The following is a 54,358-nucleotide window of genomic DNA, read 5'->3' as shown; positions in this document are numbered from 1 at the left end:
CAGCCCTCGCTGAAATAGCTGTTGCGCCCGACATCGCGGCCATCGGCGCCGCCCTCGCCGTCCCGCGTGATCGCACCCTCGGCGAGGCGGCGCTCGCCGGCGGGCAGGCCCCAGACGATCGCATGGACCAGCGGGTTGAGCGCCGGCGCGTCGGGATCCTCGACAATCAGCGCGAGGCTCCGCGTGCCCTCGGGCACATCGCCCCAGACGAGCGGCGGCGACACCCCCGCCCCGTCGGCGGTGAAGCGCTCCGGCAGCCGCGCCCCCGGCGCAAAGGCCGGGCTGGACAGCTCGATCATCGGGAGACCGTCAGGCGCGACCTCGACCGCGACGAGCTTCGAATGCCCCGCCCGGACGTTCTTCAGCATCTCGCCGAGCCACTCCGGAACATGTTCGAGCATCGCCTGTCTCCTTGATGTGTGAAGCGACAACCCGCGAGCCACGCGACGTATCCGCGCAGCGCCGACGATCATCACTGCACGTGACGCGCGCCTCAACGACTCGGCCAATGCGCGCCTGGATCAGCCGCGATTCAGCCTTGCCACGCCGGGACCTATAGCGACCGGAAAGTGGAGATGCACATGGCAACCAAGGCGCCGTCCATTCAACCCCAAACCGCCGGTACGACGAGTGGACCCGACCCGGATGCAGCGAATGTCGCCGATATCGCTGCATTACCGGCACCTGCGCCGCGGGATGAGGCTGATGCCGATCCGCTATCGGCAGAGCCGACTCTCTCTGCCGACGCTGCAAGCCCGGCGCCTGCCGATAGCGCGGGGCATCCACCCCAGCCTGAGCCGCGGGCGGACGGACTGCCCCCGGCGCCGTCGGTCGATCCACCCCGTGCAACTCCCCGAGGCGGAAATCTCGGGATGCGTGTCCTTTCCCGCATGCAGCTCGACCTCGAAATTCTCACTGGTGGCACGCGCCCGGCGACCTATGATGAGGTCGACGAGGCTTTCCTCCATGCAATAAGGGCCATTGCGCCTGAAAGGCTCCACGAATTCACGGCGGTCACCGAACCGGCACACCGACCTCTCCAGCGGGTCGATACCGTCCCGCCTGCAGCCTCAGCCGATGAGGACGCCCTTTCCAATCGGGACAGGACGCCCCAGGGCGGCGGTCCGGCCAGCGCGGCGAGCGACCCGGCTCGACAGCCATTTACGCGCGTTGACTTCGGTAGTCCGCAAGCGGCCCCGCAGTTCCAGCCGGCCGTGTTCAACAAAGGTGGGCAAGGTGACGACCCAGGATCTCATGGCGCCGGAGGCCCGGGCCGTGGGGGACCATATTCGTCACTGATATCGCAGCAGGAGGGCGGGCTTTCCACCCCCTTCACGGGCATGGGAGACGCCTTTGTCCGTGCGCTTGTCGAGCGGCGCGAAAGGCTTGCGCAGGAACTCCGCGACATGCCTTCCGACGGCCTCAACGCGACCGCGAACCTGATGCGGGGGTCGCGGGCAAGGGATCTCACGCCAAATGAATATAAGATGATCTCAGACGCCTTTCCCGGCATGATCGATTTGAGCGATGTTAAAATCGTCAAAGGACCGGGCCTTAATCCGACAGCTTACGCAGCGTTCAAATTCGGCGGCAATCCCGCCTATACGGAGGGCAATACTGTATACATAAATCCGAATGCGACATCCAATGGCGTTCCCTATTACGCACCCGACCTTTCCAGAACCCCCCCTCGGTATTGATACGCTGATCCATGAATTCAACCACGTTCTTCAATATCAAAAACTTGGATTCGCGAATTTCTTTCTCAGGTACGCAAATGAGCACAAAAATTACGGACTGTCCAAATCCGGATTCGACAGGAATATCGTATATGAATATGGTCCGCGCAACTCTGTGTATGCGACCGAAACGTTGGAGGGTCAGTCCCAGATGGCAGGCGATTACGCCAAACTCCTGGCGCTGAACGCGGCCTCCAGCCTTCCGCAGCGGCAAAAGCTGGAACGGCGGTTGCATGGGTCAGGTATCTATGGGCTGTAAGTGCAATCGTCTTCTTCCGGCCCTGTTTATGGGTGGATTCCTCCTGTCTTCGTGCAAACTCTCAGTGCCACTCGAGATTCAACAATCGCCGGACGGAAAGGTATCGATAGAAGGCATAGAGCACTTCGGTAAACCGTGTATTGAATCACTCCAAATTGCAGACAGCTACGCGCTCGATGCTTCAGTCTACTGGAGCGTTATCATAAAACCCATTGATGGTCCGGCACGCCCGTGCTTCTCGAAGCTGACCTATCCCGATACGCCTGTGGATTTCGATCTCTCATCCCCCGCCAGAGAATTGGTTACCGGCCGAACATATTATGTGTCGGCAAGCGGTCCGGGCTTCGATTCCTCAGTCGAATTTGTCAGGCGCAAGGTGAAGTAGCGCACGCTGTCTCCCTGAGTCCTTCTCGACCCGCCGCGCGTTTGTCGCACAGGCAATGAAAGTGTGGGCAGCAGGTGGGACGATGAAGATCGCGACCTATAATGTGAACGGCATCAACGGCCGCCTCCCGGTGCTGCTCCGCTGGCTCGCCGAATCCGCGCCCGATATCGCCTGCCTCCAGGAGCTCAAGGCGCCGCAGGAGAAATTCCCGATCGCGGCGATCGAAGCCGCCGGTTACGAGGCGATCTGGCACGGCCAGAAAAGCTGGAACGGCGTCGCGATCCTCAGCCGGGTCGGCACGCCGGTCGAGACCCGGCGCGGGCTGCCCGGCGATCCGGACGACCTCCACAGCCGCTATATCGAGGCGGCGGTGAACGGCGTGCTGGTCGCGGGGCTGTATTTGCCCAACGGCAATCCGCGGCCGGGGCCGAAATTCGACTATAAGCTCGCCTGGTTCGATCGGCTGATCGCGCACGGCGCCGAACTGATGGCGAGCGGCATGCCGGTCGTCATCGCCGGCGACTTCAACGTGATGCCGACCGAGCGCGACGTCTACAAGCCCGAGCGCTGGCTCGACGACGCGCTTTTCGCGCCCGAGGTCCGCGCCGCCTTTTTCCGGCTGCTCGGCCAGGGCTGGACCGACGCGCTGCGCACCCGCCACCCGGACGAGACGATCTACACTTTCTGGGATTATTTCCGGAACGCCTATCCGCGCAATGCCGGGCTCAGGATCGACCATCTGCTGCTCAGCCCGGCACTGACGGCGCGGCTGGTGGATGCGCAGGTCGACAAGGACGTGCGCGGCTGGGAGAAGAGCAGCGACCATGCGCCGGTATGGGCCGAACTGGCGGACAAGGCCTGACCGGAGCAGCTACCGCGCGCCCATCAGCGTGATGAGCTCTGCCGGGCTGATCTCGCGGACGAGCTGATCGGTCGTGCACTGGTCGGGCCTCTTGTCGGGCCGCCAGCGCAGCAGCTTCGTGCCGTGGCGGAAGCGGCCGTCAGTGACCTGGTCATAGCCGACTTCGACCACGCACTCGGCGCGCAGCGGGCTCCATTCGGATTCCTTGCCGTCATTCCACCGGCTCGGCCCGCCCGGCGCCTTGCCGGTGAAGCCCGGGGCTTCGACCAGCGGCGCGAGTATGCCGAGCAGACGCTTGCGCTCGGCTGCGGCCAGGCCCGACGTGAAGCCGACATGGTCGAGCCGCCCCTCGTCATTATAGAGGCCGAGCAGCAGCGACGCGACACCGCTGCCGTCAGGCGTTCGGCGAAAGCCGCCGACCACGCAATCGGCGCTGCGCCGCTGCTTCACCTTGGCCATCGCCCGCTCGCCACCGAGGTAAGGCTGGTCGAGCCGCTTCGCGACCACGCCGTCGAGCGCGCCGCCGGCCTCGGCGAGCCAGGCGCGGGCGTCGGCCAGATCATGGCTGCACGGCGAGAGCAGAAGCGCCGCACTGCCCTCGGCGGCATGAAACGCCTCGAGCGCGGGCCGGCGCTCGGCCAGCGGACGCGACGTCACGTCCTCGTCGCCCAGGCGAAGCAGGTCGAACAGCATGAATTGCGCCGGGGTCTCGCGCGAGAGCCTCGCGATCCGGCTCGGCGCGGGGTGCAGCCGCGCCTGCAGGGCGCCGAACGACAGGGCATTGCCGCGTGGCACGACGATCTCGCCATCGACGATGAACCGCGTGCTCGCGGCCCCAAGCAGCAGCGCGACGAGCTCGGGGAAATAGCGATCGAGCGGGCGGCCCGATTTGGACCAGATCGCCACCCGCTCCCCATCGCGCACCGCGATCGCGCGGAAGCCGTCCCATTTGGGCTCGAACTGCCAGCCCGGTTCCTCGGGCAAGGCCGAGACCAGCCGCGCTTCCATGGGCGCGATCGGCTTGACGAGCGCGTCGATCATCCCGGCTTCACCGCTCGACCAGCTCGCTCACGATGGTGAAGAAGTCCGGCGCAATGGCATGAAAACTCCGTTCAATCGGGCGATGGCAAGGGACTAACGCAGGGATCGGAAAAAGGTCCCGGCAGTCGGCACTGTCCAGTCGGTGACGTCAGCTGTTATCCGCGGGCGCGCCGGTCGCAAGCCTGCCCGGCCGCGCTTTGATCAAGCCGGCGCCACCCCGGCGGCGTCGATCCCGCCCGGCTGAACGCGGTGAATCGTACCGGCGACCATATCCTTCACCAGCAGCGCGGTGCCTGCCAGGATATGCGTGCAGATCGTCAGGGCGGCAATCATCGTCATCAGCACGGCAAGCTCGGCATGGGGCCCGAGCAGCAGCACTGAAAGCCCGGCCAGCACCAGATCCCGGTTCGAGATGAAGGCCAGGCGCGACACCAGCAGCTTGAGCGCCGCGAATATCAGCCACCAGACCGGCGCGACGTCCGGCAATGCGAGGTGCCACAAAAGGGCGATCAGCACCATTGTCAGCGTCGCGCGGCCAACCTGCACGGCAAGGGTCAGCGCAAGGTCGCGGCGCGGCAGGAGGAAGAGCCTGTCGCGCAGCATGAGCGCCGCCATCGGCACCGCGAGCATCGCGACCACGAGTCCGGCGACCGCCCAGGGCGGAAAATCGAGGCCGATCATGCCGAAAAAGGGCATGGCGATGGCGGCGACGATCAACGTCGTCGCATTGCTTGCGACTGCCGAGAGGATCGCGACATCACTGACGGCGCGGAACGCAGCGGCTTCGGCCACTCCCCTGCGGCGCGCCCAGGCATAGAGATAGGCATCGCCGGCATAGCTGAGGACGAGTTCGTTCCCGACCAGCTTGCGGGTCAGCGGTGCAAGGCCAGTGAGGGGCAGCCTCCAGATACGCCGATAGAGGAGCCAGTCGGCCAGGATCGGCGTTGCATAGGCAAGCAGGAAGACCAGCCAGAACAGCGGCGTGCGGGGCACCATCGCGAGCACGGCATGCATGTCGATCGCCCGGATTTCGATCGCCGCGCCCGCCAGTACCAGCAACGAGACCGCCGGCGCGCCGAAACCGAGGAGAACCGCGCCGATGCGGGCGAGGAAGAGCGAGGTCCCCGGCCTGGCGATGCCGCCGGGAAACGAGCCACGCGGCTGCGTGGCACAATCCACCCTGGAATTCACATGCGCCCCCACATCCTCTCCCCATGGATAGACGTTGCCGGGGGTCGAAATCCGCAGCGTCGATGTGGTTAGAGGTGGCGAAATAGCGTGAAGGATAGCCAGGTCGATCCGCAGCGCCAGCCACTAGTGGCGTCAATGCGAGGCCACCCATTGCTTCGGGTCCTTGTCGACCGGCTCGACCCCGTCGACATGCGCCGTTTCATAGGTGGCGAACTTCACCGCCAGGTCGTGGCGCAGGTCGAGCGAGGCATGGCGGCGGAAATCGGTCAGTCCCTCGCGCTCTTCCTCGGCCATATGATCGCCATTGGCCTTGTTGGCGGCGGCGACCGCCTCGAGCCATCCCTTGCTGCCGACCTCTTCCCTGCCGACCGCCGCAACCGCATCGCGTATCTCGTTATGGTCCTTGATCGCATCGAACGTCTCCTCCTCCACGCTCTCCCGGTCGCCGTCGCGTCGGCCGACGCGGAGCAGCGCCGGGTAGAAGATCTTTTCCTCGGTCTCGGCATGGACCTCGAGGAAAGTCGCCAGCCGCTTCCAGACTGAAGCGAGGCTGGTCGCGTCGCCCGGATCGATCTGCTCGATGATCGCGAAAAGCCGCCGTTGCTCGTGGTGATCATCGAGGATCAACTGGGTGATATCCATGCCCGGATTCCTTCACATGCCGGGGCCTGATCGCCCGCACGCCAGCCCAACGCGGCAGAAGCGGTGAATATCCTGTCATGAAATGGTGCAGTGCGAGATTTACCGGCCGCACCCGTTGCTGGCGGCGCGCACTATCCCTATCGCCACGCCAATCGGAGGATTCGGCGTGCAGCGATCGGATATGTTCAAGGCCCTGTTCTGGTGCGCGCTCACCGGCGCGCTGGTGATGGCGCTGCTGCCCCATCCGCCGCATTTGCCGATCGACCGCTTCGGCGACAAGTTCGAGCATTCGCTCGCCTTTTCAGTCATGACCCTGCTCGGCGTGCTCGCTTATCCGGCGATGCCCCTGTTCAGGCTCGGCGAGCGACTGTCCTTCCTCGGTGCGATAATCGAGGTAATGCAATCGATCCCCAGCCTGCACCGTGACTGCGACATAAGGGACTGGTTCGCCGACACGATCGCTGTCGTCGTCATGCTCGGCATCGTTGGGCTGGTGCGGCAGCGGCGGGCCGTGCCGTCCTGATTCCTGGAAACGGAACCGGATCGAATCGGGCACGTTCTCATTCCCTGACGCAGTCGCGCACCCGCGGCCCGCCAAAAACAAGGGAAAAACCAATGCTTGGAATGATCGCCGTTGTACTCATCGTGCTATGGGCACTTGGCTTTTTCGCTTTTCATGTCGGCGCGAGCCTTATTCACATCCTGCTGATCGTCGCGCTCATCATGGTTGTGCTTCACTTCGTGACGGGGCGCCGCACGGTTTAGGCGCCTGTCCACCGTTCGCCTTTCACCCCCCGCCCTTCGCCCCACGCCCTTCTCAATGTCGGGCGGAGGGTAGAGGGGATGGCTCAGACCTCGGCAGCGATGCTGCGCAGTGCCTTTTCGAACGCTTCGGGCGGCTGCCCGCCCGAGATGAGGTAGCGATCGTTGATCACCACCGCCGGCACCGCGCTGATCCCACGCGACTGCCATAGCCGCTCCGCTTCGCGCACCTCGGCGGCATAGGCTCCCGAAGCGAGGATTTCCCGCGCCGTCGCGGCGTCGAGCCCCGCCTGTTCGGCAGCCGCGACAAGCACGTCGTGATCGGACGGGCTAAGCTGACTGGTGAAATAGGCCTCGAACAGCGCGTGCTTCAGCGCTGTCTGCTTGTCCTCGATGTCGGCCCAGTGCAGCAGCCGATGGGCATCGAACGTGTTGTAGATCCGGCTCTGGTCAGTGCCGTTCATGGTGAAGCCGAGCTCGGCGGCGCGCGCACGGATCGCCGCGCGACTGGCGGCTGATTGCTCGGGCGTGGATCCGTATTTCTCCATGACATGCTCGAGGATATTCTGGCCCTCAGGCGGCATCGCCGGATTCAGCTCGAAGGGGTGGAAGACGATGTCGGCCGAGATCAGGTCACCCGTGTTCGCCAGCGCCTTTTCGAGCCCGTACAGGCCGATGACGCACCAGGGGCAGGAGACGTCCGACACGAAATCGATCTTGAGCTGCTTGGTCATGCCGGATCTCCTGTCGGTCCGATATAGGCACCGATGGCCCGATGTCAGCCCGGGTCGGGAGATCGTTCGACGAGCAGCGTCGCGGCGAGGCTGATCGCGGCCGCGCCGCTCAGCCACAGGCCCGGCACTGCGTGGTTGCCCGTCCTGCCGATCAGCCAGGTCACCGCGAAGGGCGTGAACCCGCCGATCGCCGTCGCGAGGCTATAGGCAAGGCTGAAGCCGGTGGCGCGGACATGGCGCGGCACGATCTCGGTCAGATAGACGACCATCGCTGAATTATAGCTCGCATAGAGCGCTGACAGCCACAGCTCGACCGTGATCAGCTTGCCGATGGTCGGCTGCGCGGCGAGCCACAGCATCGCGGGATAGGCAGTGAGAATGGCAAGCATGGTGCAGGCGATCAGGATCGGCTTGCGCCCGATCCGGTCGGACAGCGCCCCCATCACCGGCAGCCAGGCCAGGTTCGACGCGCCGACCGCAGCCGTCACCCAAAGGACATCGCGATCGGGCAGGTCGAGGAGCTTGCCGAAGGTCGGGGTATTGGCGGTGATCAGGTAGAAGCTGACCGTCGTCATCAGCACCAGCGCCATGCCGGCGAGCACCTTGGCGCGAGCCCGCCACAGGCCGCGCATGATCGCGCCGGGATCGAGCTTCTCGCCGCGCCGTTCGAACTCGTCGCTCTCGCGCAGATGGCGGCGAAGCAGGAAGACGAAGGGCACCACCGCGCAGCCGAGCAGCAGCGGCACGCGCCAGCCCCAGGCGGCAAGCTGCGCCGGGCCGAGCAGCGACGAGAGCAGAACGCCGACCAGCGCCGCGGCGACCACCGCGACCTGTTGCGAGGCTGATTGCCACGAGACGTAGAAACCCTTGCGCCCCGGCGTCGCGATCTCGGCCAGATAGACCGAGACATTGCCGAGTTCGGCGCCCGCCGAGAAGCCCTGGAGCAGCCGGCCGAACAGGACGAGGATCGGCGCCAGCGCGCCGATCGTCGCGTAGGAGGGCGTCACCGCGAGGGTGACGATGCCGAGGCTCATCAGCGCGAGGGTCAGCAGCAACCCGGCACGGCGGCCGTGACGATCAGTGAAGGCGCCCAGCACGACCGCGCCCAGCGGCCGCATCAGAAAGCCGGCGCCGAAGGTGGCGAGTGACTTGAGCAGGGTGCCGAACGCGTCGCCCGGCGGGAAATAGGCATTGCCGATGGCCGCGGCGAAATAGCCGAACACCATGAAATCATACATTTCGAGGAAATTGCCGCTGGCGACGCGGAGCACGTCGCCCAGTTTGCTGCGGCTGGGTTTGCCTGATCGCCCGATCGTTGCGTCGCTCATCCCGCTCCCCGGCATGGTCATCGACAGGGCGGTATCAGATCGCCGCGGAACCCGCAGAAATATTCCGCCGCGCCGCTGACCGGGAGGACCGCAGTCTCTTGCCTTTGCCCGGCGCGCGGGCGAATAAATCGCCCCGATCGAACGACATCAAAGGCCGGCGCCCATGACCGATCCCCTGCCGATCCCCTCTCAGGCCGAAGCGATGATGCGCCGTGTTTCGCCCGAAGGCCGCGCCCGGGCGATGAAGGAGCAGCAGCGGCGGCAAAAGGCGCGCAACAGGCTGGTCCTGCGCTGCGTGCTCGCCGGCATCGCGATCGCGCTTGCCCTGTGGGCCGTCAACGCACTGGTGACGCCGGTCGGCTCAGCGGGGCTGATCGCGGCGATTATAGCCTTTGTCGCTGCCTGTGTCGCGATCGGCATGACGGCGCGCGAACGCCCGGCGACCATCGCAACGCTCGGCGCCGCGGCGCTCCATCAATTGCCCGAGCGGACCGGCGCCTGGCTCGAGAGCCAGCGCCCCGCCCTGCCCGCGCCCGCCGCTCGCCTGGTCGACGGGATCGGCGTCAGGCTCGAGGCGATGACGCCGCAGCTCGCCCGGCTCGAGCCGAACGGCCCCGCCGCCGACGCAGTCCGCAAACTTCTCTCGACTGAACTGCCGGCCCTGCTTGCCGGCTATCGGGAGATCCCGCCAACGCTGCGCGATCAGCCGCGCGGCGACGGCCAGAGCCCGACCGCGCACCTGCTCCACGGCCTCGGCGTGATCGACGGCGAGGTCGGCCGGATGACCGAGCAGCTCGCGCGCGGCGCCTTCGACGAGCTGGCGACGCAGAACCGCTATCTCGAGCTGAAATATGATGGCGGCGCGCTGGAGGGGTGATGCGGCACCGCCCTTTCATCGCGGCTGGATCGACTCCACCCGAAAGCCGAGGACAATGACGGGAGGATTGTCTTCCCAACGATCGCCCGGCGTCGGGTGATTGACGTTCCAGTTTGCCGCAAAGGCGCGCCTCGCGGTCAAATGCCTCCCGGGAATGGGTCTTGGCCATCGCCACAGCAAGCCGCCAAGGATCGGGAGAGCCCCTTCGGCGCGGATATCGGGGCGGGTGATCTGCTGAAGGCGTTCGGCGCGAGTCCATTCAACGACGAGCGTCATGCGCGACGCCCAGCGCGGCATATGGGTGGCGGCTATCCACTCATAATCGTCGTCACCCGGACGTCGGCCGGGCTGGCCGCTGCCGTCGCGGTAGCGTCGCCAGCCATCGGCAAAGATGGCGAATTCGGCCTTGCCCAACATGGTGGCATAGTCCTGCCCGGCCTCGCGCCGGCCGGCGATGCAGGATTCGCGCACCCACAAGCGATCGCCCGGCAGCGAGCGCGACAGGACGCTCCGCACGCCGACGCGTACCTGCGTCTTTCGTCCGGAAAGGAGCGCTGATGCGGTGCCAGGATCGACGATGATGGAAGGGTCGATCGAACGGATGCTCGTCACTTCAGCTCCTGCCTCAACACATCCAGCGCCGTGTCGATCGCCGGAAGATCGACCGCGCCATAACCGAAGACGAGCCGCGCGCGATCAGGAATGCCGCTACGTTCCTCATCACATCCCCGGCCTTCGCCGGGGAAGTGAAAAAGGGAGTGTCGGCGGACCCGTTCAGCGGATCAGGCTTACTGCACGCCGGACAACATCATCACCGCCGTCGCGTCGCATGCGCGCCGATCTCGAAGGGACAGGGTTCGGAAAAGCAATCGGGCCAGAGCCGGCAGCAGCCGCGGCGGCGACTCCGGCGCTTCCTGAAACCGCGTCCATTGCTCCGCATCAAGGCCGAGCGCCTCAGGCGACCCGCACATCCTCACCGTTCAGGATGTCGTCGGGCGTGCTTGCGACCACGACGACGCAATCCTGCTCTCCGGCATAGGTGATCTCGGTCCCGGCGCTTGTCGCGGCGATGGCAATGGCCTGGTCGAGATTGACATATACCACCGCGGCGGCATCCGTCGCGGACTTGCACTTGACCCAGTCGCCCATAACACCTCCTTGCCATGTCGGCTTTCGGGGCTTCCCCTCCTTTCGGGAGGAAAAGATTCAGCTGTTCACCGACAATACCAGTTGCGGATCCGGAATCTCGCCCGGCTCATGCCCGTCGATCGTCACCACCGCCGTGCCGATCGCGAAGAACTCGATGACATGAGTCGCCCAGCCGTGGCTGCCCTCGTGCAGGTCAGCGCCCACCACGCCCTCGGCGCCGGCCTGGGTTGCCTCGAGCTGCATCCGCTCCATCGCGATTTCGCGCGCTTCGTAGAGCGCGACGCTGAAATTGGTCAGTTCGACATTCTGCCCGACGCTGCCGATCGAGGCGAAGACGCCGCGGCGGGCGACATGATAGACGCAGCTGCCCATCACCATCTCGAGCGGGCGATAGCCGGCATGAAGCAGCGTCCAGAAATCCTGCCCCGACAGCGCCGAGGTGAAGGGCTCGCCCTTGGGGCCCTTGAAGCCCTGATGACCCTTGGCGTGGACGATGCCGGTGCCGATCGCGACGAATTCGAGGACCTTCTCGTCCCATTCCATCCGCTTCACCGTCAGCCGCACGCCGACGATGCCGTCAGCGCCCATCGCCTTGGCCTCGGCGCGCATCCGCTCCATCGCCAGCGCGCGCGCCTCGTACATCGCGGTGCTCAGCACATCGAGCTCGCAGCTCGTGCTCCAGCCGGCGAACTGCATGCCGAGATGATAGATGCACGAACCGACGCACAAGCCCACCGGCTCGAACCCGGCCTTGCGGACGAGCAGGAACTCGTTGACCGAGAAATCCGAGGTGAAGACGCCGCCCGGATGCCCCTCGCGCCTGAGCCCGGCGAGCCGCGCCAGCGCGTGCTCGGGGATCGCCTGTTGATCAGCCATCAGATGTCACCTTCCTGGTCCTGGACGTCGCTCTCATAGGATGAATGGCGCGGCGCATCGGGCGTGCGCAGCGGCGAGAGATCGTCGCGCATGTCGACGACCATCTCGATCTCGTGCGGCACCGGCGCGCCATATTTCGCGTCGACCACCGTGCCGATGACGATATGCCGGCCGAGGAACGCCGGTGGCTGCTTGTCGCGCTCGCGCTCGATCAGCTGGCCGAAATTGGTGTGGGCGAGCACGCCATTGCCCATCTCGCGCACCTTGTCGCGGAGATCGGCATGGGCCTCGCGGCGGATCATTTCCCAGAAATGCATGAGGTCGCGTAGCGGCACGTTGCCCGAAAAGAGGCTGCGCGCCCGCTGGGTGTTCCACAGCGCCTGGTTGTCGCCCCAGCCGGCACCGTAACCCGCGCCGGCCCAGGCGCCGAGCCAGTCATAGCGCGCGCCGACGGCGATGCCGGTGGGGACGATATCGGCTTCGAGCAGGCGGACGAATTCGAGCGCGGACACAGTCGAGATCACCGGTGACGGGCTCGGCTCGAGCCGGTCGATCTTCACCGCGGTGCCGATCAGGGTGAAATCCATGCTGCTCGCCATGCTGTGGCGGAGCGTGCGCATCTTCACATCGACCACTGCATTGGCGCCGGCCGCGATCGCCTCGCGGCGGATGCGGTCCAGCGCGTCGTGCCAGCCCTGGGCATGGCCCTCGGTCCAGCTCCACCCATAGCTGAACCAGCAGGTGCCCGAGACCGTCGCGACCGGGCGGATGCCGTGGCTGCGGCTGAGGAGCAGCTCGGCCGGGCTCATCGTCGCGACCCAGGCGCCCTTCCCCGCCGCCGCGCCGGCGAGCCGCTCAGTGACGAAATCGGGGAGGCCGTTGCGGTCGAGCGCGATTTCCCAGGCGCGGCACCGCTCCAGCGCGGCGCCTGAGGGCTGTGCCGTTTTCCCGAAAAGACCCATGGAAATATCCGCCCGCTGCCGTCGGCGGGAAATGCCCCAAGGCGCGGCCGGATGCCAGACATTTCGACCATCCCCCGGCCCAGGGCGCGCACTGACCGGACCAGCGCAAATTGCTTGACGGGCCGCGTCCGGTATCCCGCGATCAGGACTAAGGGACAGTCCGTATGTCGCGCCGGCGAACAGTCCCCCAAGGAAGCCCCGATCCACGCCGAAGACAGGGAACCGAGACATGCGCCATGCCCCAGCGGAACTGGCCGAACGCCCTGCTGACCCCGCCCCCGGCCCGCTCTCGCCCGAGCTGCTGCGGCGCATGCACGGCTATTGGCGCGCGGCCAATTACCTGTCGGTCGGACAGATCTATCTGCGCGCCAACCCGCTGCTCGAGCGGCCGCTGACGATCGCCGACGTCAAGCCGCGCCTGCTCGGCCATTGGGGGACCACGCCCGGGCTGAACCTGCTCTACGTCCATCTCAACCGGCTGATCGTCGAGCATGACCTGAACATGATCGCGGTGATCGGCCCCGGCCATGGCGGCCCCGGCCTGGTCGCCAACACCTGGCTCGAGGGCAGCTATACCGAGCGCTATCCGGCGATCGAGCGCAGCCGTAACGGGATGGAGCGGCTGTTTCGCCAATTCTCCTGGCCGGGGGGCATCCCGAGCCATGTCGCGCCCGAGACGCCGGGGTCGATCCATGAGGGCGGCGAGCTCGGCTATTCGCTTGCCCATGCCTATGGCGCCGTGTTCGACAATCCGGATCTGATCGTCGCCTGCGTGGTCGGCGACGGCGAGGCCGAGACGGGGGCGCTGGCGACGAGCTGGCACAGCAACAAGTTCCTGAACCCGGCGCGCGACGGCGCGGTGCTGCCGATCCTCCATCTCAACGGCTTCAAAATCGCCAATCCGACCATCCTGGCGCGGATCGGGCTCGACGAACTCGACGAGCTGATGCGCGGCTATGGCTATGACCCCTATCTCGTCGAGGGCGACGATCCCGAAGAGGTCCATCAGCTGCTCGCCGCGACGCTCGACACCGTGCTGGCGGAAATCCGCGCGATCCAGGCAGCGGCGCGCGACGGCAGCGATGGCGGCGAACGGCCGCGCTGGCCGATGATCGTGCTGAAGACGCCCAAGGGCTGGACCGGGCCGAAGATCGTCGACGGCAAGCCGGTGGAGGGAACCTGGCGCGCGCACCAGGTGCCGATCGCCGATTTCGATGACCCCGAGCATCTCCGCCAGCTCGAGGAATGGATGCTGAGCTATCGCCCGGCCGAGCTGTTCGACGAGTGCGGCAAGTTCCGCGACGAATACGCCTCGCTCGCCCCGACCGGGCACCGCCGGATGGGATCGAACCCGCATGCCAATGGCGGCGAGCTGCTGGTGCCGCTCTCGCTCCCCGATTTCCGCGACCACGCCGTCGCCCTGCCCGGCCCCGGCCAGGTCAAGGCAGCGGCGACGGCGGTGCTCGGCGGCTGGCTGCGCGACGTGATGGCCTACAACATGGATGCGGCGAACTTCCGCCTGTTCGGTCCCGACGAGACCGCGTCGAACCGGCTCCAGTCAGTCTATGACGTAACCGGCAAGGCGTGGATGGCGGAAACCGAAGCGGTCGACGAGAATCTCAGTCGCGACGGCCGGGTGATGGAGGTGCTCAGCGAGCATCTCTGCCAGGGCTGGCTCGAGGGCTATCTGCTGACCGGCCGGCACGGCCTGTTCTCCTGCTACGAGGCCTTCGTCCACATCGTCGATTCAATGCTCAACCAGCATGCCAAATGGCTGAAGGTGACGCGGACCATCCCGTGGCGGAAGCCGATCGCCTCGCTCAATTACCTGCTGACCTCGCATGTCTGGCGGCAGGACCATAATGGCCTGTCGCACCAGGACCCTGGGTTCATCGACCACGTCGCCAACAAGAAGGCGGACGTGGTGCGGATCTATCTGCCGCCCGACGCCAACACCCTGCTCTCGGTCGCCAGCCACTGCCTGCGCAGCCGGCATTATGTGAACGTGATCGTCGCCGGCAAGAATCCCGAATGGCAATGGCTCGGGATCGACGAAGCCGTGCGCCACTGCACCGCTGGCGCCGGCATCTGGGAGTGGGCGAGCGACGCGGGCGAGCCCGATGTGGTGATGGCCTGCGCCGGCGACGTGCCGACGCTGGAGACGATGGCGGCGGTGATGCTGCTGCGGGAATTCGTCCCCGACATCCGCATCCGGGTGGTCAATGTCGTCGACCTGATGGTGCTCCAGCCGCAGAGCGAACATCCCCACGGGCTCGACGAGCGCGCCTTCGATGCGCTGTTCACCACCGACAAGCCGGTCATCTTCGCCTTCCACGGCTATCCGTCGCTGGTCCACAAGCTGACCTATCGGCGGACCAACCATGCCAATATCCATGTCCGCGGCTACAAGGAGGAAGGCACGACCACCACGCCGTTCGACATGGTCGTGCTCAACGATCTCGATCGCTACCGCCTTGCCCTCGACGCGATCGAGCGGATCCCGCGGCTGCGCGACCGGGTGACGGCCGAGACTGACCGCTATTGGGCGATGATGGAGCGCCACAAGCTCTACATTGCCGAGCATGGCGACGATTTGCCCGAGATCCGCGACTGGCAATGGAAGCGGTGAACCGGGGGGTGAGCGAGCGCCTGACTGTCCTGACGCTCAACGAGGGCTCTTCCTCGCTCAAATTCGGGCTTTACGCGGCCGGGTCCGGCGCGGCGGCGCTGCTTGCCGAGGGCGCGGTGGACACCAGCCCGGGGCATGACGAGAGCTTCGACCGGATCGAGGCTGCGCTCGGCGGGGTGCGGCCCGGGGCGATCGGCCACCGTATCGTCCATGGCGGGCCCGACCTGTTCGAGCCGGCGCTGATCGATGCCGCGGTGATCGCGAAGCTCGAGGCGGCAACCGACTTCGCGCCGCTGCACGGCCCGGCGGCGCTCGCGCTGATCCGCGCCGCGGCCGAGCGCTATCCCGAGCTCCCGCAGGTCGCCTGCTTCGACACCGGCTTCCACGCGCACCTGCCCGATGTCGCCGCGGTGCTGCCGATCCCGAAGGCGCTGCGTAGCGCGGGCATCAGGCGCTACGGCTTTCACGGCCTGTCGTGCCAGTCGATCGTGCATCAACTCGGCAGCGCCCTGCCCGACCGGCTGATCATCGCGCATCTCGGCAGCGGCGCGAGCGTCACTGCGGTGCGTGCCGGCCGCTCGGTCGACACAAGCATGGGCCTCACCCCCTCGGGCGGGGTGGTGATGGCCACGCGCGCGGGCGACCTCGACCCGGGCGTGCTGCTCTACCTGATGCGCGTGCGGGGCATGGACGCAGGCGCGATCGAGGCGCTGGTCGACGGGCAGTCGGGGATGCTCGGCATCTCGGGCCGCTCGGGCGATCTCCGCAGGCTCCACGCAGCCGGCGACGCTGATGCCGCGCTCGCCATCGCGATCTTCTGCCGCTCGGTCGCCAAGCAGATCGCCGCGATGATGGCGGCGCTCGGCGGCGCCGACCTGATCGTCTTCACCGGCGGCATCGGCGAGCATGACGGTGCGGTGCGGGACGCGATCCGCGCCGACCTCGCCTGGGCGGGGCCGGTCGCGACGCAGGTGCTGCCGTCGCGGGAGGGCGAGCAGATCGCGCGCGGGGCAGCCGCCGCGCTCGGCGTCTTCATGGTCCACAAGGGCTGGCCGATGCTGCGCGAACCCGATAACGACTGAACCGGCAAGCCGGGTAAGACTTTCCACACGCGATAGCGTCATAACGAGAGACATGAGGAGGATCAGGGAATCATACCGGGAGGTCATGGCCAGCCTGCTGGTCGCCATGATCGGCATCGTGATCGCCTGCTGTCCGTTCCCCGCCGCCGCCGAGACCTTGCGGCTCAACGATACGCTCTGCCACGCCGTCACCCCATTGCAGCAGGCCGACGCTCCCCTCCCCGCGCTGCGCTTCAGTTGCCGGGGATCGTCGACCGGCTATCAGCAGGCAAGCCTCTGGCTGCGCGCCGACCTGAAGCGGCTGCCGGTCGATCGGGGCGATGTCGTGCTGATGCTCCACCAGTCGCGCTTCGACCGGCTGGTCGTGAGCTTCTCCTATGCCGACGGCACCGTCCAGCGCCAGCAGGTGAGCAGCGGCGCCTATGGATCGCACTGGCGCGCGGGCGGGCAGATCGCTTTCGAAGCGCCGGTCCGCGACGCGCCGCTGGTCGCGGTGACGGCGCGGTTCGACGGCCTCGCCAGCGAGAACCTGCTCCACCTCCGGCTCGTGACCCGGGGCGAGGCCGGTGCGCAGTCGGCGGCGCTCGCGGCGGCGATCGGCGCTGCGCTGATGCTGCTGCTGGTCGCCATCCTCTACAATCTGTCGCTCGCCGCCGCGGTGCGGCGCCAGTTCCTTGCCTGGCACGGCGCCTGGGCCGCGTGCATGCTGCTCTGGGGCCTGATCTGGTCGCAACTCGACCTGCTCGCGGTGCCCGCGATGGCCGGGACGCTGTCGTCGCAGACCTGCACCTTCCTCGCCTGTCTCGCGATCACGCTGGCGACGGCCAGCGTCGTCACCTCGCTCGGCCGCGACGTGCTGCCGGCCCGCGCCCGGATCGCGACGCTCGCGCTCGGCGGCGCGGTCGCGCTGTTCGGCATCCCGCTCGCGTTGGTGCGCAGCGCGGCGATCGACGCGCTGGCCGGCGTGGCGGGCATCCTCATCCTGACCGATCTCGCCACCGTCGCCGCCTGCCTCGCCTGGGCGTGGCGGCGCGGCAGCGCCGAGGCGCGCGACTTCTCGGCGGCATGGGCGCTGCCGATGGCGACGCTCGCGCTGATCCAGCTGGTCGATATCGACGGCGCCTTCTGGGGCGCCGGCTCGAAGCTCGTGATCCTCGTCGCGGCGGCGTGGCAGACGCTGTGGCTGTCGATCGCCGCGACCAGGCGCTTCGCGCAGCTCCGCATCGAGCGCGACCGCGCCCGGGCCGACGAAGCGCGGGCAAGCGAGCTGGCGCGGCGCGATCCGCTCACCGGCCTGCGCAACCGGCGCGGCTTCATCGAGACGATCGGGCCGCTCGTCGACCATGAGCGATCCGCCGGCGCGCCGGTGGCGCTGCTGCTGATCGACATCGACCAGTTCAAGTCAGTCAACGACGCCCATGGCCATGAGGCAGGCGACAAGGTGCTGATCACCATCGCCGAGCGGCTGCAGCGATGGGAAGGCCCGATGTGCGCGGCCGCGCGGCTCGGCGGCGAGGAGTTCGCGCTGATGATCGCCGGGATCGAGGGCTTCGCGCTGGCGCGCTTCGCCGAGAGCGTCTGCCGGGAGATCGGTGCCTGCGATCACCGCGACGCGATCGGCGAGCGGCAGGTGACGGCGAGCATCGGCGTCGCCGAGACGCGGGCGCAGGGCGACTTCCAGGCGCTCTACCGGCTCGCCGACGAGGCGCTCTATGCCGCCAAGCAGGGAGGCCGCAACCGGGTGGTCGTTCGCCGGTTCAGCCTCGCGCCGCCAGCCCCGAGCGAAGCGCGGGCAGCGCAGCTTTAGCGCGGCGAGGGAATATTATTTCCGCGCGAAACTGTCCCCCGCCGGCAGCGTCGCCGCGAACCTGTCGAGCACTGCCTGTGCTGCGGTATCGCCGTGCAGCGTCGCGCGCCAGAAGAGCCGCGTGGCCTCGATCACCACCGCGTGCACATGCGTCACCGAGGCAGTGTTGCCGAAGCCGGCCCGGCCCTGACCGCTGAAGATGCCGTGGTTCGCGCCGGCGAGCACGAGCAGATATTTGCCGCCCGCGGGCATCGCCCGGAACGGACGCTGGCGATCCTCGGCCGTGACCTTGTTGAGCCACGGTAATTCGTCCCGCGTACCGGTCACGCTGAAGAAGGGCATGGTGATGCCGCTGAACGCAACGCTGTCGGGTACGCCGATGCTCGGCTGCGGGCTGAACGCGATCGCTGCCTTCACGCGCCGGTCAAAAGGCTGGAGGCGCGCCTGGGGATAATGGGTTCCGGCGATGGCGAGCGTGGTCTGCGCGCCGAAGCTGTGGCCCGACATGCCGATCCGGGCGAGGTCGATCCGCGACAGATCGCAGGCGCCCTCGCGCCGTCGCGTCGCCAGCGCGTCGAGCACGAAATGGACGTCCCTGGTCCGCGCCTCGAGCTGCTGCGCCGACATCGCCGAGCGGAACGTGCCATTGGCGATGATGCTGCTGTCGCTGCCTGCATGCTGGAGATGGATGACGGCATTGCCGTCCCGCACCCACGCCTCGGCCCAGATCGTCCCCGCATCGAGCGACCCGCCAAGGCCGTGGCTGAACAGGATGACCGGCACCTTGCCCGTACCGGCCGGCATGCGAATTCGCACCGGCACGATGCGGTTGCCGCGCGCCGGATCCTGCCACTGCGCCTCGCAGACCGGGCCGTTCGTGGCCGGCGTCGCGACCGCGGGGGCCGCCCGTGCCGCCACCAAGGCGAGGCTGACCGCCAGCAACAGATGCTTCATATCACCTTCTCCACCGGCCTCGCGGGTGCGCTTCGGTCATGGCTTCCGGGAGGGTCGAACAGCGCCCGCCCAAGGTCGCCGAGGGTCCGCGCCTTCGCTGCATCACCGAGCATCGCGCTCCATTCGCGCACGGCGAGGCGGACCGGGTTGGCGGTGGGCGTGCGGTGGGCGAGGCCGTAACGGATCGGCTCCTCGCGCCGGACCCGCGCGAAGGTGCCGAACAGCCGGTCGAACAGAATCACCACGCCGCCATAGTTGCGATCGAGATACGCGTCGTTCGAGGCATGGTGGAGCCGGTGATGCGCGGGGGTGTTGAACACCCATTCGAGCGGGCCAAGCGTGCCGACCGCCTCGGTATGCAGGAAGAACTGGTAGCGCAGGTCGAACGCAAGCAGCGTGACGACCATCACCGGCGGAAAGCCGAGCAGCACCAGCGGAACGTAAAAGGCCCAGCCGGCCGAGAAGAGATTGGTCCAGCCGAGCCGGAACGAGGCAAGCAGCGTCATCTGCTCGGCTGAATGATGGACTGAGTGCGATGCCCAGAGCCAGCGGACGCGGTGGCTCGCGCGATGGAACCAGTAATAGGCGAATTCGACCGCAACGAAGCCGATCGCCCAGGTGCGCCAGTCGCCGAGCGGCCAGTGCACGGGTGCAAGCCGCGCCGCAAACCCGTAGACCGCGCTCAGCACGACAGCGTTGAGAAGCGCGGCGGGGATGTTGCCGGCAACCAGGCCGAGCGTGGTCAGCGCGGCGCGGCCGTCATAGCCGCGGCGCTGCGACAGGCGCCAGCCGGCCTCGGCCAGCACCAGCGCAAGCATCGTGGCGAGCCAGATCGGCGAGCGGCCGATGTCCATCGGGGTTACCGCTGCGCCAGCTTCTGGACCCGATCCCGCGCGGCGGCCATCTCCGCCTTGTCGACCCGGCCGTCATGATCGGCATCGGCGAGATCGAAGATCGGGGTCGGTGCGGCGGCCAGCTCGGCGCGGCTCACCTTGCCGTCATGGTTGGCATCGGCCTGGGCAATGAAGGCATCGAGCTTCTGGCCGGCCTGGGGTCGGAACTTCAGGATCATGCCGAAATCGTCGCGGCTGACGACCCCGTCGCCATTACGGTCCATCTTCGCGAAGCGGGCGCCTCGCGCGGCGAGGAACTCGGCCCTGGTGACGATGCCGTCGCCATTGCTATCCGCATTCTCGAACGCGTCCATCGGATCGCGGCCGCCGAACCGTTGCGCGGCAGCCGGCGCGGCGAGGCCGGCGGTGGCCGATGCGGCCAGCAATAAAATGAGCATTGTCCTGGTCATGTCTTTTCCTTGTCGGGGGTGCGGCCGCGCCCGGGGGGAGGCGCGGCCGCCGGGGGGGGGGGGGACGTCAGTGCTGCACGGATACCGTGCCCGAAACGCCGCGGCTGTTGCCGTTCGGGCCGGTCACGGTCGTGCCGAAGCTGGCGGTGCCGTCGCCATTGTTGGTCGCGGTCGTGGTGCGGCTCAGGGTGCGGCCGTCATTGGCGGTGACCGTCCGGCTGCTGTCGTACCTGCCATTGCCCCAGCTCGCATTGCGCGACGACTGGTAGCCGCGGCCGCCATTGGTCTGCAGGCTGCGCGACACGCTCGCCGAACCCGGCTGGCGGCTGACGCTGCGGGACTGGACCAGCCCGCGCCCGTTCGCGCCCTGAATGCTGAGAACATGGCCGTGCGGGCCGCGGGCCATCGCCGGCGCGGCGGACAGCGCCGCGAATGCCGCCAGGGCGGTGGTGATGGTAAGATACGCCTTGGTCATGATCGACTCCTCATGCCGCCGGCGGTGTTGCCGACATGGGATGGGAGATGGCAGCATAAGGTAAGCGCGTAGCGTCGGTCAGGTGACAAAGGGTAACATTGTGTAACACGGCATCCCGGGGCCTTTTCCGGAGCCGCCGGCCGGAGCATTCTCGTGCCCATGGAAACGATCTGCATCGCGGTGGTCGAGGATGATCGCGAGATCCGCTCGCTGGTAGTCGATCTGCTTGCCCGCGAGGGCTTCCGCGCGATCGGCTGCCCGACCGCGGTCGAGTTCGACCAGCTCAACCAGCGCCAGCGGATCGACCTCGCCATTCTCGACGTGATGCTTCCCGGCGAGGACGGCCTGTCGCTGTGCCGGCGGCTGGCCGCGGCGGGCGACGTGCCGGTACTGATGGTGACGGCGCGGGGCGACGATGTCGACCGTATCGTCGGGCTCGAGATCGGCGCCGACGATTATCTGCCCAAGCCGTTCAACCCGCGCGAGCTGGTCGCCCGGGTCCGCGCCGTGCTGCGTCGCACCCGCGAGCGGCATCGCAGCACCGCCGCCCTGCCCGCGGAACGCTATCGCTTCGGCGGCTGGACGATCGATGTCGGCACCCGTTCGGTCACCTGCCCGGCCGAAGCGCCGGTCGAGCTGACCGCCGGCGAATTCGACCTGCTGCTCTGCTTCGTCACCCATCCGCAGCGCGTGCTCAACCGCGACCAGCTGCTCGACTGGACGCGCGGTCGCAGCGCCGCTGCCTTCGACCGCGCGATCGACGTCCAGCTCGGCCGGTTGCGGCGCAAGCTCGCTGACCGGCCCGGCGGCGACACGCTGATCAAGACAGTGCGCGGCGGCGGCTACCAGTTCACCCTGCCCTCGGCACGGGCATGACGATCGGATCGAACCTGTCGCTCAGGATCACGCTGATCCTGCTGTTCGGCTTCGTCGCGCTCAACCTGATGGTGGTGGCGCTGACCACCCTGCCCTCGCGCGGCGACGCGCTGCGACCCTATAACCTGCCCCTGCCCGGCCAGGCGGCGGTGATCGCCGAAGCAATCGACCGCGCCCCGCCCGAGGCGCGCGCGGGCCTTGCCGACACTTTCAACGGCGGCCTGTACACGGTGCGGCTCGAGCCCGTCATGCCCGTGCCGGTGGCACCGGCCACCACCGACCTCGCCGAGCTGCAGGCTTATTATGCCCATGCCCTGCCGGGCCGCCCGGTGGTCGTCGACGGGCGGCGGCCGTTGATCGGCCGGCTGATCGGATCACAGCCACGTCCGGCGCGCTTCTTTGCGCCCGTTACCGTCGCGATCGGCCTGCGCCAGGGCGCGATCCTGTTCACAAGCACCCCGTCCGCGGCGATGCGCGCCTATCTGCGCTCGCGCTCGATGCTCGGCGCGATCGGCGGTCTCGTGGTATTGCTCGTCCTCGCGCTCGCGGTGCGCCAGACGACACGGCCGATCGCCGAGCTGTCGACGGGCGTGCGGCGCTTCGGCGCTGATCTCGATGCACCTGACCTGCCACTGGTCGGGCCGCGCGAGATCCGCGAGCTGGCCGGATCGTTCAACGACATGAAGGCGCGGATCCGGGGGCTGATGCAGGAGCGGACCCGGGTGCTCGCTGCGATCGCGCACGACATGCGCACCTATCTGACCCGGCTGCGGCTGCGCGCCGAATATATCGACGATCCGGAGCAGCGCGCGCGGGCGGCGCGGGACCTGGACGAGATGGCGGCCTTGCTGAACGATACGCTGTTCCTCGCCGAGGACGAGGCGCGGGCGCCGTCGGCGACCCGGATTGACCTGGCGGAGGTGGTGACCGGCATGGCCGCGCTGCGCCGCGAGCTGGGCGAGGCGGTGACGGCTGAGGCGAGCAGTGCTGCCCGGGTCATGGCGAACCCGATGGGCGTGCGGCGGATCCTCGATAACCTGGTGGACAATGGCCTGCGCCACGGCAGCGCGGTCCGCATCGGCATCGACCATGCGGAGGGCGCGATCGAGCTGGTCGTCGAGGATGACGGCCCGGGCGTGGCGCCCGACATCCTCGCGCGGCTCGGCGAGCCCTTCACCCGCGGCGACTCGTCGCGCAACCGCGAGACCGGCGGCGCGGGCCTCGGCCTCGCCATCGTCCGGGCGCTGGCGGCGCGCGACGGGGCCGAGGTCAGGTTCGCCAATCGGGCCGAAGGCGGGCTGCGGGTGACGATCCGCTACGCAGCGGCGTAACTCACAGCTCACGCAGCACCCGCGCGGGCCGTACGCCGAGGATCGGCCAGGCGCCGGCGAGGCCGAGGCCCATGACGATCGCGATGCCGCCCAGCAGCGTGGCCGCGACAACGCCGTAATCGGGCAACCAGGCGAACTCGAACAGCTCGACCACGACATACCAGGCGCCGCCCAGCCCGAGCGCGAGCGCGAGCAAGGCGAGGACTGCGCTCAGCATGGCATATTCGATCGCCTGGCTCGCCAGCACCTGGGCGCGGGTCGCGCCGAGCGTGCGCAGGATGACGCTGTCATAGGTGCGCGCCTCGCGCGCCGCGGCGATCGCGCCGACCAGCACGGCGATGCCGGCGAGCACCGCGACCGAGGTGGCGGCGGTGATCGCGGCCGCCATCTGCGCGACGAGATCGCGCACCTGGGCAAGGACGCCGCCGACCTCGATCACCGAGACCGAGGGGAATGGCGCGAGCAGCGCGCGGAGCACTGCCTGGATGCGGCCCCGGGGCACATCGATGGTGGCGGCGAGATTGTGCGGCGCGTCCGAGATCGCGTTGGGCGAGAAGACCAGCACATAGTTGAAGCCGAGCGTATCCCATTCGATCTCCCGGAAGGAGGCGATCGTGGCGGTGCGCTCGACGCCGAGCAGGCTGTAGCTGAGCGTGTCGCCGATCTTCACGCCGAGCGCCTCGGCGAGTTTGGAATCGATCGAGACGAGCGGCGGCCCGGCATAGTCTTTCGGCCACCAATGGCCGGCCGTGAGTACGCTGCCCTCGGGGAGGGTCTCGGCATAAGTGAGGCCACGCTCGCCGCGCAGCGCCCAGGCGCCCTCGGGGATGGCCTTGAGATCGGCGACGCGGACCTTGCCATAGCCGGTGATGGTGCCGCGCATCGCCGGGACGGTCGCGACCTTCGCGTTCGGCGCGATGCCGGCGATGACGCGGCGGAATTCAGCCTCGCGGGTGGAGGGCACGTCGAGCGCGAACAAGGCGGGCGCGCGGGCCGGGACGGTGCGGGCGATATTGGCGTCGATGCTGGTGCGGATCGCCGCGAGCAGCACGAACAGGGTCAGGCCAAGGCCGAGCGCGACGACCAGGGTGCCGGTGCGCGCGCCGGGGCGGTGGAGCGCCGCGATGGCCAGCCGGAGCAGCGGACGGCGCGATCTGGGCAGCATCGCCGCGCCCCTGCGCACCAGCCAGCCGAAGCCGGCCAGCGCGAGCAGCACGCCGGCGACCGCGCCGAGGAAGCTCGCGGTGAGCCAGGGCTGCGCGGCCGAGACCATCGCCAGCGCGACGATCGCGATGCCGGCGCCCGCCATCCAGGGGAGGATTCGGCGAAGTGGCGCGCGGCGCTGGTCGAAATGGCCGCGCAGCAGCCCCGAGGCGGGGACGCTGCCGGCGGCGACCAGAGGGGGTGCCGCGAAGGCGAAGGCGATCAGCAAGCCGTAGAGCGCGGCGAGCGCGAGCGGCATCACCTCGACCGAGAATTTCGGCGCGACCGGGAGCACATCGCCGGCGAGCGCGACGATCAGCGGGACCGCGCCGATCCCGACCGCGAGCCCGGCGGCAATGCCGATGCCCGCCACGACGCCGATCTGGAGCACATAGATGCGCGCGATGATCCCCGATGTCGCGCCGAGGATCTTGAGCGTGGCGATGCCCGGGCGGCGCGCGGCGAGATAGGAGGAGACGCCGTTGCCGACGCCGATCCCGGCGATCACCAGGGCCGAGAGCGCGACCAGCATCAGGAACTGGCCCATCCGCTCGACGAAGCGCGCCGCGCCCGGGGTGGCGCGGTCCCGCGTCTTGGCCTGCCAGCCGCCATCGGGGAAGCGCGCCTTGAAGCGATCGGCGAGCGCCTGGAGGTTGCGGCCCCCGCGCACCGCAATGCGATATTTGCTGTTGTACAGGCTGCCCGGCTGGATCAGCCCGGTGCGCGCCATGCCGGCGGTGGAGACGATCGCGACGGGGCCGAGGGTGAAGCCCTCGCCGAGCCGGTCGGGCTCCTGCGCGATGACGCCGCCGACCCTGAACATCGCCGAGCCGAGGCGGAAAGTGGCGCCCGGGCGGGCGCCGAGCCGCTCGGCGAGCGCCGGCGCGATCCAGGCGGTGGTCGCGTCCGGCGCCTGCACTGAGCGGCCATCGGCCAGCGTGAGCGCGCCGTAGAGCGGATAGGCGCCGTCGACCGCCTTGAGCTCGATCGGCACGATCAGCGGCGCGGCGGGCGTGCCGCCGACGGCGGTGCCCTGCATTCGCGCGGTCTCCGACACGGTGCCGAGCGAGGCCATCGCGGCGCGCTCGTCAGCCGTTGCGGGGCGCTGCGACACGGCGAATTCGAGATCGCCGCCGAGCACCGTCGCGCCGCGCGCGGCGAGCTCGCGCTGGATCGCCTGGGTGAGGCTGCCGATCGCGGCGAGCGCGCCGACGCCGAGGAACAGGCAGGCGAGCAGCAGCCGCAGCCCGCGGAACTTCAGGTCGAGCTCGCGCCGCGCGAGCCGCCACGCCATGCGCCAGTCGTTCACGCGGGCACGCCGGGTGCGTGGTCAGCGACGATCCTGCCATCGGCGAGCTCGACGATCCGGTCGCAGCGCTCGGCGAGATGCGCGTCGTGGGTGATGACGATCAAGGTCGCGCCGGCCGCCTTTTGCCGCTCGAACAGCAGGTCCATGATCGCGGCGCCGGTCTTCGTGTCGAGATTGCCGGTCGGCTCGTCAGCGAAGACAAGCGCCGGCCGCGGGCCGAGCGCGCGGGCGATGGCGACGCGCTGCTGCTCGCCGCCCGAGAGCTGCGCCGGATAATGATCGAGCCGGTGGGCAAGACCGACCGCCTCGAGCTCGGCATCGGCGCGGGCGAAGGCGTCGGGGATGCCGGCAAGCTCCATCGGCACGGCGACATTCTCGCGCGCCGTCATGGTCGGCAGCAAATGAAAGGCCTGGAGGACGATGCCGATCCGGCCGCGCCGGGCACGGGCCAGCGCATCCTCGTCAAGCACGCCGAAATCGAGCCCGGCGACCTCGACCTTGCCCGAGGTGGCGCGCTCGAGCCCGGAGAGGATCGCCATCAGCGAGGATTTCCCCGAGCCCGACGGCCCGAGCAGCGCGACGCTCGAGCCGCGCGCGACATCGAGATCGATGCTGCGCAGGATATTGGTCGGCGCGGGCGCTGCGCCGAGGGTCAGCGTGACAGCGCGCGCTGAGATCACCATATCGGCGTTTGAATCATTCGGCATGAAGGGGAAAATCGCCTTGGAGCGTGGACCGATACGTTATGGGGTGGCGGCGCTGCTTCTCCAAGTGGTGCTGTTGGGGGGGCTGTTGGCCGGATGCGACGGCCAGCCGACGCCAGCGCCCTCCCCTGCTCCGGGCGCCACTGTCGCTGACGTCGCGCCGCTCGATGCGCCGCGCCCGGCCGGCCCGGAGCGGCTGGTGCTCGCGTTCGGCGACAGCCTCTATGCCGGATATGGCCTGCCGCGCGGGCAGAGCCTGCCCGATGCCATCCAGATGCGGCTGCGGCGACAGGGGATCAACGCGACCTTCGTCAATGCCGGCGTCTCGGGCGACACCAGCGCCGACGGCCGGGCGCGGCTTGCGTTCGCGCTCGACAATTTGTCGCGCAAGCCCGACCTGGTGATGCTCGGCCTCGGCGGCAATGATGCGCTCCGCCAGATCGCGCCCGCCGAGACGCGCGCCAATCTCGCCGCGATGCTCGACATGCTGGCGAAGCGGCATATCCCGGTGCTGCTGACGGGGATGAAGGCGCCGCCCAATCTCGGGCCCGATTATGGCGATGCGTTCGACCGGATCTGGCCTGACCTGGCGGCGCAGTACAAGACCGGGCTGTATCCGTTCATCCTCGACGGGGTGATCGGCGAGCCGAAGCTGATCCAGGGCGATCATATCCATCCTGATATGGCGGGGGTGGCGGTGATTGCGGACCGGCTGGCGCCGGTCGTGGCCGGGCGGCTGAAGGGGGCAGAGCAAGGCGGCGGTTGAGCGGCGCGCCTAGCCATAGCCGCGAGGCTGGGGCTTGAGCGGGGCGTAGACCGGGGCCCAGAAGACCGGGCGGGGTCGTTCGGGCTCGGGTGTCAGCTCGGGGCGCGGCGCTGATGGTGGGTTGGAGTCGGGCGCTGGCGCCGGATCGGGCTCCGGATCGGCCTCGGGCTTTGTTGCCGCGCCCGGTTCCGGCTCCGGTTCAGCAGCTTCGGGCTGCGTCTGGCACGGCTCCGCTCGAAAGGGTGACTCGGGGTCGTTAACGCGGGCGAGCGCGCGTTCGAACATTTCGATGATGCCGGGCTCCTCCTTGTCTTCCGCCTGGCCGCCCCATTTCTTCGGCTGGCGGACACGCAGCCAGTTCAGCGCGGCGACCGGATCGGGCGGGAGATGGTCAGTGTAGGTCGCGTAGACCGGATCGGGGTCGCCGGCATGCTTGAAGACTTTGGTGCGCTGGACGGAGCACCCCACGGCGCGGGAATAGAGCGCGCGTTCGACCCGGGCATCGGCGTGCTCCTTGCCGGCGACGACCGCCTCGGCGAACTCCTCATGCGTGTTGCGCCAGCGATAGATGGTGCGGACGCAGACCCCGAAATGCTCGGCGAGCTCTTCGTCGGTGGCGCCGAGGCGGCACATGGCGCGGGCCTGATCGGCGAAATCTGGGCTGTAGATCATGGCGCCGGGGTAGCGCGGGTCGGGTTGGGGTTGAATCGCGGGTGGGTGGAGTCAGAATGTCATGTGGGTTGCTGACATTTCGGGTGGGGAGGCGTGTGTAGAATTATGTATATAAATCAATAGTTTCATCGTTATGATTCAGAGTTTAAGTAAGCTGGCAACCTCTCGTGCCACCGGTGGTGACTGTCAGCCCATGGATCAAAGTAAGGTGTTTATCCCCATCATCGGCCAAGGGGATAATCGCCTAGGAGTAAGTATAGTGTCCCAAATTTTATGCTCAGGCGCTGAATTTGGATTATTGAACGTAGCATCGTAACTCGAAACCCGGTCAGACGATGTGCCGTTCCGCGGGTGTATCGGATTGCTCATGAGAGCATATCGGTACTGCCGCGAGAATATCCGCCTCAAATTAAGATCACGACTGCAATGCTAACGCTCTCGGGACGAAGAGTTCGTCTGAACTATTCGCTTGTTCCCAACGATCACGCGGCCTGAAGAAACGCTACGGCGGCGGCATATCTGCTTAACGACACTCGGCCGGGTCGATACCCAGTGCCTTGCAACGTCCAAGGGCGAGGGCGGCCTCTTGCTCGACGGGAGAAGACGAATCTAACGTCGATTTGAGCTCCGATTTCGACAGAGGAGACTTCCCGACCAGCGCTTGCGCCAGCTTCGCTATATGGCTCAAGTCAAGCCCGCCGATTGTTGCTTTGTTGCTATCGATGGTCGCGAAAGCCGTCACGTCTGCGCCTGTCACGGTCGTTGTACCTTTGGAGCCGGGCGAAGCCGGAATTGGTGGACTCTGGCCAACGCCCGTGCCTGGCTTGCGCCAGGTGTTGACGGCGAACGCGATCAACGGATTGTCTAGTGGAACTGCTGCATCAGGCGGCGAATCCGCGCAAGCACCCGTCTTCTTATAATAAACGATGCGTGCGCCGCCTCCCGGCTTCCAATAGCAATATTTCCCCAAATCACCGAGCGGAAGGACGTGCAGGCCAGCAACATTGCCTTGGAAGGGATAAACGACGGCCTGCGCTCCCGCCACTAGACCGCTTTCGGCGCAGCCTGCATCGTTCGCTTGCTCTTCGTTCGTCGCAAGCGTTGCGTCCATGATCGCGTCCGGATTGCCGGTCTGCCCGTCAGCGACGTTCGACGAGAAGATTTCCTGCGTCAAGTCGCCCGCCATCTTAAGGCCTTCGGCGTAAGGATTCGCTGGGAGGGGCAACGCGCCTGTAACCTTCACCAAACTTTGGAAGACCTTAAATTCCGGCGAGCCTTGGTCGGTTTGCACGAAATAAAACGCGATACCGATCCCCGAATATTCCACACCTTTAGGTGTCAGATCGTATTTTTCCATTGTTTTTACGTTCTTGATCGGCGCCAGAAATAACGAGTTACCGACCTTCTCCGCGTTCAGGTTGATCGATCGCGAAAATGGCTTGGGCGCGTCAGTGCCGTCCATTCGCCTCAGACTAACGTCCAGCTTTGCACCAAGCGATTTTGACGCGGAAAACAGACTGGTTATCCAGCTCGTCGAGCGCTGGATCTGCAGCTGAGCGATGTTAATCGAAACATAATATTTGCTGACGTCAACGCATTTACCGTCGAGCGAAGATGCGACTACAGTCTTGATGGGCACAAACACGCCACCAACCAACGGTGCTTCCGGCGTCAACGCCTGCGCGAACACAGGTTGAGCAATCAAACTCGAAAGCGCGACCAGCGCCACACCGATGCGCATATCAACCTCACTAATAAAACACAGCTGATCGAAAACTATTATATAAGCAATGGACACTCCGCAATAAATAGTAGGTTCATTGTGGTGACGATTGAGATGGCCCGGGACTGGGCATTAGATGACGTGACGTAATGGAAGTAGCCGTCCTCCTGCGATTGCGGAGTCGCCCTTGCAGGCGCTCCAGGCTGGAGGATGGCTAACTCAATCGCGGCACGTAACCGAAAATGCACCAAGGCATCGGTAAGCGATCGGCGGCTTGGCAGGGCGGGAAAGCCACGCTAGAAGGAGCGTCCGCGCCAGTTTAGGCCATTTGTAAAGCGCGAGTTTTGTAAACTCGATGGTTCGATTCACAGAATTGGCACCACCATCTGGCACGAACGATGTCCGCGAAATCCAATCGTCTTGCGACACTGAAGGCCGCCCACCCTACCTGCTATTTCTGCGCGACCGCACCCTCCGCGACTGAGGACCATGTGCCATCGCGCGAGTGCTTCAGGGATCGTATTGCGCCGGAGGGTTTCGCGTTTGGGGCGTGCAAGCGTTGCAATAATTCGGCAGGGCAATGGGAGCAAGCCGTCGCGCTCACTCTGTTGCTCGCGGACCATAGCGATGCGCTGCCGTCCGGAAAGCAGTTCGAAAAATTGGTGACCGGAGTTGCGAACAACAATCCTGAGCTTATGCCGAAAATCCTAAAAGGTCCCAAAGCTGCGCGTCATCACTTTCGCGCTAAGGGATTGTGGCTATCACCGGGCACGACCTTTGCCGAAACCACAATCCTAGAGCTACCGGCTGAGATGCGCGCGGCATTCAAGTTGTTCGCTCGGCGATTGACCTGCGCAATCTTTTACAAAGAGGTTGGCTACCCTTTGCCACTCGATTGGATAATGGCGGTTGCCTGGAGTCCGTGGAGCGAACCCGCCACGCACAAGGCGGCAGACGTTTCGAACAACCTATTCCCGGAATATGTTCTCACCGGTCGCAGGAACACGAACATCGGCGAACAATTCCGATATCGGTGGGGCTTTCACCCCGAGGGCAATCTGTTTGGTTTCGCCGCTCAGTTTTCAAAAGCCTATTTGATATTCGGCTGCGCAGTCGCGCCTTCGCTACACAAAGGGGAGGACGGCTGGGAGCCGCATAGTTCAGATTTCCCGACTGGACGAAATGTCAGCCCCTTGAATAATTAGGGCGAGCCGAAGCCCGCCCCACCGTTCATGACCAAAAGTAGCAAAAGGAAGGGGCGCTCACCAAAATAGGGCAGGTTCGGTGATGAACGGACATCAAGCCAGCTGGTTTTCAATCGATCGGGCGCGATCAATCATTATATCTCCAATGTATTTCGTGCTGACCGTCTCAATGAGCACGATCCGGCGTCAGGGCGGGGACCGTAACGAGCGGAATCGGGGGTTAAGTAACCCGGCGCCGCATGCCATGTAGTGCCAGGCACCCGGATCACCGGTGACGCCATGATCGCCTTTCTCGCAGGCAGTGCGGTAAAGGCACGGCCAGGCAGGAGGTCGAGATGACGGATCGAGCCGTGCGGGCAGCGCTGGAACGCCACTGGAAGGCCTCGGACGCGGGCGATTTCGTCGTCGAACATGACATCTACCGCGAGGATGCAGTGCTCGACTATCCGCAATCGGGCGAACGCCTCAGCGGGCGCCGCGCCATCGAGGAGAGCCGGCGGCTCCAGCCGAGCACGAAGCGTTTCACGGTCAGCCGCATCATCGGCGGCGACGATCTGTGGGTCAGCGAGATCATCCTCAGCTATGATGGCGCGCCGTCCTTTGTCGTGAGCATCATGGAGTTCAGCGACGGTCTGGTGGCGCGGGAGACTCAATATTTCGCCGACCCCTTCGAACCCGGGCCGTCGCGCGCGCATCTGGTCGAGCTGGTGCGCGAACCGCGCCGCCCGGGCGAGGCCGCGGGAGAAGGCCGGTCATGATCTCGCTGTCGACATCAGCCACCCTCTCCTATCGATCGATCGAGGTCGACGGGTTGCGGCTCTTCTACCGCGAAGCCGGACCGCCGGACGCGCCCACCCTGTTGTTGCTCCACGGCTTCCCGTCGTCGTCGCGCATGTACGACACGCTGATGCCGCTGCTGGCGGATCGCTACCACCTCGTCGCGCCTGACTATCCCGGCTTCGGGCATAGCGACGCCCCGTCGCCGGACGATTTTCAATACACCTTCGATCGCCTGGCCGAGGTCATCGAGCGGTTTACCGAGGCGCTCGGGCTCGATCGCTACGTCCTTTTCCAGCAGGATTATGGCGGCCCGATCGGCATGCGGCTGGCGGTGCGCCATCCCGAACGGGTGCGCGCGATCATCGTCCAGAATGCCGTGTCGCACGAGGAGGGGCTCGGGCCGTTATGGGAGGCGCGCAAGGCCTTCTGGCGCGACCGGGCGGCGCATGAGGAAAAAGTGATCGCCGCCTTCACGTCGATCGAGGGCGCGCGCGAGCGGCATATCGGCTCGAGCCCGAGGCCGGAGCGCTATAATCCCGACTGCTGGACCGACGAGGCAGCGATGCTCTCCCGCCCCGGCCAGGCGCGGATCCAGTCGGACCTGTTCCATGACTATCGCAACAATGTCGCCGCCTATCCGCGCTGGCAGGCATGGCTCCGACAGCACCGCCCGGCGATGCTGGTTGTCTGGGGGCGCTACGATCCGTCCTTCACGGTCGCGGGCGCCCATGCCTATGCGCGCGACGTGCCCGACGCCGAGGTGCATATTCTCGATGCCGGCCATTTCGCGCTCGACGAAAAGCTCGACGAGATCGCTGCGCTGGCTCGCGAATTTCTGGGGCGGCGGGTTGAGTTGGGGTCGCGGTGAGGTGGGCGCTGATTGGTTTGCGGACGGGCGCGCGATGTCTTCGGCGGGCTGAATTTGCGGGTTATTGGACGGGACGCCGTAGCAGCACCGCAATAGAATCGGGAATGGCGTTGTCGCGCAGGATGGCTATGCCCGGCGCCGGTCGATCGGGGTTCTGGCGGTTGGGGCCTTTGGCTCGATAACGACCGGCTCAGCCGCCTGGGACTGGATGGCGGCCAAAGCCCGCTCGTGCGCCAAAAGGCCTTCCAGGATCGCCCGGCGCTCCTCGTCCGCCTCCGCAAAGAGCAACCTCTCAAAGCGAGCGATGTTTTGCGTCCTTATCCACCGGTCCATGATGAGGGCACCCCGTCGAGTCGGCCGAGTCCGCAAAGTGCATTTTGACGAAGCTCGGGAAATATTTCAACAACATGGGTTGGAAATGCCCCCCTTCCGGACACCTTTTTTGTCGCGGATCTGGAGCCATCTCGGCTTGGCCTGGCGCAGCCGATCGCGGTAAAAGGCGCGCGGTGCTGAGGACCTGTTTTGGGCTCTCCCTGGGGGCCGGAAGGAAACTTCCGGCCTTTTTTTCGTACGGGCTTCATCTTTCAGCGAGAGCCGCGAGGAGTCGGAACCGGGTGCGCAGCGGGGCCGACAGGAGCATGTGCCTGTCGCACCCGTGCCCGGCAGGATGTCCTCCGCGCCGGACGCGGCCGACGCCGGCCTGAGCAACGAAATAATTGACTCAGGCAGGCCTCCGGTTCAACGATCGACGGCAACCAGAACATATAATGTCGCGCCCAGATGTCACCTTTCAGGGGAATGATACGATGCGTCCGCATTATATGATGGCAAGCGCGGGACTGGCTCTCGCCGTTGGAGTCTGGGCTGTCGGATGGCAGCGCGTGGCGGCGCAGACAGGCGCGCCCGGCCCGGTTGCCCGGTACGCCATGGATGTCGGCACGGTTTCGGGCATTGGCGGCATGGGCGGCGGCATGGGCGCCGGCATGTCGATGATGTTCGGCGGCGGCGGCGGCAATGTGCAGCATGAGCTCAACCTGCGGCTGGGATCGTCGCGCGGGCCCGACAAGGGCGGCCCAAAGGCCGATCATTTCATGCCGCCCGCCGCGAGGCTCGGAAAATCGGTCGCGCTCGAGACGCCGGTTCCGACACAGGGCGAGATGGGCGACGAGCAGTTCCAGCGCCCCAAGGGGCGCCTGCTGATCTATTGGGGCTGCGGACCGAACGCGGGCAAGGGCCAGCCGGTGATCATCGACTTTTCCCGGCTCGCCAAGGGGCAGGTGCCGCCCGGGCTCTTCTCCACGTCGATCCCGAAGGATCGCGGCCCGAGCATGGCCAACAGCCGGACCTTTGGCCGCTGGCCGGCCAGGGACGGCAAATATGTCAAGGGCGACAGCTCGGTCCTGGGCGATCACCGGATCGTCGCCAATTACGCGCCGGATATCAGCTTCTCGCTGTCGCAGGATTTCATGGCGCCGCTCAACGCGCGCAGCCATGCGCTTCCCGACGGCGCGACGTCGCTCGGCTGGACCGGGATATCGGGCGCCACCGGCTATTACGCCTTTGTCATGGCCATGAAGATGGGGCAGCGGGGCGATATGGGCGACATGGTCTGGTGGTCGTCCTCCGCCACCCAGCAATTCGGGGGCGGGCTGACCGACTGGCTGTCGCCGGCCACCGTCACCAGGCTCATCGGGCAAAAGGCGGTGATGCCGCCAACCCAGACGAGCTGCACGGTTCCCGCCGAGGTCAAGGCTTCCGGCCCGGACATGATGATGGGCATGCTCTATGCCTATGGCCCGCAGGCCGATTTTTCCTATCCGCCGAAACCCGCCAATCCACGGGCGCCCTGGCACCTCGAATGGACCAGCACGGTGCGCTATCGCTCGATGCAGAGCTGGCTGATCACCAGCCCCGGCGGCATGATGGGCGCCGGGGCGCCGCAGGGCGACGAGCGCGAGGAAAGGGCCCCGCCCAAGAAGAAGAAGGGCGGTTTGTTCGGGGGCGTGCTGGGCGGCGTCATCCCGTAAGGCTTGCCCGTCTCGCAGGGGAGCCGACCGGCAGGGCCGGGGCAAGTCGCCTTGCTCCCCCCGCGACCCAAGCTTGAATCGTCACCGCGGTCTCGTTCCCATAGGCGCCAAGCCAAGCGGCGATGGAGCATCGTGCGTAAACCCGACCCGTTCGGCGCGGCGCCTGTCCCGTCTTGCTCCGGCACCTGCTCCATGTCGGGGCTTTTAGAGGAACCCGTCGGGCGGGCAAGGCAGCAATCCCGCCGCGCTTTCCTGTGCCCCTCCGCGCCACCGTTACCTTCCCGCCACAGTCTCCGATAAAACCGTTAGCATCTCATTTTTTGTCCATTTTGATCAAGCCGGACTGAATATATCGCGGCAGGCAGCCGGCTCATAAGCGCACCAGGCGGCAGAACCGGCAGCGCAAATAACGGTTTCAGGAGACGGACATGAGTGCACCCCTTTACACCGCGACCTCGGTGATCGCGCTGCTCGCCGGCGCAGCGCTCGCGCCCGCCGCCGCCGCGGCGCAGACGTCTTCGCCGGCCCAGACCGAAGCCGCCAAGCCCGCCGACGACCTCGCCCCCGAAATCACCGTCACCGCGCAGCGCCGCTCGGAAGCGTCGCGCGACGTGCCGATCAGCGTCACCACGCTCGGCGCGGAGCAGCTCGCGGTCGCCAATGTCACCAATTTGTCGGATTCGGCCAAGCTCACGCCGGGCCTGCGCTTCGACACCCAGGGCCCGGCCTCGCAACCGACGATCCGCGGCGTCGGCACCGCGATCACGACATCGGGCGGCGGGCCCAATGTCGGCATCTATGTCGACGGCTTCTTCCAGCAGAACGCCTATGTGAATGATTTCCAGCTCACCAAGGTGCAGAGCATCCAGGTGCTGAAGGGCCCGCAGGGCACCTTGTTCGGCCGCAACACGACCGGCGGCGCGATCCTGGTGACGACCGCCGACCCGAGCATGACGCCCGAAGCCGAGTTCAAGGCGCAATATGGCAGCTTCAACACCGTGGTGCTGCAGGGTTACGGCACGACCGGGCTGGGCGACCGGGTCGCGATCGACCTCGAGGGCAATTACCGGCGCGGCGACGGCTATGTCACCAATATCGTGAATGGCGACAAGAAGATCGGCCAGTCCGAAAGCTGGTCGATCCGCGCCGGGCTGAAGATCGAGGTGACCGACGATGTCTCGGTGCTGCTGCGCTACACGCACAGCCAGTCGAGCGACCCCTCGCCGCAGCTCGTCAACGCCTATGTCGACACGACCGGCGAGGCCGGCTTCTTCAACATGGTCTCAGCGGCGGGCAAGGCGATCTATGGCCGCACCAGCTCGGCGGGGCTGCCGCTTGTCTATCTCTATGCGCCGGCGGGCACCTTCGCGACCGGGCCGGGCCGGGTCGCGTCGAACGAGCTGACCAGCTTCAAGAGCCGGTCGGACATCGTCCAGGGCACGATCCATGCCGATCTCGGCTTTGCGAACCTCACCTCCTACACGCAATATCGCTATGACAATTCGCCCTATTTTGGCGACCTCGACGTGACGACCCTGCCCTTCTTCGCGATCAACGTGCGGCCGGTCGACCGGACCTTCTCGCAGGAGCTGCTGTTCAACTCGAAGACGGGGTCGAGGCTGCAATGGACCGCCGGGCTCAATTATTTCCAGGTACGCGATACCTGGGGCGTCTCGGGCTCGTTCAGCCAGCCCGCTTTCTACCTGCCATTCGGCGGATCGAGCGCGCTGACCAAATCGGCCGCCGCCTATGCCGATCTGACCTATGAGGTGACGCCGAAATTCTTCATCACCGCCGGCGCGCGCTACAGCCATGACGTGGTGACCGACGCCTATTTCAAGACCAATTTCGCGATCACCTCCTATGAGGGTGCCGACGGCAATCCGGTGCCGGTGACGGTGCCGCCCGAGACGAAGATTCCGGTCAACGACCTGAAGAACAACGCGGTCACGCCGCGCGTCGTGCTGCGCTACAAGCCGAGCGCTGAATCGAGCGTCTATGCGTCCTACACCAGGGGCTATAAATCGGGGCTCCTGAATGTCGGCGGCCTGTCGAAGGTGCCGGTCAAGCCCGAGAACATCAACGCGTTCGAGCTCGGCTACAAATATGACGACCGCGTCTTCGCGATCGATCTGGCCGGCTTCTATTATGATTACCGGAACCTGCAGGTCTCGAGCTTCCAGAACGGCGCGGCGCAGATACGCAATGCGGCGTCATCGGAGATTTACGGCGCCGAGGCGCAGCTGCGCTATCGCGTGTCGAGCGCGTTCAACCTGAATGCCGGCGCTGCCTATACGCATGCCCGCTACAAGTCGTTCAGGAACGCGCCTTATTACAGCTATTGCGATCCGGCGCCGGCGGCGACGGGGTCGATCGCCTGTTCCTCGCCAGCGGCGGCGGGGACGCTGACCCAGACGGTGATCGACGCAAGCGGCTTCCAGATGCAGCGCGCGCCAGAATTCACCGCCAATGCCGGCGCGAGCTATGCGCTCGACGCGTTCAGCGGCAGGCTGACGCTGTCGGGCAATCTCTATTACAGCTCGTCCTTCTATTTCGATCCGTCGCAGCAGTTCAGGCAGAAGGCCTATGAGCAGCTTTCGCTGCGGGCGCAGTGGAGCGATCCGTCGAAGCGCTACACGCTCGCCCTGTTCGGCGACAATGTGACCGGCACGCGCTATCGGACCCAGGTGCTGTTCAACACGCTCGGCATCGGCAGCACCTGGAATGCGCCGACGATCTGGGGCGTATCGCTGGGCGCGAAATTCTGAGGCGCGGCAGCTGCCCGCACGGTCAGTCGCCGAATTCGGGAAACAGCGCTTCGACAGCGGCCTGCAGGTCGCTCGGGCCGGGCAGCAGGCCGAAATGATCGAGCAGTGCCTTGACGAGGCGCGCCCGGTGCGGGCCGATGCCGGGCATGGTTTCGAGCCCGGGAAAGTCGGGATCGGCAAGCCGGTCGGCGAGGTCGCCGAGCGTCCGGTAGCCCGATGCGGTCAGGCGCTTCCGCAGGCCGGCCGGCAGGACTGACTGGCTGACCGGCAGGTCGCGTTCGGTCGCGCCGGGGTTGGTCGAGCGCAGCCGCGTCCGCGCCGCCTTTTCCCGCTTGAGCTTGCGGCGGACATGGCTGAGCTGGCTCGAGGTGAGCGCGAGGCGGCGGCCGATGTCGCGATAGGCGATGCCGGCGGCGCGCAGCTCCCGCGCCTGTTCGAGGTTCAGGGTCGCCAGGTCGAGTTGGCTCAGCATCGGCCCGGGCGTACCAGCCTCTCAGCGAGGCGTCACCGAAATAGCATCACGCCGCGTTCAGCGCCGCGACCGGCAGGAACGGCGCGATCGCCTCGATCGCCCGGCTGACATAGGCCTGTTTCTGGCCGACCGGCGCGACATAATGGATTGCCTCCTCGGCATCGGCGATGCCGGCGAGGCGCGCGATCGTCCAGGCGGCGAGATAGTGCGCGGCGAGGCATCCCCCCGCCGTCGCGACATTGCCGTGCGCGACGAAGGGCGCGTCGAGAACCTCGACGCCTGCCTCGATCACCCAGGGCTTCGAGCTCAGGTCGGTGCAGGCGGGCAGGTCGCCGATCAGGCCGAGCTTCGCCAGCAGCAGCGTGCCCGAGCATTGCGCGCCGATCAGCTGGCGCGCCGGATCGAGCGCCAGCAGCGACAGCATGGCCGGATCGGCGGCGACCGCGCGCGTGCCGATGCCGCTGCCGATCAGCACCGCATCCGCCTCCTGCGCGAACGCGAGCGGCTTCTGGCGCCTGACCGTCACCCCGTTCAGCGAAGTGACCTCGGGCGTGGGGGACGTGATGTGCGCCGCCCAGCCCTTCCCCTTCAGGCGATTGAGGATCGCGGACGCAATGAAGGAGTCGAGCTCGTTGAAACCGTCAAAGGTCAGGATGGCAATCTGCATTTCAGTCTCCCTGCCCGGAGAACAGGGTCAGCGTGCGGCCGCCGACCCAGACCTGGCCGCTTTCGTCCTGCGACACGTCGACGCGTCCGGTGCGGCCGAGTTTCGTCCCCTGCGCCGCGACATAATGGCCGCGCGCCCGGCCGCTCGCGAACAGCCACTGGCCAACCGAGGCGTTGAGGCTGCCGGTCACCGGATCCTCGATCATGCCGCCATCGGGGCCGCTGAAGATCGCGCGGAGCTCGAACGCCGTATCGCTGCCGGGGGCATGCGGGCCGACAAGGCCGATATCGATCCGCGCCGCGTGATGCCGCACCGGCTCGACCGCCAGCACCGCCTCGGCCGAGCCAAGCAGCACCGCGATCCAGCCCGGGCCGTTATCGACCCACTCAGCAGCGACGATCGCGTCGCGGTCGATCCGCAGCACCGCGACCAGCTCGGCGATCTCGGCCTCGGTCGGTTCGCCGTCGCGGATCAGCGGGGGCGCGGCGAACGCCAGGCCCTTCTCCTTCTGCCTGACCTCGATCAGCCCGGCACCGCATTCCTGCACGACCACGCCCGCGCGCTTCGGCTTGCCGCCCGCCTCGAGCCAGGCATGGCAGGTGCCGAGCGTCGGATGGCCGGCAAAGGGAAGCTCGTGCGCCAGCGTGAAGATCCGCACGCGGTAGTCGGCACCGGCCTGGGTCGGCGGCAGCAGGAAAGTGGTTTCCGACAGGTTCAGCCAGCGGGTGATGCGCTGCATTTCCTCGGTCGTGAGGCCTTCGGCACCGGCGATGACGGCAAGCGGATTGCCGGTAAAGGCGTCGGTGCCGAACACGTCGACAAGCTTGAAGGGACGGTTCATGCGAAATCCTCTCGGGTCAGTCGAGCGGCCATAGGCCCGGAACGGCAGCGGGTCATCGATCCCCGCCATGGCGCCCGCCGTGGCGAATGCCCGCGCCGCGCTGGCCATGACAGGGACGGATCGATACAATCTGGACAAACTGTACCGATCAAGAAAGCAGTACGATGGCGACAATCGACCTTGACCTCACCCGCACCGGGCAGGTCATGCAGCTGATCCGCGACCGCATCGAGCGGCGGCTCCTGACCCCCGGCGCGCGCCTGCCCTCGGTGCGCGCCATGGCCGAATCGACCGGCTTTTCGAAATCGACGGTGGTCGAGGCCTATGACCGGCTCGCGGCTGACGGCGCGATCCGCGCGCGGCCGGGCTCGGGCTTCTATGTCGCGGCGCCGCTGTCGCCTTTGTCGCTCGACCGGATCGGCACGCCCGGCGAGCGCGAGGTCGATCCCTTGTGGATGCTGCGCCAGTCGCTGAACGATCGCCCCGAGGCGCTGCGGCCGGGCTGTGGCTGGCTGCCCGACAGCTGGCTGGCCGGCGCGCCGATCCGCAAGGCGATGCGCGCGGTGGCGCGCAGCGATGCCGACGGGCCGCTGACCCGCTATGCCTCGCCGCTCGGCGCGCCGCCGCTCCGCGCCTTGCTCGCCCGGCGGCTCGAGGAGCAGGGCGTCGCCGCCGCACCCGATCAGATAGTGCTGACCGACAGCAGCACCCAGGCGCTCGATCTCGTCAGCCGCTTCCTGCTCGAGCCCGGCGACGCGGTGCTGGTCGACGACCCCTGCTATTTCAACTTCCTGGCCTTGCTGCGCGCCCATCAGGCGAAAGTCGTCGGCATCAGGATGACGCCGGGCGGGCCCGACATGGCAGCCTTCGCCGCCGCGCTCGTCGAGCACCGGCCGCGCTTCTATCTGACCAACTCGGCGATCCACAACCCGACCGGCGCGACGCTCTCGGCCGCCACCGCGCACCGGCTGCTGAAGCTCGCCGACGCGCACGACCTCGTCATCGTCGAGGACGACATCTTCGCTGATTTCGAGCATGTCCCGGCGCCGCGCCTCGCCGCGTTCGACGGGCTCGACCGGGTGATCAGGATCGGCAGCTTCTCCAAGTCGATCACCGCCGCGATCCGCTGCGGGCATATCGCCGCGCGGCCCGACTGGATCGAGGCGCTGGCCGACCTGCGCATCGCGACCTCGATGTCGGGCAATCCGCTGTCGGCCGAGATCCTCCACGCCGTGCTGACCGATGGCGGCTATCGCCGGCATATCGAGGGCGTGCGCGCCCGGCTTGCCCGCGCGCGGGCGCGAACGATGGCCCGGTTGCGCGATGTCGGCATCGAACCCTGGATCGAGCCCGCCGCGGGGCTGTTCATCTGGGGACGCCTGCCGGCCGGCATCGACGCGACGGCGCTGGCCCGCACCGCGCTGGCCGAGGACATCGTGCTGGCGCCCGGCAATGTGTTCAGCCCGAGCGGCACCTGGGGCGATTATTGCCGCTTCAACGTGGTGATGAGCGACGATGACCGGGTCAGCGCCTTCCTGGCGAAGGCGTGCGGTTAGTGGATGCCGGAACATGTCCGGCATGACGGCGGAAGGTGGCGGGAACCGGTCGCCCGAGCGTCCCACGGCGCACCCGTTCCCATCCCCGCCCCATCCGCCTAAGCTCGCCGCCATGCGCCGCGCCGATCTGTTCGCCGGGATTTCGGTCGCCGGCCTCATGCTCCCGGAAGCGGTTGCCTATGCGAGCATCGCCGGCCTGCCGCCGGGGCGGGCGATCCTCGCGGCGATCGTCGGCTGCCTCGTTTATGCGATGGCCGGGCGGAGCCGGTTCGCGATCGTCTCGCCGACCTCCGCCTCGGCAGCGATCCTCGCCGCTGCGCTAGGAGCGATGCACGGCGATGCGGCGATGCGCGGGGTGATCGCGACGGTGGCGGTGGCGATGGCCGGCGGCGTGTTCCTCATCGCCCGGCTGCTGCGGCTCGGCGGGCTGACCGGGTTCGTCGCGCGTCCCGTGTTGCAGGGCTTCGCCTTCGGGCTCGCGATCACGATCATCCTGCGCCAGCTCCCCGCCCTTGCCGGCGTCGAGGTGGCGGCGCCCGACATCTTCCGGCTTGCGATCGGGCTGGCGCGCGCTGCGCCCGACTGGGATATCGCGAGCATCGCGACAGGACTCGTCGCGCTCGGCCTGCTGCTCGGCCTCAGGCGGCTGCCCAGGGTGCCGGGCGCGTTCCTGGTGCTCGTGCTCGGCATCTTCGCCGCGCGGGCGCTCGACCTGCCGGCGCACGGCGTCGCGGTGATCGGCGCGATCGACGTCACGCCGTCATGGCCGGTGCTGCCCGAGCTGCCGTTCAGGACATTGTCGCGGGTGGCGCAGCTCGTCCTGCCGCTCGTGCTGATCCTGCTCGCTGAAAGCTGGGGAACGATGCGCGCGCTGGCACTCAGGCATGGCGACATGCTCGAGCCCAATCGCGAGCTCGGTGCGCTCGGCCTCGCCAATCTCGCCTCGGCGCTCGTCCAGGGCATGCCGGTCGCGGCCGGCTTCTCCGCCGGCTCGGCGAGCGAGGCGGCGGGCGCGGCGAGCCGCTGGACCGGGGTGGTCGCCGCCCTCGGGCTTGCCGCCCTCGCCTTCGCGGCAACCCCGCTGATCGCCTATCTGCCCAGGCCGGTGCTGGCCGCGGTGGTGATCGCCGCGCTGACTCATGCGCTCAACCTCGCGCCGCTGATGCGGCTGTGGCGGCTCGACCGCGACCAATATGTCGGGATCGCAGCCGCGCTCGGCGTGCTCCTGTTCGGCGTTCTCGACGGGATGCTGCTGGCGATCGCGCTGTCGGTCATCGCCCTGATCCGCCGGCTCGCGACGCCGCCGCTCATCCAGCTCGGCCGGCTCGGCGACAGCCATGATTATGTCGATGTCGAGCGTCATCCCGAAGCGGTGGCGCCCCCCGGCATCGCGATCTGGCGGCCGGCCGAGCCGCTCTTCTTCGCCAATGCCGAGCAGGTGCTGGGGAGTGTGGAGCAGAAGGTCCGCGCCCAGCCGGGTTTGCGGGCGGTGGTGCTCAGCCTCGAGGAGAGCTTCGATCTCGACAGCACCGCGCTCGACGCGCTGATCGAGTTCGATACGCGGCTCCGCAAGAGCGGGATGACGCTCCACCTCGCCCGGGTCCATGACCGTGCGCGCGACCTGCTCGGCGCGGCGGGCCCTGATGATATCGTCAGCCGAAGCTTCTACAGTGTCGACGATGCCGTCGCCTCGATCGGAGGAACGCCATGATTCATGATTTCGAGCCTTTGCTCCACCCGGTGAAGATCGACGATCTCCGCCCTACCCAGATGACCGTCGGCTATCGCGAGGTCGAGCGCAAAAGGCGGGAATGGCGCGAGCGCGTGGACCGCGACGGGCCCGACTATCTCGGGCGGCACATGATTCCGGCGGTGATCGGGCCGAAGGGCCGGGCTTGGATCATCGATAATCATCACCTCGCCCGCGCGCTGCATGACGAGGGGGTGAAGGATGTACTGATCCGGATCGTCGCCGATCTTTCCCATGTGAAGGATCGGCTGTTCAAGACCTTCCTCGACAATCGCAACTGGCTTCACCCCTATGATGCCGACGGGCGCATCCAGCCGAGCAAGGCGATCCCCAGGCATATCGGCAAGCTGAAGGACGATCCCTATCGATCGCTGGCCGGCGAGCTGCGCCGCGCCGGCGGCTATGCCAAGTCCGAAGTGCCCTATACCGAGTTTCTATGGGCCGATTATCTGCGCCACCAGATTCCGCGCGCGACGCTGGAGGAGGATTTCGAGGGGGCGGTTGAGAAAGCGCTGAAGCTCGCCCGCAAGCCGCCCTGCGGCTATCTGCCGGGCTGGGCCGGGCCGCATGATTGAGAAGGCGTCGTTCAGGGCGGTGACGCGCCCTCGAACCGCTCGATATGGCCGCGCCCCCAGAGGCGCACCGTCTCGACCAGCGGCAGCAGCGACCTGCCATAGTCGGTAAGCGAATAGATCACCGGTGTCGGCGCCGCGCCGGTCTGCTCGCGGTGGACGATCTCGTCGGCGATCAGCTCGCGAAGCTGCTCGGTCAGGACTTTCTGCGAGATCGACGACATCTGCTCGCGCAGGCCGGCGAAATGCTTCGGACCCTCGGCTAGCCAATAGATGATGATCAGCTTCCACTTGCCGCCGGCCGCCGCCAGGGCTGCGGTGAGCGGGCAATCGCTGACTGGGTTTGTGCGGCGCTGAACGGTCATAGGTACCTCGAGGTGCCTTCTATCAGGGCTCGTTCTACCCCGGTAGACGCCGGGCGGTCGATAGCCTGAGGAGCAGCGGGAATGACCTGTCGTATCTGGAACGGAGTTTTTCACCTGATCGCCGCGAGCCTTGTCGGCGCAGCCGGCATGGCGCCTGCGATCGCCTCGGCGGACACGCCGCCGCCGGCCCGTCAGGCGCCGGTGCTCGTCGATGGTTCGCATGATTTCGATTTCGAATTCGGCGCATGGCGAGCTCACATATCGCGGCGCCTCCATCCGCTGACCGGATCGACCGACTGGGCCGACTATGACGGCACTTCAGTGGTACGGAAGGTCTGGAACGGCAGCGCAGATCTTGGCGAGCTCGACGTTTCCGGGCCGGCCGGGCGCATCCGGGGCCTGAGTCTCAGGCTCTACAATCCCCAAACCCGCCAGTGGAACATCAGTTGGTCGAACGCCGCCGACGGCGTGCTCACACCGCCGATGGTCGGTGGCTTTACCGGCAGCCGGGGCGAATTCTACAATGCCGATACGCTGAACGGGCGGGCGATCATGGTGCGCTTCATCTTCTCCGATACCGACAAGCCGGTGTTCCGGATCGAACAGGCCTTTTCCGCTGACGGCGGGCAGACCTGGGAGGCGAACTGGATCGCAACCTTCACCCGGGCATAGCTTGCATCTGCGTCGACCATCCGGGAAGATGCCGCGCGTGGAGGACAATCGTGGCTGACATCATCAACCTCAGGCTTGCCCGCAAGGCGCGCGGCAGGGCGGCGGCTGAAGCCGAGGCAGCCGCCAATCGCGTGAAGTTCGGGCAGAGCCGGCAGGAGAAACAGGCCGGGCGTGCCGAAACCCTGCGTGTCGACAAGACGCTCGACGGCGCGAAGCGCGAGGACTGACCTCCTCAGGGAAGCAGCCGCCCGCCTCCGCCGCTCTCGTCCTTGAGCTTCACCCCGGTCAGCCGTCGTGTCCGCGCCGCGGCCATCAGCCAGGCGATGCTGTCGGCGGCCTGCGCATAATCGAGCCCGTGCGGCGGGCGGATGTTGGAGACGCAGTTGCGCTCGCTGTCGAGCCGGCCGGGCCTGGGTTGCCAGGTGATATACGCGCCCAGGCTGTCGGGCGCGCTCAGGCCGGGGCGTTCGCCGATCAGCATCACCACGAGATCGACCCCGAGCAACGCCCCGATCTCGTCGCCGAGCGCGACGCGGGCATGGCGCGCCAGCACGACCGGCGCGATCCGCCAGCCCGCGAGCCGCTCGAACAGCGCGCGCAGCAGGGGAGCGGCATGCGCCTGGACCGCGGTGGCCGAAAGACCGTCGCCGATGACGAAGGCGGCCTCGTCGCCCGTCGGCGCGAGCCTGGCCGCATCCGCTTCCGCGAGGCGGCGCCCCAGGTCGGGGCGTTGCAGATAAGTGACATGGTCGGGCGCCCGGCTCGCGACCTCGATCACCGCGCGCCCGCCGATCGCCGCGCTGAAGCCGGTGGTGTCGAACACGGCCTCGACGGCGTCGCGTGCCCGGGCGTGCGCAAGCTCGAAATCGAGCATCGCCCGGGTCGGAAGCGCCTGCCCTGCCCTGCCCAGCGCGATCCGCGCCTGAGTCACCGCGCGCAGCCGGGTCGCGACATCGGGGCGGACGGGCGGTTCAGCCATCGAGAAAGGCCAGCGCGGGGATCGGCCGGTGCGCAAGGGCTGCGCGATCGGCAATGCGGCCGTCCGCGCCGAGCAGGCCGACGCTCTCCATCCATGCCTCGAACTCGGGCGCCGGCCGCAGGCCCAGCACCGCGCGCAGGTACAGCGCGTCATGGAAGCTGGTCGACTGATAGTTGAGCATGATGTCGTCGGCGCCCGGCACGCCCATCACGAAGCTGACGCCGGCCACGCCCAGCACGGTCAGGATCGTGTCCATATCGTCCTGATCGGCCTCGGCATGGTTGGTATGGCAGATGTCGAGCCCCATCGGCAGGCCGAGCAGCTTGCCGCAGAAATGATCCTCGAGCGCGGCGCGGAGGATCTGCTTGCCGTCATAAAGATATTCGGGGCCGATAAAGCCGACCACCGAGTTGACCAGCAGCGGCCGGAAGGCGCGCGCGACGGCATAGGCGCGGCACTCCATCGTCTGCTGGTCGACGCCGTGATGCGCCTCGGCCGACAGCGCCGATCCCTGCCCCGTCTCGAAATACATGACGTTGTTCCCGGCCGTGCCGCGGCCGAGCGCCAGCGTCGCCTCATGCGCCTCGCGCAGCAGGGCGAGATCGACGCCGAAGCCCTTGTTGGCCGCCTCGCTGCCCGCGATCGACTGGAAGGTCAGGTCGACCGGCGCGCCCCGCTCGATCAGCGCCAGCGTGTTGGTGACATGGGTGAGCACGCAGGACTGGGTCGGGATCGCATAGGCAGTGCGGATCTCGTCGACGAGCGACAGCAACGCGCCCGCCGAGGCGAGCGTGTCGCCGGCCGGATTGATCCCGATCACCGCATCGCCCGAGCCGAGCAGCAGCCCGTCGAGGATCGAGGCGGCGATGCCGGCGGGGTCGTCGGTCGGATGGTTGGGCTGGAGGCGGGTCGAGAAGCGGCCCGGCAGGCCGATCGTGTCGCGAAACGCGGTGACGACGCTGATCTTGCGGGCGGCCGCGACGAGATCCTGGTTGCGCATCAGCTTGGAGACGGCGGCGGCCATTTCAGGCGTGATGCCGGGGGCGATGGCGGCAATGGCGGCGCCGTCGGTCGCGTTGTCGAGCAGCCACTCGCGGAAACTGCCGACCGTCAGGTGCGCGACGCGGGCGAAGGCGGCGGAATCATGCGTGTCGATGATCAGCCGCGAGACTTCGTCGGCTTCGTAGGGGACGACAAGCTCGTTCAGGAAGATCGACAGCGGCAGGTCGGCGAGCAGATACCGCGCGGCGACGCGCTGCTCGGCGCTGGCGGCGGCGATGCCGGCGAGGACGTCGCCCGAGCGCAGCGGCGTCGCCGCGGCGAGAAGCGCGCGCAGATCCGCGAAGCGGTGCCGAGTGCCGGTCCAATCAGTCTGGTAGCTCGGCAACGGCACCTCCCGTGCTGGGACCGGGCGAGCGTAGCGGATGAGACGGAGGGATCAAGCGTGCGAAATCGCCCGGCAGCAGGCCTGGAGCCGTCAGCATAGCCATGCGGGAGGGAAGCGAGCCCGCCTGTCGGCCTCTGCAAAAGCAAAGGGCTGCCACCTTGCCAATTTTTGCCAAAGTCGCTACTTTTCCGCGCATGAGCACGATGAACATTTCGTTGCCCGAAACGCTCAAGACATTTGTCGACGAGCGGGTGGCCAGTGGCGGCTATGGGACGAGCAGTGAATATATGCGGGCGCTGATCCGCCGGGACCAGGATCGCGAGCATCTGCGCGGGTTGTTGCTTGATGGAGCAGCTTCGCCGCCGACCGCCCCCGCCGACAGCGCCTATTTCGATGGGTTGCGCGAACGCGCCCGGGCGCGGTGACCGCGAAACCGGTCGTTCCCCGGGCCCGGGCACGCCTCGACATCGAACAGGCAGTCGATTGGTACGCCAGGGAGGCGGGCGAGCAGGTCGCAGTCGGTTTCGTCGATGCCGTGGAGCGCGCCTGGCGCGCCATCGCCGCGAACCCGGCCCTCGGTTCGCCACTTCATGCCCATGAACTGAACCTGCCGGGCCTGCGAACCCAAAGGCTCAGGCGCTATCCCTATCTGGTCTTCTATATCGATCGTGGCGACCATGTGGACATTTGGCGCGTGCTCCATGCGCAGCGGGATATCCCCGCGTCGATGCAGGAGGGCGAGGGTTGAGACCTCGATCTATTTCGGGGACACCGGCTATTTCGGGGAAACTATTTATATAATACGATAAGTCGGTAACTACATAAATTTTGATTATTTTATTTTTTTGCCGAAGAACTTATTGCCGATTTCTACAAATCGTTGCAATTCATCTTCGGACAAACTATCGTATTGGTGCGGTATTATTCTACAGCGCCGTCAACTGCGGACACAGGTTAGCGTGGGTTGACCGGTTAGGCCGCTCGCGCGCTGATTGACTCTCAGCAGCCCCACCCCTATCCGGCGCTCCTCTTTGGGGAGTAGCCACCCGCGTCGAGCGGGGCCCTCGTCAACATGCTCGGACAGGACCTTCGGGTCGTCCGTGGCGGGGGCAGCGGCGCCGTCAGGCCCGCCCGGCAAGACCAACGACGCCACGCTTCCCATGGCCGGAGGCGACCGGTGTCGTTCGGTCATGGCCTCGCGGAAGAATGTTTCATGGTTGGTATCATCACGCTTGGCGGGCTCGGCCTGAGCTTGTCCGTCGACGCCTTTGCGGCTGCGGTAGGCAAGGGGTCCGAGGGCGGCTCGCCGCGGTTCCGCGATGCGCTGCGCATCGGCGCGATCTTCGGGTTCTTCGAGGCGATCACGCCAGCGATCGGCTGGGCGGTCGGCCTTGCGCTCAGCACCTGGATCGCCGCGGTCGACCATTGGGTCGCCTTTGTCCTGCTCGGCGCGGTCGGCGGTCACATGCTCTGGCAAGCTTATCGAGCCGGACCGGCGCCGGAAGATGCGCCTGCGAAGAAGCAGGGGATTGGCCGTCTGGTCGTCACAGCGCTGGCGACGAGCATCGACGCGACCGCCGTGGGCGTCACGCTGGCCTTCCTGCACGTCAATATCCTGGTCGCGTGCCTTGTGATCGGTGGGATCACGACCGTCGTCGCGACCGCCGGCGTCACGGTCGGCAAGCATGCCGGCGCCTATCTGGGACGCTATGCCGAGGTGCTCGGCGGTCTGACGTTGATCACGATCGGCAGCGTCATTCTGTTTGAGCATCTGACCGCCTGAGTGTCCCGGCGTTTTCGGCCGGCTGCACTCCGCGTTCGATTGCCTGAGCCCGGAGAAATAGGAAGAAGGCATGCTGTCACACTTTCACGTGTCTCAGTCGAAGGATGCACTTCACTATACTAATTAGCCGCCAGCCGGCGACCGGGCAGCGAAGCATTGCGCGCTTCCGGCAACCGCGCCGGGGCCCGGGCCGTCCGTCGCCGCCCCTACCGCCCGCCTGCGACGAGATTGCGACGAACCCGACGCTTCTGACGCATTTATCCAATCCGATCGCGCGGTCGTCGGTTCAAACGGGGGTGCGACCCGAAGAGCTCTCAACAGGGGGCTCTTTCCCTGGTCCGGTCAGCCTGGCTGGCCGGACCCTTTTTTTGTCGGGGCCCGATAGCGGTGAGCCGTGGCGGGAACGGGGAAAAGTGGTGGCTCTGGTGTGGCTTCACGCCTGACGAGTGGGTGGAGGCGATCGACGCGGGGCCATATTATCGGGTCGGTTGCTTCAGCAGGTAGTGCGCTACTTCCTCCTAAAGATGGTGGGAGCCCTTAACGGCTCGAGAGTGGTTGAAAACCTTTCCAATCGGGTCCCACGCTCATAATCAAATTAAAGTCTCTTTGTTTTTCATGCATCAGTATAACTGATATCTGAACATCTCCAGAATTCCAGGTCGCATCTTTTCGTTTGAACGAGCCAACTCCGGCTAAACCGGCTGCGACTCCAAGCGGAAAGGCCATTTGATTATAAAATGATATTTTTCCTTCGCCATATTTTGACGTCATATCTTTCATAATATTATCATAGCATGGAGCATTTTTGTCAGAACCCAACAAAATTACACTCATTAAGCCGCCGTTCTTATAGGTCGACAGGACACGAACAGGACACCCTGGATAGAGTTCGGCTTTATATTTTGGATAGGCGGCTTTAACCTCTGCCTTTGGCATGCCTGCATACAAATCTCGCCATAATATTGTGCGTTCCTCGGCATTCGATAACGTGGCAATATTACAGGCAGAAAGGACAGTGATCGCCAAGTTCGTAAGAGCGGTGTTCATAGTATCCTCGTTATTATCTTATCCCATTTGGGCCGTGCATTCACAACAGTCGTCGTCCAGCGTACGGCCGAAACCTCGCGGAGCTAGCAAAAACAAGGGCCTGCGTATTGACCATCCAGAAAAATTAACTCCTCTCCGAAGTTTGGCCAGAGACGAGAGGTTGAAACTCCAGATTGGGTAGCATGGGTGATTTTAAACTCCGCCCAGAACAGGTTGTGCGCTTGGCGCAGTAGCTCGATCCCCTCTGGTTCGCACTCGGAAGCTTCAGCGTGAGAGATTTCGGGGACACGGAGATTTCGGGGACACGAGATTTCGGGGACACTATACTAATTAGCCGGCCGCAGATTTCAGGGACACTATACTAATTAGCCGGCGACCGGGCAACGAAGCATTGCGCGCTTCCGGCAACCGCGCCGGGGCCCGGGCCGTCCGTCGCCGCCCCTACCGCGCGCCTGCGACGAGATTGCGACGAACCCGACGCTTCTGACGCATTTATCCAATCCGATCGCGCGGTCGTCGGTTCAAACGGGGGTGCGACCCGAAGAGCTCTCAACAGGGGGCTCTTTCCCTGGTCCGGTCAGCCTGGCTGGCTGGACCCTTTTTTTGTCCGCTCATGGTACATTTTTGCGCGACGCCGCGATTGATTCGACGGACGCTTCGCGCGTCGCTCAACCATTTAAGACATGAGTCGAGGCGATGGAGCGGAACGTCCCAACGCAGCTAGGCGACAATTCGCGGCGCAACGGCATCAACGTGTAGCAATTCATAAATCTGTATAGTATTCTCTATCATACAGATACGGAGTCCGATGCCATGAATGTTCGGCGCGGAAAATTAGTGTCGGGCGGCAGGTTGCAACTGCCGGCTGAGATGCGTCGAATGCTCGCGCTTGCGGATGGCGACACCGTCCTGCTCGAAGTCGTCGATGGTGAAATCCACGTTCGGCCGTTGCGCGACGCCGTGTCGCGTGTTCAGGCGCGCCTGCGCAAGTACGTGCCCGCCGACACCAGCCTTTCAGAAGAGCTGATCGCTGATCGCCGCGCCGAAGCCGCCGGTGAGTGATGGTGCTTATATGCTCGACGCGTCGGCGTTGCTCGCGCTGATGCTCGGCGAGGCCGGTGCCGACGCCGTCCATGCGATTCTGCCGAACGCGCGCATCTCTGCTGTAAACCTGTCCGAGGTGGTGGCGAAGTTGCAGGAGCGCGCGGTACCGGAAAGCGTCATAGCCGATAGCCTGGCAGAGCTTGATCTTGACGTCGTCGCGTTCGACCAACCGCAAGCGATGCGCGCGGGTTTGCTTCGACAGGCGACGCGCGCTGCCGGTTTGTCACTTGGCGACCGTGCCTGCCTCGCTTCTGCCGCTATGGCCGGCGCGACCGCAATGACTACCGACCGGGTTTGGGGTGACCTCGATCTGGATATCGCGATCAAGGTCGCTCGATAGCCATCGGCGAATTCGGGTATCGCAACTACCACCGGCAGCTCTCGGCAGTGCTGCAGGATGACACGCTGTTTACCGGTACGCTCTCCGACAACATCTGCATGTTCGAAGCAGAACCGTCGGAAGAACGGATCCGGCATGTAGCCGAGCTGGTGGGCATCGCGCATGATATCGAAGCGATGCCGCTCAAGTACCGAACGCTTATCGGCGACATGGGCTCGTCGCTTTCCAGTGGTCAGCGGCAGCGCATCCTGATCGCGAGAACGCTTTACCGCGAACCTTCCTTCATTGTCATGGACGAGGCGACATCGCATCTCGACGCCGAATGCGAAAAGATCATCGCGTGCAATCTCGACAATCTGGAAGTAACGCGGATCACCGTTGCGCATCGCGAGGAGACGCTGCGGCATGCATCCGCAAGATACCGGTTCGCTGGTTCGGGACGAGTGAGGGAGGCGAGACATGGTGCGAATGAAGAGCATATGTCTTGGGAAGCTTCGACTATTTCTGCTACCGGCCTTGGCATTGAGCGCGACCGGCAGCTTTGGCCGAGCGGTTGCTGCGACGCCACCTCCCGCCGCGCTTCTCCCCTATCTCACATCGGGGCATTTCGAGCCTGGGGATTACGAGTGGATGCGTGGCCGCTTCGCGGATGCCCCTGCTGCAGACAAGGCCGCATGGGTCGCGATCCAAGACTGGCTACGCAAGTGCAAGGACGACGACCAGAAAGAGATGCAGCAGCAAATGCTCTCTGCCGGGATCGTCGCTCCGCAGGCCAATGACGGCCCTTTCGGCGACTTCGTTTGCGACGAAGTGGGAATCTCGATCCCCCATCTGGCAACCGATAATATCAATGCCTTTCGGTCGATCCTGGCCGGAGCAGATGTGGCCGCCGACGCTATCGCCTGGGCAGTGGACGCTGCGCGGCAAATCTCGTTGAGCGACGATGCGTCACTCCGGGACAAGCTGAGGGCAAGGGTCCTGATAGACCAGATGCTGCGCCAGGCAGCCATGGCTGAACGCTTTGGAGGCGCAAGCCTCTCCAAGGATCAAATGGCCATCGTCCGAGGCAGGGTCTGGCTGGCGATACGGAAGGTCGATCGCGATGACACTGCTTGGTTGAAGGAAGTGGTTAGCCGGGATGGCTGGGTCGATACCGAAAAATATGGTGCGGAAGCATCGGATGCCGCGTGGCTGCTGGTGCAGCACGCGGACCAGGACCCGCTCTTCCAATATCGTATCCTGCGTGAGTTAGACCCCATCCTCAGCCCTGGGAAGCCAAAGATCTCGAAGCGCAGATATGCGCTTCTCACGGATCGCGTGATGCTGAAGATTACGGGTAAGCAAATCTACGGCAGCCAGTTGATCTGCAAGGCGGGAAATTGGGGGACGTTCCCGATTGAGGACGAAGCAAGCGTCGATACCCGTCGCGCACAAATGGAGCTGGGTCCGATCAAAGCATATATCGATGATTTCGTAAGGGACGTTGGCAAATGTAATTCGTGAAGGACTTGCGTAGTCTGAGGTGAGGCCGTGCTGCCGAAGGTGAGAGTCGGTTGGTGCCTCTCCACATCGGTTAGCTGCCCGGGGGCGGGTTTCGCCGATGCCATGTCAGCCGTCCTGCGCGGGAACCGCCTCCGTCAGATCATAGGTCTGCGTCTTGCGGTGGAGCGGCTTCCCCCCGGTGAAATCGAGATAGCTGTCGTCGCCGATCTGGAAGGCAAAGGGCACCCAGGTTCCGTACAGGATCTCGGCAAGGCTCTTCGTGCTCAGCTTGGGCGGCCGCCACCGGGTCTGAAGATAGCTCTCTATCTCGCTCAACTCCGGCCTGAAACTATAGGATTCGGAAGGGCCGAGCGCGACCTCGTAATTGGAGCAGCCGCGCTTGATGACGATGGGCAGGTCATCGCCGATCTTCGCATTGCCCGCGATCGCCTCGCGCACGAGGGGCACCAGCGCGCGCGCCGCCTCGAGCCCATCGACGAAGAAATAGCCGGCATAGAGATTCTGGCTATGGGGATTGAAGAAATCGACCCCCCATTTGGACCCGCACGGAATGGCGCGCGCGACTTCGTACAGCGCCACCAGCTCGCGCAGGCTCCGCGGCACCAGCTTGACCTTGTAACAGGGCTCGCAGCCCTTGGGCACGGCCGCCTTGCGATAAACCTGGCTGAACAGGAAGCTGTTCAGGAACACGCAGTTCATCGCCGGGCCATTGTCGATGAACGCGAAATAGGAGCGCCTCGGGCCGCCCGGCAGCTCGAGCAAGCCGTCAGCCCCTTGCCGCACCGCGCCTGACTGAATCGCGCTCTCCAGGGCCTCGCCAACCGATCGGTCGCCGATCTTCAGGGCCAGTATCTCGTCGGGCGTCAATGCCATTGCCTGTCCCTTGGCGCGCCGGTCCGGCTTCTCCGGTGCGGACGACAGCTATGACCCGGTTTTGGGCACGCCGAAAGCGGCATTGCGACATTCGGTGAGCGCGGGGCTATCGATTGATGTGCGGATTGCGCCGATAATAACGCCACCTTTTGAAGCTCTGAACGGCGCCACCCAGGATTTGCATGGCTGAGAAGACAGCTCCCAAGGCAACGAACGCGGATGCTGCCAGCGCCGCAATTTCGTGAAGCAGCGCATTCTCGCCCGGCACCGGCCGTGGAAGAAACCGGTTCATGCCGATATAAGCCAGCAACGACAGGCACATTCCCGCGCAGCCGATCACAACCCTTTTCGCGGGCCTCTCATGTCGAAAACGATCATTCGCGAAAATGACCCCGAATGTACCGGCAATCGTAGCATAAAAGAGCGGATCGCGAACCACATCGAACCTCGGTCTCGTCGCAGGGAGACTATCGATGAAACGGATTGTCTGCAAAGCAATCTGTTGCGTTGATATTGGCCGCGACACGCGCGGCCGCGCATACTGGCCTGGAGCGCCGGTTGCGCTGGCCCGTTCGACGGGCGATTGAAGTGGACCGCGCCCAGCGAGGGGAATCGCAGACATGATCGCAGTGTTCGAGGCCTGCGATGAGCGTTGCTGACCGCCGCGGGTGCCCGGTTCCGATTCAAACCGGGGGGCTGACCATGGCAGGGTGGGATCGGACGGAACGCTCCTCGGCCGCCCGTCCCGCTCTTTCTCAGCATGAATATCAAGGGAAAATCGGCGCTGGCTGATAGCTGGCTGTTATGGGCCGGAACAGCCAGAAAGCTGGCTGTTATGCTGGCTGTTAGCTGGCTGTTATTCGATAACAGCCAGCCCGGCCGCAACCATCTGAAAGGAAGCCAGAAACCCCGGTTCGAAATCCAACATAACAGCCAGCAAATAATATAGTCGACATTAACAGCCAGGAACAGCCAGCTTTTCGCGATCGTGGTCGCAGCATCTCGGCCCTGGGCCGCCAAAGGCACCGTTGTTTCGCACCGGCAACAGCGCGCCCAGCTGCGAATTGCCCGGTGCATTAAGCCCGGGCGACCACATCGCGGCCGCCAACGCCGGATTTGCCCGGCAGACCGACCCGGACGGCGAATTCGCCCGAGCCG

General features: G+C 66.1%; 57 protein-coding genes and 1 pseudogene (2 of these 58 cut by a window edge). 30 read left to right on the top strand and 28 right to left on the bottom strand.

Annotation, left to right across the window (positions count from 1 at the left end; translation table 11 throughout):
- Window positions 1-401 carry the 5' portion of a YbhB/YbcL family Raf kinase inhibitor-like protein gene (locus ABD050_RS01420; protein WP_343887329.1) on the bottom strand. 223 nt of this gene lie to the left of the window's left edge, so only the first 401 of its 624 coding nucleotides appear in the window; the start codon lies at window positions 399-401; the stop codon falls past the left edge of the window.
- A 489-nt stretch (window positions 402-890) separates the two neighbouring features.
- Here ABD050_RS01420 and ABD050_RS01415 point away from each other — a divergent pair, with 489 nt between their 5' ends.
- The 3 genes from ABD050_RS01415 (at window position 891) to xth (ending at window position 3,245) form a co-directional block, all read left to right on the top strand.
- Complete coding sequence (locus ABD050_RS01415) at window positions 891-1,700, top strand: hypothetical protein (RefSeq protein ID WP_343887328.1); 810 nt, start codon at window positions 891-893, stop codon at window positions 1,698-1,700.
- Window positions 1,648-1,998: a hypothetical protein gene (locus ABD050_RS01410; RefSeq protein ID WP_343887327.1), complete on the top strand. Its 351-nt coding sequence runs from the start codon at window positions 1,648-1,650 to the stop codon at window positions 1,996-1,998. Before ABD050_RS01415 ends, ABD050_RS01410 begins: the two co-directional genes overlap by 53 nt.
- 467 nt (window positions 1,999-2,465) lie before the next feature.
- A complete protein-coding gene (xth, locus tag ABD050_RS01405; RefSeq protein WP_343887428.1) occupies window positions 2,466-3,245 on the top strand; it encodes an exodeoxyribonuclease III in 780 nt (259 codons plus the stop codon).
- A 9-nt stretch (window positions 3,246-3,254) separates the two neighbouring features.
- Here xth and ABD050_RS01400 read toward each other — a convergent pair whose 3' ends face one another.
- From ABD050_RS01400 to ABD050_RS01390, 3 genes are all read right to left on the bottom strand, one after another.
- Window positions 3,255-4,286, bottom strand: a complete 1,032-nt coding sequence (locus tag ABD050_RS01400; protein ID WP_343887326.1) for an ATP-dependent DNA ligase — start codon at window positions 4,284-4,286, stop codon at window positions 3,255-3,257.
- A gap of 201 nt (window positions 4,287-4,487) precedes the next feature.
- Window positions 4,488-5,465 (bottom strand): hypothetical protein, encoded by a 978-nt coding sequence (locus tag ABD050_RS01395; RefSeq protein WP_343887325.1) that lies wholly within the window; start codon window positions 5,463-5,465, stop codon window positions 4,488-4,490.
- Window positions 5,466-5,609: 144 nt separating this feature from the next.
- A complete protein-coding gene (locus tag ABD050_RS01390) occupies window positions 5,610-6,119 on the bottom strand; it encodes a hemerythrin domain-containing protein (protein ID WP_343887324.1) in 510 nt (169 codons plus the stop codon).
- A gap of 166 nt (window positions 6,120-6,285) precedes the next feature.
- On the opposite strand from ABD050_RS01390, the gene ABD050_RS01385 reads away from it, so the two are divergent.
- On the top strand, window positions 6,286-6,642 hold the full coding sequence (locus ABD050_RS01385) for a VanZ family protein (protein ID WP_343887323.1): 357 nt from the start codon (window positions 6,286-6,288) through the stop codon (window positions 6,640-6,642).
- A 92-nt stretch (window positions 6,643-6,734) separates the two neighbouring features.
- A complete protein-coding gene (locus ABD050_RS01380; protein WP_343887322.1) occupies window positions 6,735-6,884 on the top strand; it encodes a lmo0937 family membrane protein in 150 nt (49 codons plus the stop codon).
- Between the two features lie 83 nt (window positions 6,885-6,967).
- On the opposite strand, the gene ABD050_RS01375 is transcribed toward ABD050_RS01380, so the two are convergent.
- Window positions 6,968-7,615, bottom strand: coding sequence for a DsbA family oxidoreductase (locus ABD050_RS01375; protein ID WP_343887321.1), 648 nt, complete (start codon window positions 7,613-7,615; stop codon window positions 6,968-6,970).
- A 44-nt stretch (window positions 7,616-7,659) separates the two neighbouring features.
- Window positions 7,660-8,943 carry a tricarballylate/proton symporter TcuC gene (gene tcuC / locus ABD050_RS01370; RefSeq protein ID WP_343887320.1) on the bottom strand — a complete coding sequence of 428 codons (1,284 nt, stop codon included), beginning with the start codon at window positions 8,941-8,943 and terminating at the stop codon, window positions 7,660-7,662.
- A 163-nt stretch (window positions 8,944-9,106) separates the two neighbouring features.
- On the opposite strand from tcuC, the gene ABD050_RS01365 reads away from it, so the two are divergent.
- A complete protein-coding gene (locus ABD050_RS01365) occupies window positions 9,107-9,820 on the top strand; it encodes a hypothetical protein (RefSeq protein ID WP_343887319.1) in 714 nt (237 codons plus the stop codon).
- A 15-nt stretch (window positions 9,821-9,835) separates the two neighbouring features.
- Here ABD050_RS01365 and ABD050_RS01360 read toward each other — a convergent pair whose 3' ends face one another.
- The 4 genes from ABD050_RS01360 to ABD050_RS01345 all read right to left on the bottom strand — a co-directional run bounded on the left by ABD050_RS01360 (window position 9,836) and on the right by ABD050_RS01345 (window position 12,807).
- Window positions 9,836-10,432, bottom strand: coding sequence for a hypothetical protein (locus ABD050_RS01360; RefSeq protein ID WP_343887318.1), 597 nt, complete (start codon window positions 10,430-10,432; stop codon window positions 9,836-9,838).
- A gap of 342 nt (window positions 10,433-10,774) precedes the next feature.
- A complete protein-coding gene (locus tag ABD050_RS01355; RefSeq protein WP_343887317.1) occupies window positions 10,775-10,969 on the bottom strand; it encodes a hypothetical protein in 195 nt (64 codons plus the stop codon).
- 57 nt (window positions 10,970-11,026) lie between these two features.
- Window positions 11,027-11,845 carry a heavy metal-binding domain-containing protein gene (locus ABD050_RS01350; RefSeq protein ID WP_343887316.1) on the bottom strand — a complete coding sequence of 273 codons (819 nt, stop codon included), beginning with the start codon at window positions 11,843-11,845 and terminating at the stop codon, window positions 11,027-11,029.
- Complete coding sequence (locus ABD050_RS01345) at window positions 11,845-12,807, bottom strand: heavy metal-binding domain-containing protein (protein WP_343887315.1); 963 nt, start codon at window positions 12,805-12,807, stop codon at window positions 11,845-11,847. Before ABD050_RS01345 ends, ABD050_RS01350 begins: the two co-directional genes overlap by 1 nt.
- Window positions 12,808-13,036: 229 nt before the next feature.
- On the opposite strand from ABD050_RS01345, the gene ABD050_RS01340 reads away from it, so the two are divergent.
- From ABD050_RS01340 to ABD050_RS01330, 3 genes are all read left to right on the top strand, one after another.
- Complete coding sequence (locus ABD050_RS01340) at window positions 13,037-15,436, top strand: phosphoketolase family protein (protein ID WP_343887314.1); 2,400 nt, start codon at window positions 13,037-13,039, stop codon at window positions 15,434-15,436.
- Window positions 15,424-16,518 carry an acetate kinase gene (locus ABD050_RS01335; RefSeq protein WP_343887313.1) on the top strand — a complete coding sequence of 365 codons (1,095 nt, stop codon included), beginning with the start codon at window positions 15,424-15,426 and terminating at the stop codon, window positions 16,516-16,518. Before ABD050_RS01340 ends, ABD050_RS01335 begins: the two co-directional genes overlap by 13 nt.
- Window positions 16,519-16,603: 85 nt before the next feature.
- A complete protein-coding gene (locus ABD050_RS01330) occupies window positions 16,604-18,325 on the top strand; it encodes a sensor domain-containing diguanylate cyclase (protein WP_343887312.1) in 1,722 nt (573 codons plus the stop codon).
- Between the two features lie 15 nt (window positions 18,326-18,340).
- Here the strand turns inward: ABD050_RS01330 and ABD050_RS01325 are convergent, their stop codons facing one another.
- The 4 genes from ABD050_RS01325 to ABD050_RS01310 all read right to left on the bottom strand — a co-directional run bounded on the left by ABD050_RS01325 (window position 18,341) and on the right by ABD050_RS01310 (window position 21,057).
- Window positions 18,341-19,279 (bottom strand): alpha/beta hydrolase family protein, encoded by a 939-nt coding sequence (locus ABD050_RS01325; RefSeq protein ID WP_343887311.1) that lies wholly within the window; start codon window positions 19,277-19,279, stop codon window positions 18,341-18,343.
- Window positions 19,276-20,133, bottom strand: coding sequence for a sterol desaturase family protein (locus tag ABD050_RS01320; RefSeq protein WP_343887310.1), 858 nt, complete (start codon window positions 20,131-20,133; stop codon window positions 19,276-19,278). The genes ABD050_RS01325 and ABD050_RS01320 overlap by 4 nt, the downstream gene beginning before the upstream one ends.
- Window positions 20,134-20,138: 5 nt before the next feature.
- A complete protein-coding gene (locus tag ABD050_RS01315) occupies window positions 20,139-20,582 on the bottom strand; it encodes an EF-hand domain-containing protein (protein ID WP_343887309.1) in 444 nt (147 codons plus the stop codon).
- 67 nt (window positions 20,583-20,649) lie between these two features.
- Window positions 20,650-21,057, bottom strand: coding sequence for a hypothetical protein (locus ABD050_RS01310; RefSeq protein WP_343887308.1), 408 nt, complete (start codon window positions 21,055-21,057; stop codon window positions 20,650-20,652).
- A 159-nt stretch (window positions 21,058-21,216) separates the two neighbouring features.
- On the opposite strand from ABD050_RS01310, the gene ABD050_RS01305 reads away from it, so the two are divergent.
- Together ABD050_RS01305 and ABD050_RS01300 are read left to right on the top strand one after the other, a co-directional pair.
- On the top strand, window positions 21,217-21,933 hold the full coding sequence (locus ABD050_RS01305; RefSeq protein WP_343887307.1) for a response regulator: 717 nt from the start codon (window positions 21,217-21,219) through the stop codon (window positions 21,931-21,933).
- Window positions 21,930-23,264, top strand: coding sequence for an ATP-binding protein (locus tag ABD050_RS01300; RefSeq protein ID WP_343887306.1), 1,335 nt, complete (start codon window positions 21,930-21,932; stop codon window positions 23,262-23,264). The genes ABD050_RS01305 and ABD050_RS01300 overlap by 4 nt, the downstream gene beginning before the upstream one ends.
- A gap of 1 nt (window position 23,265) precedes the next feature.
- Here the strand turns inward: ABD050_RS01300 and ABD050_RS01295 are convergent, their stop codons facing one another.
- A complete protein-coding gene (locus ABD050_RS01295; RefSeq protein WP_343887427.1) occupies window positions 23,266-25,761 on the bottom strand; it encodes an ABC transporter permease in 2,496 nt (831 codons plus the stop codon).
- A gap of 11 nt (window positions 25,762-25,772) precedes the next feature.
- Complete coding sequence (locus ABD050_RS01290; RefSeq protein WP_343887305.1) at window positions 25,773-26,483, bottom strand: ABC transporter ATP-binding protein; 711 nt, start codon at window positions 26,481-26,483, stop codon at window positions 25,773-25,775.
- 43 nt (window positions 26,484-26,526) lie between these two features.
- Here ABD050_RS01290 and ABD050_RS01285 point away from each other — a divergent pair, with 43 nt between their 5' ends.
- Window positions 26,527-27,246, top strand: a complete 720-nt coding sequence (locus ABD050_RS01285) for an arylesterase (RefSeq protein WP_343887304.1) — start codon at window positions 26,527-26,529, stop codon at window positions 27,244-27,246.
- A 9-nt stretch (window positions 27,247-27,255) separates the two neighbouring features.
- On the opposite strand, the gene ABD050_RS01280 is transcribed toward ABD050_RS01285, so the two are convergent.
- Entirely contained in the window at window positions 27,256-27,918 is a 663-nt protein-coding gene (locus ABD050_RS01280; protein ID WP_343887303.1) for a helix-turn-helix domain-containing protein, read from the bottom strand.
- Between the two features lie 523 nt (window positions 27,919-28,441).
- A complete protein-coding gene (locus tag ABD050_RS01275; protein ID WP_343887302.1) occupies window positions 28,442-29,659 on the bottom strand; it encodes a hypothetical protein in 1,218 nt (405 codons plus the stop codon).
- 380 nt (window positions 29,660-30,039) lie between these two features.
- On the opposite strand from ABD050_RS01275, the gene ABD050_RS01270 reads away from it, so the two are divergent.
- From ABD050_RS01270 to ABD050_RS01250, 5 genes are all read left to right on the top strand, one after another.
- On the top strand, window positions 30,040-30,846 hold the full coding sequence (locus ABD050_RS01270) for a hypothetical protein (RefSeq protein WP_343887301.1): 807 nt from the start codon (window positions 30,040-30,042) through the stop codon (window positions 30,844-30,846).
- Window positions 30,847-31,181: 335 nt separating this feature from the next.
- Window positions 31,182-31,604, top strand: coding sequence for a nuclear transport factor 2 family protein (locus ABD050_RS01265; protein ID WP_343887300.1), 423 nt, complete (start codon window positions 31,182-31,184; stop codon window positions 31,602-31,604).
- A complete protein-coding gene (locus ABD050_RS01260) occupies window positions 31,601-32,494 on the top strand; it encodes an alpha/beta fold hydrolase (RefSeq protein WP_343887299.1) in 894 nt (297 codons plus the stop codon). The genes ABD050_RS01265 and ABD050_RS01260 overlap by 4 nt, the downstream gene beginning before the upstream one ends.
- 806 nt (window positions 32,495-33,300) lie before the next feature.
- Window positions 33,301-34,521 carry a hypothetical protein gene (locus ABD050_RS01255; RefSeq protein WP_343887297.1) on the top strand — a complete coding sequence of 407 codons (1,221 nt, stop codon included), beginning with the start codon at window positions 33,301-33,303 and terminating at the stop codon, window positions 34,519-34,521.
- Between the two features lie 428 nt (window positions 34,522-34,949).
- Window positions 34,950-37,289, top strand: a complete 2,340-nt coding sequence (locus tag ABD050_RS01250) for a TonB-dependent receptor (protein WP_343887296.1) — start codon at window positions 34,950-34,952, stop codon at window positions 37,287-37,289.
- A 22-nt stretch (window positions 37,290-37,311) separates the two neighbouring features.
- Here ABD050_RS01250 and ABD050_RS01245 read toward each other — a convergent pair whose 3' ends face one another.
- The 3 genes from ABD050_RS01245 to ABD050_RS01235 are packed head-to-tail and all read right to left on the bottom strand — an operon-like array spanning window position 37,312 to window position 39,269.
- The gene (locus ABD050_RS01245; protein ID WP_343887295.1) at window positions 37,312-37,761 is read right to left on the bottom strand and encodes a hypothetical protein; all 450 of its coding nucleotides are present in this window, start codon (window positions 37,759-37,761) and stop codon (window positions 37,312-37,314) included.
- 46 nt (window positions 37,762-37,807) lie between these two features.
- On the bottom strand, window positions 37,808-38,428 hold the full coding sequence (locus tag ABD050_RS01240; protein WP_343887294.1) for a DJ-1/PfpI family protein: 621 nt from the start codon (window positions 38,426-38,428) through the stop codon (window positions 37,808-37,810).
- 1 nt (window position 38,429) lies between these two features.
- Window positions 38,430-39,269: a PhzF family phenazine biosynthesis protein gene (locus ABD050_RS01235; protein ID WP_343887426.1), complete on the bottom strand. Its 840-nt coding sequence runs from the start codon at window positions 39,267-39,269 to the stop codon at window positions 38,430-38,432.
- A gap of 164 nt (window positions 39,270-39,433) precedes the next feature.
- Between ABD050_RS01235 and ABD050_RS01230 the strand changes: the two genes are divergently transcribed.
- The 3 genes from ABD050_RS01230 (at window position 39,434) to ABD050_RS01220 (ending at window position 43,150) form a co-directional block, all read left to right on the top strand.
- Window positions 39,434-40,825 carry an aminotransferase-like domain-containing protein gene (locus ABD050_RS01230; RefSeq protein WP_343887293.1) on the top strand — a complete coding sequence of 464 codons (1,392 nt, stop codon included), beginning with the start codon at window positions 39,434-39,436 and terminating at the stop codon, window positions 40,823-40,825.
- A 112-nt stretch (window positions 40,826-40,937) separates the two neighbouring features.
- Window positions 40,938-42,536 carry a SulP family inorganic anion transporter gene (locus ABD050_RS01225; protein WP_343887292.1) on the top strand — a complete coding sequence of 533 codons (1,599 nt, stop codon included), beginning with the start codon at window positions 40,938-40,940 and terminating at the stop codon, window positions 42,534-42,536.
- Window positions 42,533-43,150 (top strand): ParB-like protein, encoded by a 618-nt coding sequence (locus tag ABD050_RS01220; RefSeq protein ID WP_343887291.1) that lies wholly within the window; start codon window positions 42,533-42,535, stop codon window positions 43,148-43,150. The genes ABD050_RS01225 and ABD050_RS01220 overlap by 4 nt, the downstream gene beginning before the upstream one ends.
- A gap of 11 nt (window positions 43,151-43,161) precedes the next feature.
- Here the strand turns inward: ABD050_RS01220 and ABD050_RS01215 are convergent, their stop codons facing one another.
- Entirely contained in the window at window positions 43,162-43,512 is a 351-nt protein-coding gene (locus ABD050_RS01215; RefSeq protein ID WP_343887290.1) for a winged helix-turn-helix transcriptional regulator, read from the bottom strand.
- Between the two features lie 81 nt (window positions 43,513-43,593).
- On the opposite strand from ABD050_RS01215, the gene ABD050_RS01210 reads away from it, so the two are divergent.
- Entirely contained in the window at window positions 43,594-44,184 is a 591-nt protein-coding gene (locus tag ABD050_RS01210) for a hypothetical protein (RefSeq protein WP_343887289.1), read from the top strand.
- Window positions 44,185-44,234: 50 nt separating this feature from the next.
- Window positions 44,235-44,411 (top strand): DUF4169 family protein, encoded by a 177-nt coding sequence (locus ABD050_RS01205; RefSeq protein WP_343887288.1) that lies wholly within the window; start codon window positions 44,235-44,237, stop codon window positions 44,409-44,411.
- A 5-nt stretch (window positions 44,412-44,416) separates the two neighbouring features.
- Here the strand turns inward: ABD050_RS01205 and eutC are convergent, their stop codons facing one another.
- Complete coding sequence (gene eutC, locus ABD050_RS01200) at window positions 44,417-45,163, bottom strand: ethanolamine ammonia-lyase subunit EutC (protein WP_343887287.1); 747 nt, start codon at window positions 45,161-45,163, stop codon at window positions 44,417-44,419.
- On the bottom strand, window positions 45,156-46,550 hold the full coding sequence (locus ABD050_RS01195) for an ethanolamine ammonia-lyase subunit EutB (protein ID WP_343887286.1): 1,395 nt from the start codon (window positions 46,548-46,550) through the stop codon (window positions 45,156-45,158). Before ABD050_RS01195 ends, eutC begins: the two co-directional genes overlap by 8 nt.
- Before the next feature lie 194 nt (window positions 46,551-46,744).
- Here ABD050_RS01195 and ABD050_RS01190 point away from each other — a divergent pair, with 194 nt between their 5' ends.
- From ABD050_RS01190 to ABD050_RS01180, 3 genes are all read left to right on the top strand, one after another.
- Complete coding sequence (locus ABD050_RS01190; RefSeq protein ID WP_343887285.1) at window positions 46,745-46,975, top strand: type II toxin-antitoxin system ParD family antitoxin; 231 nt, start codon at window positions 46,745-46,747, stop codon at window positions 46,973-46,975.
- Window positions 46,972-47,298, top strand: a complete 327-nt coding sequence (locus ABD050_RS01185; RefSeq protein WP_343887284.1) for a type II toxin-antitoxin system RelE/ParE family toxin — start codon at window positions 46,972-46,974, stop codon at window positions 47,296-47,298. The genes ABD050_RS01190 and ABD050_RS01185 overlap by 4 nt, the downstream gene beginning before the upstream one ends.
- Before the next feature lie 465 nt (window positions 47,299-47,763).
- Window positions 47,764-48,333, top strand: coding sequence for a manganese efflux pump MntP (locus tag ABD050_RS01180; RefSeq protein ID WP_343887283.1), 570 nt, complete (start codon window positions 47,764-47,766; stop codon window positions 48,331-48,333).
- Window positions 48,334-48,870: 537 nt separating this feature from the next.
- On the opposite strand, the gene ABD050_RS01175 is transcribed toward ABD050_RS01180, so the two are convergent.
- Window positions 48,871-49,380, bottom strand: a complete 510-nt coding sequence (locus ABD050_RS01175; RefSeq protein ID WP_343887282.1) for a hypothetical protein — start codon at window positions 49,378-49,380, stop codon at window positions 48,871-48,873.
- 813 nt (window positions 49,381-50,193) lie between these two features.
- On the opposite strand from ABD050_RS01175, the gene ABD050_RS01170 reads away from it, so the two are divergent.
- Genes ABD050_RS01170 through ABD050_RS01155 form a run of 4 tightly spaced genes read left to right on the top strand, consistent with a single transcriptional unit; the run spans window position 50,194 to window position 52,327 of the window.
- On the top strand, window positions 50,194-50,442 hold the full coding sequence (locus ABD050_RS01170; protein WP_343887281.1) for an AbrB/MazE/SpoVT family DNA-binding domain-containing protein: 249 nt from the start codon (window positions 50,194-50,196) through the stop codon (window positions 50,440-50,442).
- Window positions 50,443-50,452: 10 nt separating this feature from the next.
- Window positions 50,453-50,824 carry a type II toxin-antitoxin system VapC family toxin gene (locus ABD050_RS01165; RefSeq protein WP_343887280.1) on the top strand — a complete coding sequence of 124 codons (372 nt, stop codon included), beginning with the start codon at window positions 50,453-50,455 and terminating at the stop codon, window positions 50,822-50,824.
- Complete coding sequence (locus ABD050_RS01160) at window positions 50,821-51,603, top strand: ATP-binding cassette domain-containing protein (protein WP_343887425.1); 783 nt, start codon at window positions 50,821-50,823, stop codon at window positions 51,601-51,603. The genes ABD050_RS01165 and ABD050_RS01160 overlap by 4 nt, the downstream gene beginning before the upstream one ends.
- Window positions 51,554-52,327, top strand: coding sequence for a DUF6624 domain-containing protein (locus ABD050_RS01155; RefSeq protein ID WP_343887279.1), 774 nt, complete (start codon window positions 51,554-51,556; stop codon window positions 52,325-52,327). Before ABD050_RS01160 ends, ABD050_RS01155 begins: the two co-directional genes overlap by 50 nt.
- 105 nt (window positions 52,328-52,432) lie before the next feature.
- Here ABD050_RS01155 and ABD050_RS01150 read toward each other — a convergent pair whose 3' ends face one another.
- Both ABD050_RS01150 and ABD050_RS01145 read right to left on the bottom strand, forming a co-directional pair.
- Complete coding sequence (locus ABD050_RS01150) at window positions 52,433-53,200, bottom strand: hypothetical protein (protein WP_343887278.1); 768 nt, start codon at window positions 53,198-53,200, stop codon at window positions 52,433-52,435.
- A 106-nt stretch (window positions 53,201-53,306) separates the two neighbouring features.
- Window positions 53,307-53,639 (bottom strand): hypothetical protein, encoded by a 333-nt coding sequence (locus tag ABD050_RS01145; RefSeq protein WP_343887277.1) that lies wholly within the window; start codon window positions 53,637-53,639, stop codon window positions 53,307-53,309.
- Between the two features lie 321 nt (window positions 53,640-53,960).
- Between ABD050_RS01145 and ABD050_RS01140 the strand changes: the two genes are divergently transcribed.
- A complete protein-coding gene (locus tag ABD050_RS01140; protein ID WP_343887276.1) occupies window positions 53,961-54,149 on the top strand; it encodes a hypothetical protein in 189 nt (62 codons plus the stop codon).
- Between the two features lie 6 nt (window positions 54,150-54,155).
- On the opposite strand, the pseudogene ABD050_RS28985 reads toward ABD050_RS01140, so the two are convergent.
- Window positions 54,156-54,358: pseudogene (locus ABD050_RS28985) on the bottom strand (glutaminase) (its annotated part continues 11 nt past the right edge of the window); the annotation flags it as partial.

Source organism: Sphingomonas oligophenolica, assembly GCF_039522915.1.
In the GTDB taxonomy this organism is placed as follows: domain Bacteria; phylum Pseudomonadota; class Alphaproteobacteria; order Sphingomonadales; family Sphingomonadaceae; genus Sphingomonas; species Sphingomonas oligophenolica.
This window is presented reverse-complemented; position numbering and strand designations above follow the sequence as displayed.

What these genes read in the sequence shown, in the direction of transcription:
- ABD050_RS01310 (WP_343887308.1), bottom strand. Translation starts at nt 21,057, where the DNA reads ATGACCAAGGCGTATCTTACCATCACCACCGCCCTGGCGGCATTCGCG.
- ABD050_RS01290 (WP_343887305.1), bottom strand. Translation starts at nt 26,483, where the DNA reads ATGCCGAATGATTCAAACGCCGATATGGTGATCTCAGCGCGCGCTGTC.
- tcuC (WP_343887320.1), bottom strand. Translation starts at nt 8,943, where the DNA reads ATGAGCGACGCAACGATCGGGCGATCAGGCAAACCCAGCCGCAGCAAA.
- ABD050_RS01210 (WP_343887289.1), top strand. Translation starts at nt 43,594, where the DNA reads ATGACCTGTCGTATCTGGAACGGAGTTTTTCACCTGATCGCCGCGAGC.
- xth (WP_343887428.1), top strand. Translation starts at nt 2,466, where the DNA reads ATGAAGATCGCGACCTATAATGTGAACGGCATCAACGGCCGCCTCCCG.
- ABD050_RS01345 (WP_343887315.1), bottom strand. Translation starts at nt 12,807, where the DNA reads ATGGGTCTTTTCGGGAAAACGGCACAGCCCTCAGGCGCCGCGCTGGAG.
- ABD050_RS01260 (WP_343887299.1), top strand. Translation starts at nt 31,601, where the DNA reads ATGATCTCGCTGTCGACATCAGCCACCCTCTCCTATCGATCGATCGAG.
- ABD050_RS01250 (WP_343887296.1), top strand. Translation starts at nt 34,950, where the DNA reads ATGAGTGCACCCCTTTACACCGCGACCTCGGTGATCGCGCTGCTCGCC.
- ABD050_RS01300 (WP_343887306.1), top strand. Translation starts at nt 21,930, where the DNA reads ATGACGATCGGATCGAACCTGTCGCTCAGGATCACGCTGATCCTGCTG.
- ABD050_RS01240 (WP_343887294.1), bottom strand. Translation starts at nt 38,428, where the DNA reads ATGCAGATTGCCATCCTGACCTTTGACGGTTTCAACGAGCTCGACTCC.
- ABD050_RS01415 (WP_343887328.1), top strand. Translation starts at nt 891, where the DNA reads ATGCAGCTCGACCTCGAAATTCTCACTGGTGGCACGCGCCCGGCGACC.
- eutC (WP_343887287.1), bottom strand. Translation starts at nt 45,163, where the DNA reads ATGGCTGAACCGCCCGTCCGCCCCGATGTCGCGACCCGGCTGCGCGCG.
- ABD050_RS01235 (WP_343887426.1), bottom strand. Translation starts at nt 39,269, where the DNA reads ATGAACCGTCCCTTCAAGCTTGTCGACGTGTTCGGCACCGACGCCTTT.
- ABD050_RS01320 (WP_343887310.1), bottom strand. Translation starts at nt 20,133, where the DNA reads ATGGACATCGGCCGCTCGCCGATCTGGCTCGCCACGATGCTTGCGCTG.
- ABD050_RS01270 (WP_343887301.1), top strand. Translation starts at nt 30,040, where the DNA reads ATGTCCGCGAAATCCAATCGTCTTGCGACACTGAAGGCCGCCCACCCT.
- ABD050_RS01180 (WP_343887283.1), top strand. Translation starts at nt 47,764, where the DNA reads ATGGTTGGTATCATCACGCTTGGCGGGCTCGGCCTGAGCTTGTCCGTC.
- ABD050_RS01365 (WP_343887319.1), top strand. Translation starts at nt 9,107, where the DNA reads ATGACCGATCCCCTGCCGATCCCCTCTCAGGCCGAAGCGATGATGCGC.
- ABD050_RS01355 (WP_343887317.1), bottom strand. Translation starts at nt 10,969, where the DNA reads ATGGGCGACTGGGTCAAGTGCAAGTCCGCGACGGATGCCGCCGCGGTG.
- ABD050_RS01410 (WP_343887327.1), top strand. Translation starts at nt 1,648, where the DNA reads ATGGCGTTCCCTATTACGCACCCGACCTTTCCAGAACCCCCCCTCGGT.
- ABD050_RS01220 (WP_343887291.1), top strand. Translation starts at nt 42,533, where the DNA reads ATGATTCATGATTTCGAGCCTTTGCTCCACCCGGTGAAGATCGACGAT.
- ABD050_RS01325 (WP_343887311.1), bottom strand. Translation starts at nt 19,279, where the DNA reads ATGAAGCATCTGTTGCTGGCGGTCAGCCTCGCCTTGGTGGCGGCACGG.
- ABD050_RS01190 (WP_343887285.1), top strand. Translation starts at nt 46,745, where the DNA reads ATGAGCACGATGAACATTTCGTTGCCCGAAACGCTCAAGACATTTGTC.
- ABD050_RS01245 (WP_343887295.1), bottom strand. Translation starts at nt 37,761, where the DNA reads ATGCTGAGCCAACTCGACCTGGCGACCCTGAACCTCGAACAGGCGCGG.
- ABD050_RS01165 (WP_343887280.1), top strand. Translation starts at nt 50,453, where the DNA reads ATGCTCGACGCGTCGGCGTTGCTCGCGCTGATGCTCGGCGAGGCCGGT.
- ABD050_RS01330 (WP_343887312.1), top strand. Translation starts at nt 16,604, where the DNA reads ATGGCCAGCCTGCTGGTCGCCATGATCGGCATCGTGATCGCCTGCTGT.
- ABD050_RS01170 (WP_343887281.1), top strand. Translation starts at nt 50,194, where the DNA reads ATGAATGTTCGGCGCGGAAAATTAGTGTCGGGCGGCAGGTTGCAACTG.
- ABD050_RS01315 (WP_343887309.1), bottom strand. Translation starts at nt 20,582, where the DNA reads ATGACCAGGACAATGCTCATTTTATTGCTGGCCGCATCGGCCACCGCC.
- ABD050_RS01255 (WP_343887297.1), top strand. Translation starts at nt 33,301, where the DNA reads ATGCGTCCGCATTATATGATGGCAAGCGCGGGACTGGCTCTCGCCGTT.
- ABD050_RS01175 (WP_343887282.1), bottom strand. Translation starts at nt 49,380, where the DNA reads ATGAACACCGCTCTTACGAACTTGGCGATCACTGTCCTTTCTGCCTGT.
- ABD050_RS01230 (WP_343887293.1), top strand. Translation starts at nt 39,434, where the DNA reads ATGGCGACAATCGACCTTGACCTCACCCGCACCGGGCAGGTCATGCAG.
- ABD050_RS01150 (WP_343887278.1), bottom strand. Translation starts at nt 53,200, where the DNA reads ATGGCATTGACGCCCGACGAGATACTGGCCCTGAAGATCGGCGACCGA.
- ABD050_RS01375 (WP_343887321.1), bottom strand. Translation starts at nt 7,615, where the DNA reads ATGACCAAGCAGCTCAAGATCGATTTCGTGTCGGACGTCTCCTGCCCC.
- ABD050_RS01400 (WP_343887326.1), bottom strand. Translation starts at nt 4,286, where the DNA reads ATGATCGACGCGCTCGTCAAGCCGATCGCGCCCATGGAAGCGCGGCTG.
- ABD050_RS01350 (WP_343887316.1), bottom strand. Translation starts at nt 11,845, where the DNA reads ATGGCTGATCAACAGGCGATCCCCGAGCACGCGCTGGCGCGGCTCGCC.
- ABD050_RS01280 (WP_343887303.1), bottom strand. Translation starts at nt 27,918, where the DNA reads ATGATCTACAGCCCAGATTTCGCCGATCAGGCCCGCGCCATGTGCCGC.
- ABD050_RS01275 (WP_343887302.1), bottom strand. Translation starts at nt 29,659, where the DNA reads ATGCGCATCGGTGTGGCGCTGGTCGCGCTTTCGAGTTTGATTGCTCAA.
- ABD050_RS01265 (WP_343887300.1), top strand. Translation starts at nt 31,182, where the DNA reads ATGACGGATCGAGCCGTGCGGGCAGCGCTGGAACGCCACTGGAAGGCC.
- ABD050_RS01380 (WP_343887322.1), top strand. Translation starts at nt 6,735, where the DNA reads ATGCTTGGAATGATCGCCGTTGTACTCATCGTGCTATGGGCACTTGGC.
- ABD050_RS01225 (WP_343887292.1), top strand. Translation starts at nt 40,938, where the DNA reads ATGCGCCGCGCCGATCTGTTCGCCGGGATTTCGGTCGCCGGCCTCATG.
- ABD050_RS01340 (WP_343887314.1), top strand. Translation starts at nt 13,037, where the DNA reads ATGCGCCATGCCCCAGCGGAACTGGCCGAACGCCCTGCTGACCCCGCC.
- ABD050_RS01295 (WP_343887427.1), bottom strand. Translation starts at nt 25,761, where the DNA reads ATGGCGTGGCGGCTCGCGCGGCGCGAGCTCGACCTGAAGTTCCGCGGG.
- ABD050_RS01155 (WP_343887279.1), top strand. Translation starts at nt 51,554, where the DNA reads ATGCAGCAGCAAATGCTCTCTGCCGGGATCGTCGCTCCGCAGGCCAAT.
- ABD050_RS01215 (WP_343887290.1), bottom strand. Translation starts at nt 43,512, where the DNA reads ATGACCGTTCAGCGCCGCACAAACCCAGTCAGCGATTGCCCGCTCACC.
- ABD050_RS01335 (WP_343887313.1), top strand. Translation starts at nt 15,424, where the DNA reads ATGGAAGCGGTGAACCGGGGGGTGAGCGAGCGCCTGACTGTCCTGACG.
- ABD050_RS01140 (WP_343887276.1), top strand. Translation starts at nt 53,961, where the DNA reads ATGAATATCAAGGGAAAATCGGCGCTGGCTGATAGCTGGCTGTTATGG.
- ABD050_RS01305 (WP_343887307.1), top strand. Translation starts at nt 21,217, where the DNA reads ATGGAAACGATCTGCATCGCGGTGGTCGAGGATGATCGCGAGATCCGC.
- ABD050_RS01390 (WP_343887324.1), bottom strand. Translation starts at nt 6,119, where the DNA reads ATGGATATCACCCAGTTGATCCTCGATGATCACCACGAGCAACGGCGG.